This is a genomic window from Lamprobacter sp. (assembly GCF_034860625.1).
Lineage (GTDB): Bacteria > Pseudomonadota > Gammaproteobacteria > Chromatiales > Chromatiaceae > Lamprobacter.
Window position 1 is genome coordinate 1 of sequence record NZ_JAYESN010000036.1, and the last position, 45,776, is coordinate 45,776.

A 45,776-nucleotide genomic window follows, 5' to 3' on the forward strand; every position below is an offset into this window, starting at 1 on the left:
GCGCATGCTCGTTCAGCGTCGACAAGAGGTTGGGTACCGATGCCCCATCGAGGATCGCGTACAAATGAGCCTCACCAGCGGCTGCAAGGAGCTTGTCTCGGTTCTGATTGATGGATTCCGCATGCATGGATACTTCGCCATTAGGTGTCTGTGGTGCGAACAGGAGGCAAAGTCACAAGATAGGTCTCGAAATGGCTAACATGGCTGTACGAAAGGCTTGCCTGTCTTTCCAGCGTCTGCCAATGCCTGCGCTTGCGGATTTTGAAACTGCCCAACCGTCGTCGAATCCAACGAACGCCCTGACGGTTCGATCGGTGAAGCATTTACCTCGGTCACCTCACCCGCCTCGGCATTATCCGCTTCTTTTGCATCCTCTGGTGACTGAGGCGCATCGGGCGATGCACCGGAACCGCTTCCAGCGGAGCCACCGCTGTTGATTCTCACCATCGTACCTTTCAAAACCAGACCCATCGGGCTGATATCGATGAAGTTACCGCCAACCTTGAGCGTGAGCTGGGCGCCAGCCTCGATCACCACCTTCATCCCTGCCTTGAGATGGATCTCCATGCCGGCATTCAGCGCGTGCTTCATGCCGGCTTTTTCCTGAATATCGCGATCTACCGCAACGGATAGAGTCCCCTGCACTTTCTGATTATGGTCGCCCTGAACCTTTTGGTGCTTGTCGCCGTCGACCTGCTCGAGTTGGTCTTCCTCGACCTTGAGATGGGCATTCTTCTCGATCTTTTCGAAGCGGTCTTTTTTGACGATCAGATGCCGGTCGTTACCAATCCACTCGTAACTATCGTTCTTGATGCGAACATCCTGATTTCGCTCGCCGTGAATAAAGATCTGCTCCTCACCCTTTTTGTCCTCAAACCGGAACTCGTTGAAGCCATCACCGCCCTTGCTAGAGCTGCTTTTGAGCGTCGACTTGGTCTTTTCACCAGGCAGCTCATAGGGCGGCATCGCGTCGGCATTGTAGACCCGGCCGGTGATGATCGGACGATCCGGATCACCCTCCAGGAACTCGACGATCACCTCTTGGCCGATGCGCGGAAGATAGATCGCTCCCCATTGCTTACCCGCCCAGGCCTGGGCGACGCGAATCCAACAGGAGCTGTTCTCGTCCTTTTTGCCGTACCGATCCCAATGGAATTGGACCTTGACGCGCCCATATTCATCGGTCCAAATCTCCTCGCCAGACTTGCCAACCACCGTCGCGGTTTGCGGCCCACTGATGATCGGCTTCGGCGAGATCCGCGCTGACCGGAATGCTTCCTGAGCATTGATGCTTGAAAAACTGACCAGGAACTGCTGCTCACCCGCACCTACACCGCCGGCTCCAGTCTCGAACTCTTCCGACCACATCTCATAAGTGGCATCGGTCAGCAGATGTTCGCGATTTTGAGGCCGGCGCGGATGGTCGGTCAACTGGAACAAATAACCAACCGCGAGTCCAGCGGCATTTCCTCGTCCCGAGGAGACTTCATATTCGGCGTGCAACTCCTCGATGCGTTTACGCGCATAGGTGTCGCCATCACCTTGTTCGACGTATTCGCCAGGATAATCATAGATCTCAAAATCGGACTTTGAATGGGAGCGTGGCTTCGGTCCCTTCGCCTTCAAATCTGCTTTCGGTTTCTCAAAGTTAAAGTCGTTCAGTGCGACGATGCCTGGCAGCACCTGCTTGCGGACATCGAGCTGGCTGATATGTTCAGTATGGATCGCGCGATCGGATGGACTGCAGCGAATCTCATCGTAATTCGGATAGCTGTCATGTGCTCCATAGCCGTCGGCTAAGATGAGGAGATGCCGGCCGTTCTCATGTTTGACGAAGTAATAGATGCCCTCTTGCTCCATGAGGCGGCTGACAAAATTGAAATCGGTTTCGCGATACTGCACGCAATATTCCCATTCGACATAATCCTCCGACAAGCGATCCTCGTAGTCGGTGAAGCCATGCTCCCGGAACAGATCCTGAATGATGTCAGGAACCGTTTTTTGCTGAAAAATCCGGCAATCGGCGGTGCGGGTCAGAAACCAGAGCCAGGGGCGCAGCACCATCTCGTAGGCAGCATAATTACCGCGCTCGCCCACATAGCGAAACTCACTGACGAAACCGTTGAAATAACGTGTACCGCCTTTTGGCTGCTCGTATCTTACCGTGACATTCGTGCCCAGTAGGCTATCGAGTTCGATATTGGCATCAAGGCTGAGCACATCGAGCTGAAACTCGAACAGGCGACCCAGCGACTCTTGCCCGACAAAACGCTGTAGCAAAAGGACATCTTCACCGAGCGTCGTATTGACGGCGATCGATCGAAATTGCTGCGTTGCCGGGGATTTGCGTATCTCAGCCATCTTGGTGTCAATCCTCGCCGCACTGCGATGCGTGGTCTGATGATGCCCGCGCCACGAGCAAGAGCCCGGCGACCGGTTTGGCCATCTCGAGGCGTAAGACCACCTCTTGCACCTCGATCAGGCACAGTCCCGCCGTCTCAACGACCTGCTCCAGATACGTTTGGCTATGCGAATAGCGCCCGTGCCCATTGAGTTGGAAGCCGCATGCAGGCGCCTCCTGTGCTCGCTCCAGCGTCACCACGAGCCGTCCACCCTCGCGCAGGGCGTTGCGACAGGCCTGCATGAAGCGTTCGAGATCACCAAAGTACACCAACGTGTCGGCCGAGACGATAGCGTCGTAACGCATCGGGTTCGCTTCCAGCATCTCGGTCAGTTCAGCCTTGACGAGGCGATCGTAACAGTCGCGCTGCGCGGCCAGTTCGAGCATGGCGGCAGAGAGATCGACACCCTCCAGCATAGTTGCCTGAGGGCGCAGCAACGGACCGCAAAGACCGGTTCCGCAGCCGGCATCGAGGATGTGCAGCGGTTGCTCGGGGTCATCCAGATCGGCCAAGAGCGCCTCGGCAACCCGCTGTGGCGCCTGATAGTCCAAGGATGCCAGCCGTTCATCGAACTTGCTGGCGAACCCATCGAAGATGGCTTCGACATAGTCATCCGGGGCGCGCAACGGGGTCGTCAGCGTGGCGTCACCGCGATTGGCCTCCAGCATGTGGCGCGCCACAGGGTGCTCGGGATGCCATGCCAACCATTGCTCGAAGACCGCCGCTGCCTCAGCCTTGCGGCCTTGGGCGCTGAGCAGACTGCCGAGACTATGGAAGACGCGCGCGTCGCGGCCGCCGATCTCCAGGACTTTTCGATAGGCGGCAATGGCTTCGTCCACCAGGCCTTGATCACGCAACGCGGTCGCCAGCCCGATGTACCCATCGGCGCCCAGCTCGACGGCGCGCCGATAGGCGGCGGTGGCCTCGGGCAGCCGATCGCGGGCACGATAGACCTCGGCAAGATTACGATGTGCGGCAGCCAAGGTCGGGCTCAGCGCGATGGCCCGCTCCAGCAGTTGTTGAGCCTCGTCGTAACGGCCCTGTTCGGCGAGCAAATGCCCAAGATTACTATGAGCGAGGGCATCATCGGGCGATTGGCCGATGGCGCTCCGGAAACAGGCCTCGGCCTCGGCCTGCTCACCGCGTCGTTCGAGCAAGAGTCCCAGGTTCTGGACCGCATCGCTCAGCGAGGGATCAAGGGCGCAGGCACGTCGATAGGCGGCCTCGGCAGCGGTCAGCTCATTGCGCTCGAACAGCATGTTACCGAGATTGCTTTGCGCCTCGGCATAGTCGGGAGCCACCTCGACGGCTTGGCGCACATAGGCCAATCCCTCGTCTGGCGCGCCGAGTTGATGCCGCAACAGCCCCAGGAAATGCAGCCCCCCTGGATGCCTCGGCTCGACTTCAAGCACGCGCTGGTAGAGCAGGGCCGCCTCCGCCAGCCGACCTGCCTGCTGCCAACTGAGTGCGACCCGCACCGCTTCGTCCGGGGTGACCCGTTCGCTGTGGTCCTCATTCGGCATCGTCGATCACTCGCGCCAGATGATTGGTTTCCATGATCGCCTCGGTGCGCATTGCCCGGAGATGGCGCAGGAGTTGATCGACGACGCTTTGCTGAGCGCCAAGCATCACTTTGACCGACCTGCGTTGGGCTTCTGGGTCAGCATGGAGCGATGCCAGGTTCGGAGAAAGGAAGGCCTTGGCCCAGAACTGCGCGCTACTCGGATCGCACCAGGCTTGCGCACTCGCACTGGGCACCGACCAGGGCACCCCCCTCGCCGCGCGCGTCAGCAATGATAGGAGCGAGCCGGTCGCTTCTAGGCCTTGAGTGCGCCAGCGCTGCAATACGTCGTTGAGCAAGGCCAGATCTCGATGCGCGCTGACCCAGTCTGGCGCCTTGAGCAGACTGATCGCCTGGGCACTCGAGCGCACGATGTCCCCGGCGAGCCCGGCAATCAGTGTCTGGGGATCGGCGCTATCCGTGGTGCCGAATGGTGCGACAAGCCGCTGCCGTTGCTCATCGGCAAGCCGCTTGACGGCCGCTTCCCGTGACTGCAAATCTGCACGCCGATACTGGAGCGCAGCGAACTGCTCGGCGCTGGAGGTCGGAATACTGATTTCCACTCCCGGCGGGATCTGCCAGGGATCGGGAAACTGCTGGCGAAACGCATGGTTCACTGGCGCGAAGTAGAGCCCTTGCCAACCCGAGAGCTGATAGCTGTTGGCCAGGTCCGCGAGGGATTCGTTGGCTTGGATGAGGTGTTGGGTCAAATGCCTGCTCCAGTGTCGGCCAAGTCAAGCCATTCAAAACTGATACGCGAACTCTCCCTCGGCAACCGAGAGCTGCACCGTACCGAGTGGTTCATCGCGCGCCATCCGGTTTAGGAACTCCTGACTGATGCGCGGCAACAGGGTGTTGGTGAGGATCGCATCGACCACGCGCGCGCCGCTATCAACCTCGCGACAACGTCCGGCGATGAGTTCGACAACCGTCTCGTCATAGTTGAAATCGACGCCATGATTGGTGGCAATCCGGGTGCTGATGCGGTCAAGTTGCAGGCGAATGATCGCGGTCAGCGTCTCATCACTGAGCGGATAATAGGGAATCACCACCAAGCGGCCAAGCAAGGCCGGGGGGAACACCTTCAACAATGGCTCGCGCAGCGCTTGTGCAATCCCCTCTGGCTCTGGCATCAGCTCCGGATCCCGGCACATGCCCATGATCAGGTCGGTGCCGACGTTGGTCGTCAGCAGGATGAGCGTGTTGCGAAAATCGATCAATCGGCCTTCGGCGTCTTCCATCCTGCCCTTATCGAACACCTGGAAGAAGATCTCGTGGACATCCGGGTGCGCCTTCTCCACTTCGTCGAGCAAGACCACGCTATAGGGGCGCCGGCGCACAGCCTCGGTGAGGATGCCGCCTTCGCCATAGCCGACATAGCCCGGCGGTGCGCCCTTCAAGGTCGAGACGGTATGCGCCTCTTGGAACTCGCTCATATTGATGGAGATGATGTTCTGCTCACCGCCATAGAGCGCCTCGGCCAAGGCCAGTCCGGTTTCGGTCTTGCCCACGCCCGAGGTGCCGGCGAGCAGGAAGACGCCCACGGGCTTGTTCGGATTATCGAGATTGGCGCGCGAGGTTTGCACCCGGCGGGTGATCATCTCCAATGCATGGCGCTGCCCGATCACCCGTTGCTCAAGGGTCGGGACGAGATTGATCACCGCTGCGACTTCATTCTTCACCATGCGTCCGACCGGAATGCCGGTCCAATCGGCAACCACCGATGCGATGGCGCTCCCATCGACGCTCGGCAAGATCAGCGGACGATCACCTTGCAGTGCGCGAAGCTGCTCTTGTAGCGTCCGCAAGCGCTCAAGCAGGGCCTCGGGATTCTCGGTATCTTGCGCTGAGTCCAAGGCGGATGCGTTGTCGGTCGCGTCCTCGGTGGCCTTGGCAAGTGCTGTATCGACCGCTCCATGAACCTCCCTGAGCGTTCCTCGCAGCTCGAGAATGGCGGTCACGAGATCGCGTTCTTGCTGCCAGCGTGCATCAAGCGTTTCCAGCGCTTGGGCTTCATGGGCGAGGCAGGCTTCAACCCCGGCGGCACGCTCACGCGTCTCGATGCCGATCGCCTGTTCGCGTTGGATGATCGCAAGCTCGGTTTGCAGGGCCTCGATAGCCCGCCGCTTATCCTCGACGGCGGCTGGAACTGCATGTTGACTGACCGCGACACGAGCGCAGGCGGTATCCAGCAGACTCACCGATTTGTCGGGCAGTTGGCGTGCCGGGATATATCGATGCGACAGCGTCACGGCAGCGGCGATGGCCTCATCGAGCACCTGCACACGATGATGCTGTTCCATCGCACTGACCACGCCGCGCATCATCAGGATCGCCTTCGGCTCGTCGGGCTCATCGATGTTGATGACCTGGAAACGGCGCGTCAGCGCTGGGTCTTTTTCGATGTATTTCTTGTACTCGGCCCAGGTCGTCGCGGCGATGGTACGCAAGGTGCCGCGCGCCAAAGCTGGTTTCAGCAGATTCGCGGCATCCCCGGTGCCCGCAGAACCACCAGCGCCGATCAGCGTATGCGCCTCGTCGATGAAGAGGATGATGGGCTTGGGTGAGGCCTGCACCTCATCGATCACCTGCCGCAGCCGTTGCTCGAATTCGCCTTTCATGCTGGCCCCGGCTTGCAGTAAGCCAACATCCAACACGCGCAACGAGACCTCCTTGAGCGCGGGCGGCACGTCGCCCTGAGCGATGCGCGCCGCGAACCCCTCGACGACCGCGGTCTTTCCGACACCGGCCTCGCCAGTCAGGATGGGATTGTTCTGACGGCGCCGCATCAGGATATCCACCAGCTGCCGAATCTCGTTATCCCGGCCCACCACCTGATCCAATTCGCCTTGTCGCGCCCGTTCGGTCAGGTCGATCGAAAAGCGCGCGAGCGCGTCTTGTTTGCCACCCTGGTCGGCTGCCAGCGCGCCACTGGCCTCACCGGGAGCACTCGCCAAACGCGAGCCATCGCTGGGGCCGAGCTGATCCTCCGGGGAGCCGTCGACCAGGGTTGCAAAGCGTTCGCAGAGATCATCCAACTTGACCTTGTTGAACTCCTGGGACATCGCCGGCAAGGCATTGCGCAAGCCGGGCGTCTTCAGGATGCCGACGATCAAATAGCCTGTGCGCACCTGCGCGTCCTTGAACATCAGGGTCGCATAGACCCAACCGCGCTCGACCGCTTCCTCGACATGCGAGGACAGATCCGAGATCGAGGTGGCACCTCGCGGCAAGCGATCCAGGGCCGCGGTCAGATCCTTGGCCAGGTGTGCCTGATTGATCTCATAGGCCGTAATGATGCGATGCAGGTCCGAGTCTTGCATCTGCAACATTTGGTGAAACCAATGCACAAGCTCGACATAAGGATTTCCACGCAGCTTACAGAAAGCAGTTGCGCTTTCGATGCTCTTGAAAGCCAGAGAATTCAGTTTTGAAAACAGTGCGGACCGACTGATTTCGGACATGATCGATACTCCCGACAGAAATTTTTGAACGATTCAATTAAGTAAATTCAAGTAGAAACTGAATCATTCCGCGTGTAAATCCACTGACAGCTTAGGGATCGAGGATCACATCATCGGCATCTTGTTGCCGCATCCAGTGCCCAAGCCAGGTCGTCCAGCCGAGCCGAGCCTGATGTCCACCAAGAACAGTTTGTGGGATCTCATCCTTCTTGAGCAGTAACTGGACATCCCAACGATATTGATCGCCAACATAATTTCTGACGACCGCGCGCAAGGCATCCATGCTCGGCTGACCTGGCAAAAAAGCCTCGAATTGGTTAATGTTCAATGGTCCAAGCTGAATACGGAACCTGTGCTGACACTCGAATACCGAGGAGCCGATCATGGCATTCTCACCGACCAGGCCGGTTGTGACCGAGGCGCCGAGTTGGCACTGTTCATCAATCGCGATCTGCAACCATTCTCCGACCAGTTCGATCACGCTCGCCGTCACACCCAAATAACCTTGGAGAATAGCGACCAAACCCTCGGGGTGCTTGCAGCCATCAAGCATCAGACCGGCGAAATGCAATTTCGCACTGTCCTGCATGTCATCGCGATTGCGCAATGACTTGAAGCCAAGCCCCATGAGGGAGGCAACGTAGTCACCAAACCGGTCTTCCTCGGGACGATCATGGCTGACCGCCGGCTGGGAGCCTGACCATGCACGATAGAAAAAGGTCAGGAAGCGATGCTCGAAGAGATTCAAGAAGCGCAGAAAGGTTTCGTCCTTATAGCGCCGTTGACGCTCCAGCGCATGATCGGTCAAATGCAACGGAAGCGGGCCATTGGGGCCGAGAAGACCGAGGAATGCGATGCCAAGCCGAGCTGGTGTATCAGCGCTGGCTTCGCTCAACGAGGTAATGCTGGAAGGCCTAAAGGCCATTGAACAATCTTGACCAATCCGAATCGGCTCCTTGCGTGGTGTCCATGAGGTTCCAAGGCGCGGATGATCGGGGTGCTGACACTCGATTGAACGCAATGCCTGAAAAAAATCCAGGCTGTAGATCGAGGTATCAGGCGCGTCTTTATTCATAGGATCTGGCGACGCCCAACGCGTCTTGGCCACCGCATGATCTCACCACGCTCGATGGTCTTGATCACTGTTTCGGTAAAAGAATTGATCGCGACATGACGGCTCAAAAACTGTTCCAAGACCGTTCCAAGCAAGAAACAACCCGTGCCCTCGAACAAGGTTTCATCGAACAGGAGACTGACCTCCAAGCCACGCACGAACGTGCTGCCCTGAGGGTGCGAGACACGTCGATGGATCGGCTTGGTCTGGAGATCACGAATACCCTCGATCTCCTTGCGGATCTGAGCTTCGTTGAGGAAGGCATAGAGGCCGAGTAATTCTTGGAATGCCTGTGTGCCAGAGCCGCCCTCAGTATCGTTCAGCGACAGATAATTCAGCGAGAGATGGCTGATCAGCCGCCAATGCTGCTCTCCTGCCAATGGCGAAGGGCGCGGTCGACTTGGGCCGGCGATACAGCGTGTGGCTTCTACCGGACCACTAAAGTCCCAGGTAAAATCTGTCGAGCCTGAGCCCAACGACAGCAACAGAGGAAGATCCCGATTGGTACAGAGCGCTTCGACGCCGAGTTGCTTCAGATCCGACGAAAAAGGAGCGCTATTGGGATCAACCAGCGAGATGAACGCTTCTGAACCAATGTAACTTGAGCGCGGCCCGATATTACGCTGTTGGCGCCGCGACGACAGCAAACGCTGCTCCCGTCTCAGGCTGAAATAGGCATTAGGTTGGGCATGAAACGTGCGATGCCTAGCCGAGTAAAAAGGCAGGAATTCACGCTCGGCATCCTTCGCGCGCCCATAGCCATTCACGGTATTGACCGCGAAGACCTCAAAGTCCATCGGTCGCGTGCGCTCGGCCACGAGATGGAATTCCCTGTCCGCATTGTTGAGGTGAATGCGATCCATGCGTTTCGGAAACAGGTTGACCAGGGGAGTCGCGTTGAGGCGAAACATCGAGCCGGAGACGCCTTGCTCAAGCGCCGGATCGGCCCGGTCGAAGAGAAACACGAGATCGATCGCTTTGTCCGTTGTGCGTCTGATGAGCCGCTTCAGCCCGCTCACACGCAGGAACATGAACCGCTGTGGAAAGGAGAAATATTCGTGCAGAAGCCGATAGCCATCAAAGGCGCGGGCCTCGACCGGTAACAATGCTTGCGTTGGCGAGAATCCGAGGGGTTTCAGTTTGGACTGTTCCGACACCAGCCAATCCGATTTCTTTGTCGATGTCGCTGGGCGCGCCGCAACACCGACTGTTCTCGCGGCTAGATACTCGTATAATCGCATTGGCAGTGCATCCTGCCCCGCAAGATGCACATCTAATTCATCGAGCGCAAGGTCAGAGATCTTGCCATGGCCCGCCATCGATAAACGCAGCCGAACTCCGGCTCGCGGTGCACCTTGTCCGGGAACGGTCACCTCCGGCAGCAGACTTGCTGAGCCGATGTACTCAGCGCGCTCGACCTGCAATGGCCAGAGGGTCAGGTCATGCCCCGTCGTATAGGTACAAGGTGTGGTTTCGCCTTTTCTGAGAACGCTGCGAAGTTGAGTCCCGCTTGGCACCTGAAAGCCTTCGCTCAGAGAGCCCTCGGTGGCATCAGGGATGAACTCGACCACGGCCATGGATGGAGTGGGTGCCAAGAAATGCGGATAGACCACCTCGATGAGATGGCGTGTGAACTGGGGAAACTCGGCCTCGAGTTTCAAGCCGACACGGGCGGCAAGAAAAGCAAACCCTTCAAGCAACCGCTCGACGTAGGGATCGGCGCACTCAAAGCTATCCAAGCCAAGGCGAGACGCAACCTTTGGAAACTGCGCGGCGAATTCACCGCTCATTTCCCTGATATAACGCAGCTCGCGGTTGTAGAGATCAAGGAATCTCGCATCCATCAGAGACTGCTCCGGCCTACCACCTCGGTGACCGAGACCTTACCGCTCTCGAAATCGAGCGCGGTACGCAGGACCATCTCGACCGGCACGGGCGTCGCCCACAGCTCACAGGCGATATGTAAGATCAGCGTATTATGACTCATCGAGTCTTGATCGACCTCAGCGCGCAGCCGGATACTCTGGCGGATCAGGCGCGGCTCATAGCGCTCTAGGGCCGTTCGAATGGCGTTTTCGAGCGCCCCCACATCCAGCGAAGACACAGTGAAACCAGCCAGATCGGGAATCCCAAAGTTGAGCACCGAGCGTTCAACCTCGGTATACCCCTCGACCATCGTCTGCAGATCGGCGGCATTGAATAACCAACCGATATCGCGCTGCACAAAGCGTCGCAACTGCTGCACGCTCAGGAATCGGTTCGACGGTGGTTCCGTCCTTTCCCCTGGATTGTCGTCCGCAAGGCGATCAAGAAGTGAGGGTTGCAACCGCTCCTGTAGGGATAATTCCGGCATGAGGAGAAGTGACTCTTCAAGGCGTTTCTAGCGTGAAGTCAACGGAACGGAGATCGAGTATTGAAATCTCATCCGCTTCCGTCACGAATAGCCGTTGGCCACTGCCAATGAAGTCATCTTCCCCAATCGCCAACCAGTCGGTCAGTGCCGATCGCTTGATACGATCGTCCGTATGCGACTCCGAACCTGGATAACGCGTCGGTATAAGGCCGAACGATTCCCCCTCATTGCGCCAACGGAAGTGGGCAGGTGTCCAGACCAGATCGCGAAGATCAGCAGGTGCCTCGATGGTGACAGTAGCAATATGAGCAAAAGGCACCCAATAATACTTGCCATCAATCACTGCCTCGGTGATCGGACCGAGTCGAGGGTCCGCATCGGCGAGCCATTCAAAGTCGGTATCGTGCTCGGCTTGCAGCCGCCCAGGGTTCGCCGGGGCGAGCTCAAATGCTTCCTCGCGCAGAGAACGCGCCTGCGACCATTGTGCTTCGGCTTGGAGCCGCAGCGACTCTAATGCCAGGGCGATCCAGCGCTCGGGTCGCCCAAGAATCAGGGGCTGGATGCGGCCCGCGAACACCGCACGCCGGACCTCCTCGGCAGTGATCGCTGCACGGTAGGTGTGGACCATGGGCAGCGATGCAGCGTCCAATTCCCCGATGACCTGGAGCTGTGTCAGCGCACGTTCCCAACTCCCAAGTACACAGAGTAATTGAAAAAGGAAGATGCGAGGTTTGGGATCGGCCGGAGCGCGCTTGACGTCGCCCTGAGCTGACTGCAACACCTCCGCAAGAGACTGATTATCGAGCCATTCCATAGGAGCCTCGAAACGTCGAACGGTCGTTGCCTGACGATAAGGTTGGCCCGACCAGCGCGTCGCCGGCAGGGCCAATCGCTGAATAGAAGGGCTCTGCCAAGGTTATTCGGTATTGCGCCGAATATCGAAGGTTTGAGTGATCGCGCCACTCTTAGCGCCCGACTCGCTTTGTGGCGTATACTCGTACTTGTAATGAGCGAAGTTGAATGTGACATTCTCGGTCACTTGCTCCTCGCCGCCGCTGCCACCGGTGTTCGCCGAGGTGACGATCACTTCCTTCATCGTCAATTTGACATAATCGATCGGTTTATCACCGGCCTTGCGCGCAATGAAAGTGATTTCATCATAGTGCTTACCGGTGCAGCACTTCTGCATGATGTTCGGTGTGGATTTATCCACAAATTTAGTCACGCTAAAGTCCTGAACATTGACCTTGCCGGTACCACCACCGGTACCAGTGTGCATGGTGCCTGACTGGGACATGCCCCAACTCCAGGCAAGTACTTCGATCCAATCCTTGTATTGATGGTCGGTGGATTCGCCCTTGATATCGCCAAGCTTCAAGAAGAAGTCAACAGCCATTTTCGTGCCCTCGCCGATTTAGCAACTCATTGAACATATGCAACCCTGACGGGTTGCAACCCATCCGGAATCAACGGCCTCGGAAACTGCGCTGTTTGATCCGGAAAATCACACCGCTACGCAGCCTTGACGGAAGGCAGCTTCGATACCAATCGCAGCGAAACTGTCAACCCCTCGAGCTGGTAGTGCGGTCTCAGGAAAAACTTCGAGGTATAATAGCCGGGATTACCCTCGACCTCTTTGACCTCGACTTGCGCATCCGCAAGCGGTTTTCTGGATTTCGTCTCTTCCGTCGAGTGCTCAGGATCGCCATCCACATATTGGACGATCCAATCGCTGAGCCAGCGTTGCATATCGTCACGTTCCTTGAATGAACCGATCTTGTCCCGGACGATACATTTCAGGTAATGCGCGAAACGGCAGGTGGCGAACAGATAGGGCAGACGCGCTGCAAGATTGGCATTCGCCGTCGCATCCGGATCTTCGTATTCGATTGGTTTCTGCAGCGATTGCGCACCAATGAATGCCGCGAAGTCGGCGTTTTTCTTATGCACCAGCGGCATAAAGCCGTTCTTTGCGAGCTCACCTTCCCGCCGATCGCTGATGGCAATCTCGGTCGGGCATTTCATATCCATGCCGCCATCATCGGTTGGGAAGGTATGGGTCGGCAGTTCCTCGACCGCGCCACCAGATTCGATGCCACGAATACGACTGCACCAGCCGTAGAGCTTGAATGAGCGATTGATATTCACCGCCATCGCATAGGCTGAATTTGCCCAAACGTACTTACTGCTGTCGGCGCTGGCGGTATCCTCCTCGAAATCGAATTCCTCCACCGGATCGGTCGTGGTCCCGTACGGCAGGCGAGCGAGAAAGCGAGGCATCGCCAGACCGAGATAGCGAGAATCCTCGGACTCGCGCAATGAACGCCAGGAAGCATATTCCGCCGTCGTGAAGATCTTGGTCAAATCACGTGGATTGCTCAGCTCCTGCCAACTCTCCATCTGCATCACTGTCGGCGAAGCACCGGCGATGAACGGACAATGCGATGCTGCGCTGATCTGGGCGATGCCACGCAGCAGATCAACATCTGGTGGAGAATGATCAAAGAAGTAATCACCGACCAGGCAGCCGTAGGGCTCGCCACCGAACTGCCCATATTCCTGTTCGTAGATCTGCTTGAAGACAGGGCTTTGATCCCAGGCCGTACCTTTATATTTCTTTAAGGTCTTATGCAGATCCTTCTTCGAGATGTTCATCACTCGAATCTTGAGCATCTCGTCGGTTTCGGTATTTGTCACCAGATAGTGTAAACCGCGCCAGGCACTCTCGAGTTGCTGGAAATCCTCATGGTGCATGATGAGGTTTAACTGCTCACTCAGTTTGGCATCGATAGCGGCAATCAAACGCTCGATCGAATCGAGCGCATCATCCGAGACGAGATTAGTGTTCTCCAGCGCCTGCTCGGCCAGGGTTTTGACAGCCTGCTGTACAGCCTCGCGCGCCTCATCGGTTTTCGGCTTGAAGTCGCGCGCCAGAAGCTCCCCGAAATCGGAGAGATCAGCGGTTTCCTGTACAGCTTCTGCTTGGGATTGTTGTTCGGCTTCTGCCATCTTCTAGGCTCTCCGCTTCGACTTGCTAGTGAAACACTTGAACTGCTGATACCATTATTCGCCGGACTTGTCGTCCTTAGGTTTCGGAGCCGATGCAAGCGCGCGCAATAGTGCCGGGTCCGAGAGCAGTTCGGTGATGCGCTCCTCGGCCCCGGTCTTGCCGTCCATATAAGTCAGCAGATTACTGAGCTGGGTACGCGCATCGAGCAAGGTGCGGAGCGCGTCGACCTTTTGGGCCACGGCTGCGGGCGAAAAATCGTCCATATCCTCGAAGGTGATATCGACCGACAGGTTACCTTCGCCAGACAAGACATTCGGGACCGTGAAGGCCGCCCTTGGCTTCATCGCCTTGAGTCGATCATCAAAGTTATCGATATCGATCTCGAGAAATTTACGGTCGGCAACCGGAGGCAAGGGCTCGGTTGGCTTGCCGGAGAGATCCGACATCACCCCCATGACGAAGGGAAGCTGGACCTTCTTTTCCGATCCATAGATTTCGACGTCGTACTCGATCTGGACGCGCGGTGCACGATTGCGAGCGATGAATTTCTGGCTGCTTGCTTTCGCCATGCTGAGTTACCTGATTCTGAGTGGAAGCAACGAAGCGGTTGATCATCCATTGATTATCAATAGTGTTCGCCGTCTGCGTCCGGCGCCTTGGCGCCAGTCACGGTTTCAGCCTGAGACAGTGCATCGGGAGCGATATCGCGCAGAATTTCCATGAAATCCTGGGACACGAGGCGCTTAGCGCGCTCGAGCAGCAAAGGTACCGGACTGGAGGGTTCGTGACGCTTATAATAGGTGATAATCTTGTCGAGCGCCGTAGTCACATCGGCGGTCGAGGTAATTTCGCCGCTAAGCCGTTTAGCCGAAGCCCCCTGCGGCGCCGCGTCGCCCGAGACATCATCGAATGACGCATTGGCTGAGTCGACATGATCAGCCTCGCCCCCGGCGAGTTGGGCGCGCAGAAAATGATCGATGTCCGAAAGGATGTCACTGAGAGACGCCAGACTGACGGCCTGAGCGACCCCGACCTTCTCGGTCAACCCTTGCTCGATCGCAGTGATGTCTTGCAGTGCGGTTGCGACCTGCTCGGAGACCGCGTTCAGGGCCTCGGCGTCCATGTCACGCGCGGCCGCTTCGATCGAATCGAGCTTGAACACCTCGTCTTCGTCTTCGGGGGGTGCGAACTCCCCGCGGGCGATGCGCAGATCACGCAAGGTGATCTTCCCTAGACCAGGGACTTGCAACATGGGTGCGGTTTCCACAGCCCGGAGCATGCGCGTAGCATCGCACAGCGAGGCGATGATATTCACCCGCGCAGTGGGATCGAGATCATCATCCGGATCGAGCTGTGGATGGAGACTGTCCCAGAACTGCTCCAGCATCGCCCGCAACAGCGCCAGCCCCTGTTGCATTCCGGCTAGCCCTTCTTGATGGGTCAATGCCTGCACCAGATAGACCACCACGCGCAGATCCTTCGACCGCGGCAGCAGCTCCAGGGCGAGTTTTTTGACGCTCTGCCAGTCCTCCTCAGTCGCAGCGACGATGGTCTCGCCGAATTGCTGCTCCGGCTCGCTGCGCATCGCCTCTTCGAGGGCCACGAACTGCGGGTCGTATTCCAGATCCTCGCCGGCCGGTGCATCGGCTGAAACAGGGGTAAGAAGCGCCGAGAGAGGAAGATTGCTCATTAAGCTTCCTTCGCTAGCAAGTATCTTGGGGTAAAGTAGATATCCGATTCCATCTTAGCTTGATCGTCTAGCAATTCCAACAGTAGATCCGCAACCAATCCCCCCTAATCTCTGCGCTTTCCACCCGCTGCTGAATTGACACCAGGGGCCCTCGCCGTCATTACAGAGCAGGTGCGCCTGCGGGCGCTACTGGATCAGGGCGCTGACCTCCATGCCGCTGGAGTTGATCGACGATCTCGCGGGCATTGATCCCGCGCGCGGACCCCCTGGTTGAGAGGACGCTCTCCCGCACCATTGCTCGATTGCAAGCCTTTACCCAGCCCCTAGCCGAAGTTCGAGTTCGGCTAACATATCAATTGGTAACAAGCCTCTTCCCTGCGTCTTACGCAACCGGTCTTCGGCATCAAGCATCTTGCCAAACGTTCGGATCAAGTTCCTAGCGGTCAAAGTGCTCGCGCTGCTGATGCGAAAATACTGAGCAGGGGCTTATACTAGTGTTCAGAATCTTAGCACCGACTCCAGTATCCCGATGCAGCTAAAACTGAGTGTATCGAGCGTTCAAGGCCCCAGTCTCGGGGAAGGCGCTGTGGCCTGGTTTCGCCTTCGTGGCGGAACCATCGGGCGTGCGCGAGACAACGACTGGGTCTTGCCCGATCCCGAACGGATCGTTTCCGGCCATCACGCGCGCATCCTCTACGAGCAAGGCGGTTATTACCTCGAAGATACCAGCTCCAACGGCACCTTCCTCAACGGCCAGGACAGCCCGATTCCGCCGGGGCAGCTCACCGAGTTGCAGCACGGCGACCTGCTCGCGATCGGCGACTATGAGGTCCGGGTCGAGATTGAGGAAGACTCGGCCCCCACGGCTTCAACTTGGACGCAGCCGCCGCAACCGCCAACACAGGCTCCTGAGTTTGTCGCCAAACCCTACGCCCCGCCGACTGAAAACCCACCTCAGAACGCGTTCAGTCAGTCCCCAGCGCTTGGCTCTGATGACGATCCTTGGGCAGCTCAACATTACCCTGAATCGACGCAGCCGCCGCCGAGCGAGCACTGGAGTGGGGTACAGAGCGATCATCTGGCGCCTGATGCGATCAACTTCCACCCCCCTAATGCTTCGCCAGAACTGATTCCAACCGATGACAGGAGCGAAGCGCCGGATGACATCCTGCCGGATGACTGGTGGAAGCTCGATGATGATCCATCTGAAGGGGCATCTGACGGCCATACCGCTGCCCTCGACGACCAGCAGAGCATTCCGGACCCAGCGCCGGTACCCGCACGCGCGACCCTGCCGGAACCAAGGGTTGACGCTGGCCAAAGCTTAGACGAACAACCGCCAGGATCTCCTGCCAACCCTATTCATCAGACACAACTGCCGCCGCCACCGATGGCGCGGCGCCAGGAGCCTTTACAAACGCGGCCGATACCGCCACAGACAGAAGATCCCCCGCAACCTCCAGGCCACTCAGAACCACCCGAGGCCTTGGCTTGCCAGACACCGCCCGAGACTATGGCGCGTCAAGCAACGCAAGTCCAACCAGGTCCCGCTGCTCGCCAGGTCATGCCAGAGCCAGAGCCAGTCCCCGAGCAGCCGGCCCTCGGGCCATCGTCCGAAACCCTCGCCAACAGGTCAACAGCGCCCACCCCGCCCCTGCTCGAAGCCTACTTCGAGGGCCTGGGTCTGCAAGCGCCGACACTCTCGCCGGAGGAGGCCGAGCGCGAGTTACGCCAGACGGGGCGTTTGGTGCGGATACTGACCGACGGACTCATGGAGGTGCTCAAGACCCGCTCCACACTCAAAGGCGAGTTCAGACTATCGCAGACCATCGTCCAAACCGCCGAAAACAACCCGTTGAAATTCTGCATCGATGCCCAACAGGCGCTGGCCCAGCTCTTCGTTGATAAGCGACCGGGCTTCATGGCCCCCGAGGCCTCGTTTGGCGAAGCACTCACCGATATTAAGCAACACCAACTTGCCGTGATCGCCGGCATGCGCGCGGCTTTCGATTGCCTCATCGCCAAATTCGAGCCAGAGACGATCGAAGTCGCGCGCAAGGCGTCCGGTAAACGCCGCGCTGGATTGCTTTCGGATAAGCAATGGGCCTACTACCGCGATTACCATGCCGACTTTAAAGCGAACGCTGGAGACGACTTCCAGGGGATTTTCGGCGAAGATTTCGTGCGCGCCTATGAGGCTCAGATTCGTCGCCTAATGTCCGGCAGCGGCGAAGACGCATAACAACGGTTTCCGAGGGGGAGTACTCAAGCTCATGTCATGGTACAGCCGCGTCGTTTGGTCGGAAGGCATGTTTCTCCGTCCTCAGCACTTCCAGCAGCAACAGCGCTACACCGAGCGCCTTATCGAGAATCGTTCTAGCCCGCTCACTCCCTTTGGCTGGGGGCTCGTCAGCCTGCGCCTCGATGGCGAGCAACTCAGCGCCGGCAAGATCGCCATCGCTGCGGCCAAGGGGATTCTGCCCGACGGTACACCGTTCGACATCCCGGCCCACGACCCGCCACCGCCGGCGCTGGATATTCCAGAGAACACCACCAACCAGGTGCTGTACCTCGGGCTCGCGGTGCGCAAGGAAAACGTCACCGAGCTCGCCCACGAGGGCGCGCTCATGCCCACGCGCCAGCACGCCCACGAGATCGAGCTGCGCGACATCACCGCCGCCGAGAGCCAACCCGCAATGGTGCGCGTCTCAGGACTCAATTTGAGGCTGTTGACGAGCGATGACGAGCGCGGTGATTACGCTTGCATTGCCTGCGCTAGGATCATCGAGCGTCGCAACAATCGCCAAATCATTCTCGACGAGGATTTCATCCCCAACGTCATTCACTGCGCTGCATCCACGCGCCTGCAGTCCTTCACCGATGAGCTTGAACGCCTGCTCCGCCATCGTTGCGAGGCCCTCTCAGGGCGTGTCGCCGAGGCTTCACGCGGGGGCAATGCTGAAATCACAGACTTTTTGCTTCTGATGGTCGTCAATCGCTATCTACCCTTGCTTGGCCATTATCGCGCCCTCGACCAGCTGCATCCCCTTGATCTTTACCGCGACTTGATCGCCATGGCCGGCGAATTCGCCACCTTCACGCGTCAGGAGAAGCGCCCGATCGGATTCCCGGAGTATCAACACGATCATCTGCAAGCCAGCTTCGAGCCGGTGATGCGCGAGCTGCGTCAAGCCCTCAGCATGGTCCTCGACCGCAACGCGATCCAAATTCCGCTACAGTTGCGCAAATTCGGCGTTCGGGTGGCTGCGGTTTTCGATCGTCGCCTGCTCACGGAGGCCAGCTTCTGCTTGATCGTCAAGGCCGACATGTCGGTCGAAGAGATACGGCGCATCTTCCCGACACAAGTCAAGATTGGCCCCGTTGAAAAGATCCGCGATCTGGTCAACCTCGCCTTACCCGGCATCTTACTGAACCCACTCCCGGTCGCACCTCGCCAGCTTCCCTTTCGCAGCGGTGCTGTCTACTTCGAGCTTGACCGCAGCAGTGAGTTCTGGAAGCAGCTTCACAATTCCGGTGGCTTCGCCATCCATGTCAGTGGCGAATTTCCGTCCATCGATATGGAGTTCTGGGCAATCAAAGAGTAAAGGCTCATGTCCAACCAAGATTCAAGCCACGGCGGCTTTTCCGATGATCCCTCGAAGACCATCGTGCGCCCACGCCCTGGCTTTCGCCCTCCTGCTGATGCTGGCAGCCTGCCTTCGCAGGAGTTTGAGCACCGCAGGTCCATCGCGCCAGCACACGGCAATACCGCGAGGGTCAGTGGGGAAATCGCTGAATCCACGGAGATCAACCCGCTGATTGCGGCATCCTCTCCACTGCTGTTCCGTGCCTCCGCGATCCGCAATACGGCCACCCAGAACGATGTTTATGGCCTACGTGATGAATTCGTCTCCGAATTGACCGCCTTCGACCATCGCGCACGCGCACTGGGCCACGACGGCGAACTATTATCCGATGCGCGCTACGCCCTCTCCACCTTTGTCGACGAAGCGGTCCTCAACACGCCCTGGGGTAGTCAAAGCAAATGGCAGGAAGACAGCCTGCTGAGCACCTTCTTCAACGAGACCTGGGGCGGCGACCGCTTCTTCGTCATCCTGGATCGGGCAAAACAGCAGCCGGGCCGAAACCTAGCATTGCTTGAGCTGCTCTTCGTTTGCCTAATGCTCGGTTTTCAAGGCAAGTTCCACGTGCTCGAGCGTGGCCGTGCGCGACTCGACGAGGTCATCGACGACCTCTATCAGGTGATTCGAGGGCAGCGTGGCGACGTTGACCGTGATCTCTCGCCACACTGGCGCGGTGTCGAGACCACGGGGCGGGCTGTCTCCAACTACCTCCCGCTCTGGGTCTTGGCTGCCATCGCTGGCGCCCTGCTTGTCAGCATCTATCTCTCATTTCGGTTCGCGATTAGCGGTGCCGCCTATCCAGTCTTCGATCACCTCTCAGTCATCGGCCGGGACCGCCTCAGCATCGTCCAGAGCAACCTGCCAGAACCGGTTGCTGAGGTCGTGGTGCCGGAGGTTGTTCTGCCCCCGCAGCCGAAACTGCGCCTCGCCGAAAACCTCAAGAGCGAGATCAACTCCGATTTGCTCAGTGTTGAGCAAGACGGCATGCGGTCGATGGTGCGCATCAAGTCCGACACGCTGTTCCGCTCTGGCAGCGCCGACGTTGAAGACCAGTTTCTGCCGATCTTGGAGCGGATCAGCAAAGCGATCAATGACGTTCCTGGCCGTATCGTCATCGTTGGCCACAGCGACAACATTCCCATCAAAACGGCGCGCTTCCCGTCTAATTGGGAGCTGTCGCGTATGCGCGCCGTCAATGTCATGACGGAGTTGGGCCGCCACCTAGACAACCCGGAGCGGATGGCGCCAGAAGGCCGTGCCGATACCGAGCCCGTCGCACCCAACGACACCAAGGCGAATCGTGCGCTCAATCGACGCGTTGAGATCTACGTCTACGAGCAAGAGCAGCTATAGATGCGTTTTAGACACATCAGACTAACTGGAGCAAGACTGTGAGATGGTTCTTTCGCCTGCTGACCAACCGCTGGGTGTTGGCCGCCATCGGCTTCCTTGCCCTCGGCCTCGTCATCTGGCTGCTCGGTCCCTTTATCGCGTTCGCCGACTATCACGTCTTGGAATCGGCGAGCGCCCGCCTGGTCACCATCCTCATCCTCTTGGTCCTGGGCCTTGGACTGATCCTGCTGCGCCAGCTGAATAAACGCCGCGCTGAACGCAATCTGCTCGATGCAATGGGCACCGAAGCCGGAGCTGAGGGAGCCAGTGTGCCATCGCAGGCCGAACAGGCTCGAGCCGAAGAAGAGCAAATCCTCAAGGATCGCTTCGAAGAGGCCATCAAGCTGCTGCGGCAGCCAAAAAACAGGACCGACGGCAAGGTTGCCAGCCTTTACGACCTGCCTTGGTACATCATCATCGGCCCACCGGGCTGCGGCAAGACCACGGCCCTTGCCAACTCCGGCATCGACTTCCCGCTCGCCAATGAACTCGGCCAGCACAGCATCGGCGGCATCGGTGGGACACGCAACTGCGACTGGTGGATCTCGAACGAAGCGGTCCTGATCGATACCGCAGGGCGCTACACCACGCAAGATAGTGAGCCCGAGACCGACCACGCCGCTTGGCTTCGATTCCTCGATCTACTCAAGCGCTACCGCCGTCGTCGTCCGATCAACGGCGCCTTGATCTCGTTTAGCGTCTCGGACCTGATCACCCTCGATGAAGCCACCATGGCGTCTCACTGTCGCGCGATCCGCAAGCGGCTTCAGGAGCTGTCCGAGCGCGTCGGTATCTCTATACCCATCTACCTGCTGTTGACCAAGGCCGATCTGGTTGCCGGCTTTAGCCAGTACTTTGATGATCTCGGCCGTGAAGAACGTCTTCAAGTCTGGGGGATGACCTTTCCCTTGGAACTGCAGCCCGGACAATACGCCGAACGCTTCGGCGAAGAATTCGACTTACTGCTGCAACGCCTGAACAATCGGCTCAACCTCAGGCTCATTTCCGAGCGTGACTATCAACGTCGGGCCATGATCCTGGCCTTTCCACAACAGGTTGCCTCACTCAAAGAGCCACTCCAACGCTTCGTTGCCGATGTCTTTCAAGGCTCGAGGTTTGAACGCCCGGTCATGCTGAGAGGCGTGTACCTATCGAGTGGCACCCAAGAAGGAACGCCGATTGATCGCATCATGGGATCAATGGCCGCCGCGTTCGGTCTCGACCGATCGGTAGCCGCCTCTGCAAGGTCAGCCGGCAAGAGCTACTTCATCACCAACCTGCTGCGTAAGGTGATCTTCCGAGAGAGTCTGCTCGCAGGCTCCGACCGCAAAGCCGAGCGCTTAAGAACCTGGATGCAACGCGGCGCCTATGTCGCCGTTGTACTGCTGACAGTCGCGGCAGGTTCTTTATGGGCGATGAGCTTTACCGCTAACAAGGCCTTTACTGCAGACCTCGAGGCCCGCCTTGAGCAATTCCAAGACATCAATGCTGAACCCATAGAGTCTGCCACCCAATATTCAGAGATCCTGCCCAGACTGAATGCACTTAGGGCGATTCTCGACCACGTTGAGGAGACTACGGATTCGCCACCTTTCGCAATGCGCCTTGGTCTCTATCAAGGCTCAGGGGTCGCCGCTGCAACGCGTGATGCATACGCGCGTGCGCTTAATGCCATGCTCGTGCCTGGGATCGCCTCTCAACTCGAAGAGCAACTCGCAAGCTCAAGCGACGACGCCTCTTTAAGCTTCGAATTGCTCAAGCTGTATTTGATGCTCGTGAATCCAGAACGGATGGATGACTCACTCATGACAGCTTGGGCTGCTGCTGACTGGGCAAAACAATTTCCACGAGAATCACGTTTACGGGCGCGTCTTGAGGAACATCTCGCCGCGCTCTTGGACTATGGTGTGGAGCCAATTGATCCCAATCGCAGGCTTGTCAAGCAGGTGCGGGAAAAGCTCGAGCAGCAACCCCTTGCCGAGCTTGTCTACGGGCGGTTGAAGTTTGCACCTGCGGTGCGAGACGCAAGCCCTTTGAGCTTTCAAGATATCGCGGGTCGAAACGCCGATACTGTTTTCAACATTTCAAGCGTTGATCCAACCGCGCTCGAAATCCCGGCCTTATTCACATACCGTGGCTTTTACCAACTCTTTCAACCGCAGAGCCTGCTCATCATCGGGCGACTTAGAGACGAAGCCTGGGTCTATGGCGCAGAAGAATCCCCGATTATTGCCGGCCAGCTCAATCATATTGAGGAGTCAGTGCTCGGCTTCTATATCGATGAATATATTCGTCGCTGGGATAATTTCTTAGGTCAACTCAATATTCGCTCATTTCCAGACTTAAAACAGGCTATCGCCGTTACAGGCCAATTGATTCGGCCAGATTCGCCACTCAAACGGGTTCTCGATACCCTGCACAGCAACACCGAGCTAGCTAGGTTACCAAAAGGTTCGGAACCCGCCGCTGAACTCGCTCTTGAAGCCCTCCGTCGGCAAAACTATTATCTGTCACGTATTGTCGGCGAGGCTAGCCGTAGTGGATTAGCCGACGCAGCTGATTTTCCACCCAAACGGGTTGAACACCACTTCTCGCAACTGACTCAGCTTGTTTCAGGCGGCAGCAGCTCGGGTATCAGTGTGGCCGATCTGCAGCGCAACCTGACCGACCTCTATAGTCGACTGTCAGCGATTGAACCGGCAAGTGGACTCTCGGAAAACCCCTTTAGCACATTCGGCGCATCGGGTCAGCCGGACATCTTTCACGAACTGCGTACGGAAGCTGCACGCCTCCCGGAGCCAGTACGCCGGTGGATTCGGCAAATCGTCTCTGGCGCGCAATCCGTTGCGCTCGGCAACGCCGGTCAACAAATCAACGAGATCTACCGCTCCTCGGTGGCGCCGATTTGCAAGCAGCTCACGACAAATCGTTATCCTTTCAACCCCAGGGCAACACGGGATATCAGTGTCTACGATTTTGGCAAGCTGTTCGCAGAGGATGGTATCCTTAACCTTTTTTTTTCCGAACACCTGTCAGCCTTTGTCAATACCAACGACGAAACCTGGCGCTGGCGTCAAACCGCAAAAAAAAACTTTGGCGTCTCTGATGCATCGCTGGTCGAGTTTCAGCGGGCCAGTGTGATCAGGGAGGCCTTCTTCCCGGAAGGAGGCAAACTCCCCAGCGTTCGCTTCTCACTGATTCCAAGTCGCCTCGATCCGAACACTGAACAATTTAGCATCAGCTTTGGTGGCCAAACCTTCGCGTTCAGCCCGCCGCGACCATCGCCAGTTGACGGTGCTTGGCCAGGCACCACGATCTCAAACCAGGTCAGCCTGGCAGTCACCCTCAAACCCACTCAGCCGCCTGAGGATATGTTCGCTATAGACGCCCAGCGCCCTGTCCTAGAACCTCAGCGCCGAGCTAGTGAGGGCGAACGCTTCGAGCAACACTACAGCGGTCAGTGGGCATTTTTTCGTATGGTCAATCCGGGCTCGCGGCACAACGGCGTCGACCGATTTCGCCAGACCTTCACTGTGAATGGCGCGCGTCAATCATTCGAGATCCAGGCCTTCAGTGCGTTGAGTCCGTTTGGACTTGCGGCAACCACCCAGTTTAAGTGCCCGGAAACACTCTAGTGGCATCGCAAACTCCAACGACCGGGTTCTACGGCAAGCTGATGAGGAACGGTGACTTCGTTCGCCGCAGATTCCCGAATGAGGTTTACCAAATCTGGGACCCCTGGCTGCAGCAGGGCATGTTGTTCAGCCGAACAGCGCTCGGTGAGCATTGGCTCGATGCTTATCTCAGCGCCCCGATTTGGCGATTTGTGCTCAGCCCTGGCTTAGCGGGAAATCGCCTCTTGATTGGCGCCATGATGCCCAGCGTTGACCGCGTCGGACGCTACTTCCCGATCACGGTCATTCACCAAACACCCGCAGGTACTGGCCTCTTCAGTGCAGCTTATGCTGCCGAGTCCTGGCTAGACAGGATAGAAGCGGCCCTCCTTGAGACGCTTGAGGGAGACGGCATCTCAGCCGATGTCCTAGCCGAACGTATCGCCAGTGCATCTGAGTCACTCTCGGTCAACCTGGGCGCTACGGCTCCATCAAGCGCGTTGATCGAGAGGGATGAAGGCATTGGCATCCAGATGGAGGCTGACTTAGAGATGGGTGCGATATCGCGTCATCTCGCTGGCTTGCTCGCAACTCGGCTGCTAGGTGAGCCAGTGTCGCTCTGGTGGAGTCATGGATCAAACCTGGTGACAGCGGGCGCACGGCTTTACCGCGGATTGCCAATGGATACCGGCTTTGCTCGATTACTCTCAGATGATTCGGTCCCGACCGAGCCAACAACCCCTGTGCATAGCGCGTCGTCGCCTAGAGCACGAGTTTCAGCCCACTGATCGGAGCCCCCGCGATGCCAGAAGCCAATGGTTTCGTCTTTCAGTCGGCGAGCACAACACATCCCGGCCGTGTTCGCTCAGTCAATCAGGACGCCCTCATCGACCTTCCCGAACGGGGTGTTTGGGCAGTTGCAGATGGCGTTGGCGGCCATCAGCAAGGCGAAGCGGCAAGCCAGGCGGTAGTCTCGGCGATTGCAGAGGTCGCGACTAGCGCTCACCCCGAGGGGCTGGTCGAGGCCATCCGGCAGGGCATTATCGGGGTCAATCAACAACTGCTTCAACGCGCCCACGAGTTAGGACCGGATGCGCTGATTGCGAGCACCGTGGCGGTGATGGTGGCTGATACCAATCACTGCATCTGCCTATGGGCTGGCGACAGCCGCGTGTACGGCTTTCGACAGGGGCGTCTCTCCAGGCTCACACGCGATCATAGCCAGGTGGAGGAATTGGTCGAGCGCGGTCTGCTGAGCGCGCAAGACGCGCTGCATCATCCCGAAGCAAACATCATCCTGCGCGCGGTCGGGCGGACGCAGATGTTGGAGCTTGATGCCGTCGTCTACGATCTTTACGATCAAGACAAATACTTGCTCTGCACAGACGGCATCACCAAAGAGCTGGATGAACAAGAGATTGCCGCTGTTTTGGCGAAGGGTAGCTGCCATGAAAACTGCAAGCAACTGCTCGAGTTGGCGCTGAGTCGACATTGCGCAGACAATGTCGCCATGATTGTCGTCGATGCACGACTGCAAGATGCCGGTGACACAACGCTTCGACGCATGCGCCAGCATTGAGCGCTCCACTAAACGTCCTACATCGCCGAGCAACCGGCGTGCTGCGCCGCTCCTATCAACCGCCACTTAAGGATGCAACCATCGCCTGGGCTAGGTCGCCAGGTGCCGAAGCCGTAACGGCTGCATGATGGAAATACCTGGCTACACCATTATTCGAGAGCTCGGCCGTGGCGGCATGGCCACGGTTTATCTCGCTAAGCAAGAACGCTTGGGACGCAAGGTCGCGCTCAAGGTCATGCAGCCGTTGCCCAACACCGGCGATGACTTCACCGCCCGTTTCATCAAGGAAGGGCGAATCATCGCCCAGCTGCAGCACCCCAAGATCGTCACCATCTACGATTTCGACATCGTCGATGGCTACCATTATTTCTCGATGGAGCACCTGCCCAACGGCACGCTCTCCGACGCTATCCTCAAGGGCATGTCCCCAGAGCGCGCGGTCGAGATCACCTGCGGCATCGCCGAAGCCCTCGCTGTCGCGCACGATCACGGCGTCATCCATCGCGACATCAAGCCTCAGAATGTCCTTTTCCGCGCCGACGGAACCCCTGTCCTGACCGATTTTGGGATCGCACGTGCCGCAGGTGCTGGCGCCGACATGACGCAGGTCACCAACTTCGGCATGATCATCGGCAGCCCCCGGTATATGAGCCCGGAGCAGAGTCAGAGTAAGCCGGTCGACGCCCGTTCAGATTTGTACAGCTTGGGCGTCGCCTTCTACGAGATGCTCACCAAAGAGCTGCCCTACCAGGCTAACGACGTCGTTAGCCTGGCTATGAAGCACTGTTCCGCCCCTATCCCAGTGCTGGAAGGGTCGCTCAAGCGCTATCAGCCGATCCTCGAGAAGCTCCTTGCAAAGCGCCCTGAGGAACGCTTTGGCAGCGCACAAGAGCTCATCAGCGCTCTCAATAGCCTAAAGGCCGATGGCCGCATCGAGACCGAGCCACGCGCAGATGCGACTCGTCTGATTGGCACGCCCCCGCACAAGGCTGAGCGTACCGACCTTCAGCAGACTGGCAACCATCAAACCCAACCCCACGGACGATCGCGTCTCCCCATGCTCGCTGGCATTGGCGTCACTGCAGCCCTCATTGGTGTCCTCGGTTGGTATCTCGCCAATAGCCGCGACACTCCTAGCCCTCAGCCGTTTGAGCTGCCCGAAGCAGTGGGTCCCCGCCCTCCAGGAGCCAAAAACTACGAAGTGCTCGCCTCTGAACACCTCTCTGAAGGCGAATTTCAGGAAAGCCTCCAGGTGCTGCGCTTGGCCCTCAGCCAGTTCCCGGGTGACCCCAGACTCGAAGCCTTACAAGCTCACGCCGAAGACCAGCTGAGAGCCCAAGACGATCAACGCAAGGCCACAGCCCTGCTTGAGGCGGACGATCTCGAGGAGGCCGAAGCCCTCATTACAGCCGGTCTTGAGCGCGTCGAAGATCACCCCGGCTTGCTCAAACTGCGCGAACAGCTGGCGCAACGGCGTCAGCAAAAGGACGCAGAAAAGTTGGCCGCACTCAAGCAACAAGCCGAGCAAGCACTGAGCCAAGGGAACCTCAGCGAAGGCATGCGCCTGATTGAAGACGCGCTTCAAATCCAGCCAGACAACAGCAGCGCTCAAGCCTTAGCGAGGCGCATCGAGGCTGCGCTTGAAGAGGAGAAGACGCTCGCCCAGTTTATCGAGCAGGCAAAGCAGCTCATTGCCGATGACCTTTTGCCGCGTGCCCTCGAACTCATCGACAAGGGGCTTGACAGCGCTCCGGAACATCCAGAGCTTGTCGACCTCAGAAAAACGGTCAACGCGCAGTTACTCCGTAGCGCCTCACAGCTCGCTGACAGGGCCGAGGAGGCAACGGCCAATGGCCAATTTCAAGAAGCCATCGCCATGATTGAGCAAGCTTTGCAACTCGTGCCGAACAATCCTGAGATTCAGGCCATACACCAACGCATTCTTGATGAACAGCGTCACAATCGTGCCGAGAAGTTCTTTGACCAGGCGCGTCAGGTGCTCGCGGAAGGGCGTCTGCAAGAAGCGCTCAGTCTTGCAGACCAAGGCCTTGCCATGCAACCAGACCACCTAGGTCTCTTCACTTTCCGCGAAATGCTCAACGCCGAGGTCGAGTCCAAGAGACGCACGCAGCAAGCCGAGCAACAGATTCGCGTACATCTAGACGAGGATCAGCTCGATGATGCACTGTCGCTCGCCGAACGCGCCTTGCAACGCGACCCCCAAAGTTCCGCCCTCGCCGCTCTGAAAAGCGAAATCTTGGTCCGCCAAAAAAAACGCAAGCCAGACCAGCTCGACGAATTTCTGAGGCAAGCCTCTGGGCTCTATCGGGAAGGCCATCTCGATGCCGCATTTCAAATCATCCAGCAAGGGCTCGCCCTCGCACCAGATCATGTCAACCTCGCTTCACTTGGCGCGCTTGTTGATCAAGCTCGACAAGAACAAGCAAGACTCGAGCAGCAACTCAATGACTGTGCATCCGCATTCGCAGAACCGGCTGACGCCAAGGCCGAAGTCTTGGCATTCGCAGAAGCAGCCCGTTGTTATCAGACCCTGCTTGAATCGGACAGCTCAAATAGACAAGCGCTTGGCCAATTAAGGCAGATCCGTAGCCGCCTCAGCGAGCGCTTCGATGCGCGTCTGCAACAGGGTGACGTTGACACCGCCGCGATGATCATTACTACACTGGAAGCGATTGATGCATCCGACGCCAACCTGGGCGAACGGCGCGCCCAGTTAACACGCCAACTGACACTGACCCCAAGAACCATCGCCGTTCCTGAAGGCTGTTTCCAGATTGGCAGTCCGCCAAGCGAGCCGACAAGAGAGCCTGATGAAGAACAGACACAGATCTGCCTTGAGCCTTTCGAGCTCGCACTGCGAGAAACCACCGTCGCTGACTTTCAGCGCTTCGCCACTGAAACCGGCTACGAAACCGACGCTGAAAAGGCGGTTGGCGGGGCGCCAGGCTGTTTCACGCTTGATCTCGACAGTCCTGGGGATAGCTGGGCCTACCATCCTTGGGCGACCTGGCGTCAACCGAATAAATACCAATCTTCGCGCGGCGATCTTCCCGTCAGCTGCGTCAGCCGCAATGATGCTGAGGCCTATATCCATTGGCTCAATGAACAGACCGGTGGAGGCTATCGACTGCCGACTGAGGCGGAATGGGAATACGCGGCACGTGCTGGGACCCTAAGCAGTCGCTTCTGGGGAGAAGCCATCGACGCGAGCGCCTGTGAATATGCCAATGTTGCTGATGCAGGGCATGAGTGGAATGACGGCTTTCCCTGCAATGACGGCCACGAATGGGCTGCACCGGTTGGTATCTTCACGCCGAACCCATGGGGGCTATTCGATATGTTGGGAAATCTTTCAGAGTGGACCTGTTCATCTTACAAGCATCGTTACGTCGGCGCAGAATCAAGCTGCGCGTCTATCGACTCGCGCGACCCGATCAGCCTGCGCGGGGGCGCATGGAACAGCGGCCCCGAGGTGCTGCGTGCCGCTTATCGCAACCGAAACTACCCGGAATCTCGCTACAGTTTCGTTGGTTTTCGCGTCGCCAAAGAGATTGTAAAGCCCTGAGTTCAAAGACGGCATGCCGCTCGTTCACATCAAGATACCATCCACTGGCTGCGAAATCGGGCTAACCCCTCAGGAGCGCATGCTGGTTGATAGGGCGCGCCGAGCAGTCGCCCGCATCGAACGTCAGCAGCCACAACTGACCCGATTACTCCAGCCATCAGACCCGATCGCTTTTTGCGGCATTCTCCGCACCTTGAAATCACAATATCGCTTACGCGGCAAGCGCTTCTGCGAGTGGGGCAGCGGCGTTGGGCTCCTCACCGCGCTTGCCGCGTTGAATGGTCTAGAGGCGATTGGCATTGAAGCCGATGCGACGCTGGTCAAGGAAGCACAAAAGACATTTCCGCCGACAGACCGAGGCCCCAGGTTTGCCCAGGGCAGTTTTGTTCCACCACAAGTAACAGGGCACTTCCAAGTCGTCGGCACCTACGGCGCGACCATTTGGAAGCCCAGCACCGAGCGCGACCCCTATGCTGCGTTTAACCGCTCCTGCACTGACTTCGATCTCATCTATGCCTACCCCTGGCCACGCGAGATCGGCCTTTATGAGGCCTTGTTTGAACGCTGCGCTGGAAACGGAGCGCTACTTTGGCTCTTCATTCAAGGTGAGGCGCCCCGGTTGCTGGAAAAGATCGCCTCACCAAACCCAACCAAGTAGATCAGGCCAACGCTCGAGCCAGCCGTCAGCATGGCCTGCTGCGATCAGCCGGCGTTGAAAGGACGGGCCGAATCGCTGCTCCAGTGGCTCGGTCAACGTTGCAGGGACATTCTGGTCGGAACGACCGACAAGATGGAGTTGCTGCACAGGCTCTCGCATCGGGGGGCCAGCAGCAGGATCGAGCGAGCCAGCAAGCGGTGAGTAGCCATGCAGCCGAGTCCAGGCGCGAAGATCCAGATTCGCCGCAATCGTGACCAGTCGTTCGACCTCTGGTATCCGTTGTGCGAGATGCCAGGCAATGACACCACCACCGCTGTATCCGATCAGGGTGACTCGGTCAATCGATTCTGCCTCAATCAGCTGTTCTAGCGCGGTCGCCATCGCCGAGATCACCCGTTCCGAATACCGACCGAAAGTCCAAAGCCAAGGCTCACAACCCTCTGCCTCCTGTTCACCCTGATAGCAAGGCCGGCCCAGATACAGGGCTGGGGCGGGATCTCGAGCAAGCAGACCAAGAACCAGCGCATTTTGGGGGGTTGGATTGCGAGCCACCTGGTTGCGCGAACGCCAAGGCCTGCCATCACCGTCTAGGTACAGGTGCAGAACCCCACCGGGCATGCTGGCACGATTGCGAAAAGTTGCAAGGCGAAACCCATCGGCATACTCCCAGCCAGAGACGAGCCCCAAGGCCTCTGCGCGGTGCCTGAATGTCTCAGGAGTGCTCGCACAGCCGACTAAGATAAGCGCTATGTGGACCACGAGCAGCAGTCCAAGCATCCGCATCGATTCGCGCCGTCTGTTCCCCAAGCGCAAAAGGGCCACTATACTAGACTCATGAATTAAGGCACTTCGAGGTATTCGCATCCATGTTCAGCATACAGCCAATCGGCTTGCGGTTAGCGCTCTCAATCCTGGTCTCGATGGGTGTCACCACCGCCTGTGTCTCCAACCCTAGCGCACCGGTCCAGATACCCACCAATGCCAGCGGAAACCTTGATGATCTCATGCTGGTCGATTGTTTGCTCCCCAGTCAGGTACGCCAGCTTGGTACCAAAATGACCTACATGGCGCCGAGACGCTACATCAAGACGACGAAAACTGACTGCGGTATCCGTGGCGGCGAATTCGTCCTTTATGATCGTTCAGACTACCGCAGTGCCCTACAGACCCTGCTACCTAAGGCCGAGAGTGGTGATCCGGTGGCTCAAACCTATGTTGGCGAAATCTACGAAAAAGGCCTTGGCTTGCCTAAGCCAGACTACGCTGCCGCCGCCAGTTGGTATCGCAAAGCGGCACAGGCTGGGCATCAGCCAGCCCAAACCAATCTCGGAACGCTCTACGAGCGCGGTCTTGGCGTCACCCAAGACAAGGCCGCAGCACTCAACTGGTACCGGAAAGCCACAGGCGTGGCTGAAGACAACCTGATGTTCGAGTCTCGCTTAAAGGCCGAGCGAGCCGCCTACCAGCGCGAGTTAGCGGTCCGCAATCAGGTGGTCTCCTCGCTCCGGTCGCAGTTGCAAACGGCGAAAGCTAGAAGCGCATCATCCGTACCAGCCACCCAAACAACTACAGCCTCTGCACCCCCCGCCAACAAGCAAGCGATTGAGCGCGTTGCCACCAGCCTAAAACGCGAAGCAGCAAGCGAAGCTGAGCAGATTAACAGGCAGATTCATGCTGTGAAAGAAGTACGCAAAGCAGAGGAGCTACGAGAAGCAAGTTCTGCCACCAGCTCAAAATCAGGAAAAAAATCGGCCCAGATGGGAAAATTAGAGCTGACTCTGCGCGAGCAGCAACGTTCTCTGGTCGATACCGAAAATCGGCTTTCGATGCTCGTTCCATGAAATTGAGAGCCTGAGGCGAGCTGGCTTTAATTTCGTAGCTAGAAAGCAAGGAATCTGCTTACTATTCGCAGCAATCAATTGCATGGCTGTTACTCTATCATTGAAAAAGAGGCCACTTTAGTGGCCTCTGCGCTGCAGGCTAGCCTAAAAGGCCATGCGGACGCCAGCACCGAAGGTATCAACGTCAAGATCTTTATATCCAAAGACCTTGTTGTAGTAAACGAAGGCGCTTGTCCCGCCAGCCAATTGAGCAGCAACAGCCAAACGACCATTGAAGTAGTCGCTATCAGGCCGATCGCTTGCAACACCAAAGCGATTACGATTTGGATCTTCAACAAAAACGCCGTTGATGCTTAGGGCGTCATCCTTGAATTCATGTACCCAGCTCAGGTTGAGCTGTGGAGACAAGACCCCCCAATCCATACTGACCGACCTGGCCACATCAAAGCCGATCGACGAGGTAAAAGACTCCTGGTCGAGATCATTCAGTCGCGCTGCCCATCCACCGCCGGCTAGGCCGGGGTTTGACATCTTCTCGGTATAACCATCGACGGATGCGCTGATATATTCAAGCCGCACTGTTGGACCATAGCTCCAAGGGCCACTTGAGAGTTGATAACCGCCACCAAGAGCCGCAGACCACTGGGAGCCATCGTAATCAGCCTTAGCGACCTGCCGTACTGGCGTATTTGCGATCGCATAGTTGATGTTTCGCTTTTGGTCGTAGTCATTGCTGCTATAAGTGACAATGCCATCTACATAAAGCTGCTCATTAACAAAATAGGTACCATAGAGGCTGGTACTAAAGGTACTCGTATCGAGACTACCGCCGCTATTGTCGATACTGGTATCGTTCTCGCCATAGCCAATCGCCAATCCGACAACGAAGTCTTGCGTAAACCGGTAGTCAATGCCCGCTGTAAAGCCCCAACTGTTAAAGTTGAAGCCATCTTCGTTCGTGGTTTCGTCTTTATCTCCAGAGCTATAGGTGCCGTTAATAAAGACACCAATCCGCTCATCTCCAAATATCAGGGTATTGTCACCATCAGCGCTAGCTGCACCACCTCCGTAGACAAAAAACTCGTCAGAAGCGTTCGCAGCAGACAAGCCCTGAATCGATAAGCCGGTAGCACCACTCCGCAAGGCAGCAAGGCGCGAGGATAAGTTTTGGAGTTGAGTACTCAAACTGGAGCGCGAGGAGGATAGTGGAACAGTGGCTTGCTCAGCAGTCACGGCACTCAGAGCCACTGCTGACTCACTCTCAAGCTCTGGAACCTGAGACGCAGCCGCGACAACCAGCGTGGTGCAGTCGTTGCTAAACTGTGTACCAGATCCTGCAACCTGGGGACAGGCTGTACCGATGACCTTGGCGGTCGATGCGGTATTTGAGGTAAACGCAATGCGTTCGAGCACTTCAACAGGATTGATGGTTGGTACTGACCCTCTGGTGGCAACATACTCGCCTGCTGGGTCACCATTAACACGAAACACCCTGCTTCCCAAATCGCCCTCATCGAATGACAACAGATTCCCGCTTTCAGAGAATGAGATGACTTCTTGTTCGCCACTGCTACCGCCGCTATCATCCCAAAACCAAGTGCCGTCGTTGGCTTGATTAAGGCCAATCGTATCGGGGTATCTAGCGCTGTAAGTCGTGGTCGTCCAAGTCACCCCTTCATACTCAAAACTTGCTAGAAAGTTTGCAGCCTCGGAAAGCCTCACATATGTGGCATTAGCGGGCCCGTCAAGACTCACTTCTCCAAAGCCTTGCCCCTGATTAAAATCGAATAGGAACTCATAACTTTCGCCTTGGGCCGCGCCGGCCAGTATGAATCCGGTGGCACCCCAGAATGCAGCCCAGCCTCTGGACGTTCGGATGCCGGATGTGGTTTGCGTAGACATGATATTTTACCCGCAAGTGAAGAGCAGCCTAGCATTGACTTGATCGTCAATCGCACAGTCAATGGCTGGACCCGCTTTGAACAAACGCTCGCCCCGCTACGGATTGGGGGCTACTCTAGACTAGCTCAGCTGTCAGCTTTTTGCAACGCTGGGATAAAGACAACAGCCACATTGAGAACCATTTTCATGCTTTCAGCGCTCGCTTTGCGCTAAGCGCTTGAGTCAGTGGGGTCTAGTGATTGATTTTGCGTTGCTAGCACATCCTCTGGCCCGGGGTAGCAAGAGGAACTGGGAGTCACCGTCTTATGGTTGCAGCAAGGGCCAGAAGTCGCAGATGCACAACAAACCCAGCTGCACCTAAGCCCCACAAACCGCAGCCATGTTGGCGGGAAGCTGACACAAGGAGACTCAGAGACCGCCAGCAGAGTTCGCCTGATCAGCTTGCCTTGGCTTCATTCCGACGCTCGGCATTCCATCCGCTATCCTTAAAGCCCAAGGGGCGCTCACCGCGACCCCGCTCGACTCGCCGCATTGGCGGGTCGATGTCCCGGCGGAGATCCGAATGTCCTGGCAGAATAATCATCGAGAATCCATCACCGTCGCCATCAGCGGCGCCGGCGGCAGCGGCGCGCTGACGGCAGGGTTCATCCTCTTGGCCGCGGCGCAGCGTTGCGGCCGTTACGGCATCATGATGCGCTCGGCCGGGCCTCAGGTGCGCGGTGGCGAATCGGTCGCCATCCTCCGCATCGGCCCCCGCATGGTGACCAACATTGGCGATCGCGTCGACCTGCTCGCCGCACTCGATTGGCGCAACATCGAACGTTTTCAGGACGAGCTCGCGCTGGATGCGAACAGCCTGATCTTGCACGATCGCAACGCCGGTGCGGTTCCAAACGGCATCGCTGCTAGCGGTGCCGAGCAACGCTCAGTCGACTTCGGCCGTTATGCTGCCGAGCACAGTGGCGGCCGTGCCAACATGATTGCGGTTGGGGTCTTAGGTAGCGAGATGGCGCTGCCCTTGCCGGCTCTCGCGGAGGCCACTGACAGCGTACTCGGCAAAAAGGCCCCAGCTGCCGTCGAAGCGGCAAAAGCCTGCATCGCAACCGGTCATCGTGCGACGGCGGCCCAGTTCGAGGTCCAGCCGCAAACCGAGGCCCCGTCGCAGACCGAGACCGACCCGAGCAAGGCACAAGCAGCCCTCCAACGCTGGCGCCTCAGCGGCAATGCTGCGGCTGGGCTTGGCGCGCTTCGCGCTGGGGTCGGCTTCGTCGCCGCCTATCCGATCACCCCAGCCAGCGAGATGTTGGAATGGTTGGCGCCCCGACTCGAGCGCACCGGCGGCACCCTTCTGCAGGCCGAAGACGAGCTGGCCGCGGTCAACATGCTCGTCGGCGCCAGCTTCGGCGGGGTTCCCGCGCTGACCGCCACCTCGGGCCCCGGACTCAGCCTGATGACCGAAGGGATAGGACTGGCCGTGGCCAGTGAGACCCCCATCCTGGTCGTCGATGTTGCCCGCGGCGGGCCCAGTACTGGGCTCCCTACCAAGTCTGAACAAGCCGACCTCAACCAAGCCCTGTACGGACTCCATGGCGACGCCCCCCATCTCGTGCTCGCACCACTGGATGTCGGCGACTGCGCCTACAGCGTCGAATGGGGCAGCCGGCTCGCCGAGCGCCTGCAAACGGCCGCCATCCTCTTATCTGATCAGGCCCTCGGGCAGACTCATGCGGTCATCGACCCACCACCACGCTGCCCACCGGTGCTTGGGCGCAAGCGGACCAGCGACACCCCAGCGCTAACGCCCACCGATGACGCCCTGCCAGTCAACGAGTTCGCACGCTACGCACCAAGCCCCGACGGCATCTCGCCGATGCCTTCCCCCGGCGAGCCCGGCTATGAGTACACCGCTGACGGACTCGCGCACAACGCACAGGGAACGCCCTCGAGCAACGCGGCCGACCATCGCGACCAGCTCAGCAAACTCATCCACAAGCTGACCGCCCATGATTATGGCGATAGCTGGGCGCGGATCGACCCTCGCGGCCGCGCCGATGGACCAGCCGACAGCACCATCAGCCTCCTCACCTGGGGCTCGAGTTGGGGCGCGACGCAAGAAGCCGCGACGCGTCTGCGCGCGCAAGGCGTACCCGTTCAAACCATCGGGCTACGACTGATCGCCCCGTTACAGCACGTCCAGCTGCGCGCAGCGATTGAGGGCACCCAGGTCTTGGTCGTCGAGATCAACGCCACCGGCCAGCTCTTCCGCTATCTCAACGCCGAACGGGTACTCCCGCCCAGCGCCCGGTCCTTTGCGCGCCCCGGCCCCCTACCCCTGCGCCCGTCTGAGATCATCGCTCAGTTACAACCGCTCCTCGAAGCGCCTGCGCATGTCCAGGCTCAACCCGAGCACAGCAAGGGTCAAGACAGGCCCGAACCGATCACCACCGCAAGGGCGGAAGGAGGCGTCTGATGGCTCCAGCAATGATCCCTAGTCTGCGCGCGCGCGACTACCTCTCCGACGTCAAGCCGATCTGGTGCCCAGGCTGTGGCCATTTCGGCGTGCTCTCGGCATTGACCAAGGCGCTCGCCTTTCTTGAGCGCCCAAAGCATGAGGTCGCGGTAATCTCTGGCATCGGCTGTTCATCACGTCTGCCCGCTTATCTCGACTGCTACGGATTCCATGGCCTGCATGGGCGGGCGCTGCCGTTGGCGACCGGACTCAAGGCCGCCCGCCCCGACCTGAGCGTCATTGCCGCCAGCGGCGATGGCGACGGCTTCTCGATTGGCGGCAATCATTTCCTCCACGCCTGCCGCCGCGACCTCGACCTCTGCTACATCGTCATGGACAACGCCGTCTATGGCATGACCAAAGGGCAGGCCTCGCCCACCACGCCTCCAGAGTGGACTCAGAGCGCCCTCACGCCTCATGGCACCGGCATGCCAGCCTTTCGACCAGCGGCGATCGCGCTGGCGTCGGGAGCCAGCTTCATTGCCCGCGGCTTCAGTGGCGATCCTCACGGGCTGAGCGAGCTGATTGCGCGCGCGATTCTTCACCCTGGCTTTGCCTTCGTCCATATCTTGAGCCCCTGCCGCACCTATCGGCCTGATGACCAGACGAGCTGGAAGCAGGCGGTTCATCAGTTGAGCGAGCCCGGAATCGAAGCCACAGTCGGACTCAAGGCCGGACTCAGGGCCGAACCCTCGCCCGCGCTGCAGGTTCAGGATGACGGCCTTGGCCTCGGCATCCTTCATGAGGTTGTCCGCGACGCGACCAGGACGGGCTCGACGGCTAGCAGCCGCCCAGACCGCCAAGCGGCCCTCCATGCCATCGAAGCAGAGTTGGAGGCCTAGCCCCCATGCACAGCCAGTCGAACGCCCCGTTAGACGTCAGCGCCTTCAGCGCCGCCGAAGCCCTCGCGCACGCCCTCGAGCTCACCCACGATTCAGCCGCCCGTTATGCGCAGCTGCAGGCCTGCCTCGAAGCCCACCATAATCAGATCGCTGCCGATCTCCTGGGCCTTGTGGTCGAGCTCACGCTGACCACGGCAAGCTCGATGCCAGGTCTACAGCCTCCCGAGCAACTGCCGCGAATAGCTCCTTGGGAACTGGTCTGGCGCTGTCCAGACCTACTCGCGATGCGTTTCGGCGACCGCGCGCCCAGCGCCTGTCATCATCAGATTGGCGGGGCTGAACTCCTACGACTGGTGCTCAGGCGTGAGCGCTGCGCGCACAGCTGCTTTGCAAACGCCCGCGAGCAGGTCGCATCGACCGCTACTCAGCAGATGCTGAGCGCGATCGCGACGCGACAGCAGGAGCAGATCGCTCGTCTCGAGGCATTGCTTGCCAGCGCAAAAGCCACAGAGAGCGAAGTCCCCCCCAGGCTCAGCGACCTCGACCCACCCAATCGGCCTGAGTGACCCCGACCGCCTGACCGGCTCAACCCCAGCCGCCATTCATCGATCGGCTGACAAGCCCTTGCTAGGGATGTCCATAGTTAGGGATATCCATAGTTAGGGTTTTCACTTATACTTGCGTCATCCATTGGCAACAGATGCGCCAAGGCCTTGCGCCTTCGCATCTTCAACCTTGCGGTTTTCACGATGACGAACAAGTTCAACCTCCTCCTCATCAGCCTGTTTTTGCTCGCTAGCGCCAGCAGCCCCCTGATGGCGGCCAAGCCAGGCCAGGTCATGACCGGCGTCGCCTCCTACTACCACGACAGCCTGCACGGCAATAAGACGGCCAGCGGCAAGATCTATAACAAGCATCAACTCAGCGCAGCCCACAAAACGCTGCCACTCGGCACACGCGTGCGCGTCACCGAACCCAAGTCTGGGCGTAGCGTCGTCCTCGTCGTCAACGACCGAGGCCCCTTCGTCAAGGGCCGCATCATTGATCTCTCCCGACGCGCCGCCTCTGAGCTTGGGATGCTCAAGAAGGGCCTGACCAAGGTCAAGGTCGAGATCCTGAGCGTCCCCGGCCGCAGCGGCGCCTAGCCTATGGCGCAGGTTGCGCTTTGCCATCGCATTGAACCTGTCTCCTAAGGCATAGTCTCCCTATGTACGCGGTTGGATACCGGCCCAGCTGGCCAGATCTAGCAACTGCTTCATTACAAACAGTCTTAGGAGACAGCAACCATGCGTTCGATCAGACTCATTTCAGCAGCGTCCCTACTCATTGCCGTCCCGGCCCTGTCCATGGCCGACACGACCCAAGGCGCCAATGACGAAGCCAAGGCGCTCATCCAGCAGTTCGCCTCCAGCCTCAAGACGGAACTCGTCAGCGCCATGAAGGCTGGCGGCCCAGTCAACGCCGTCGCAGTTTGCCAAGACAAGGCCCCGGCCATCGCCAACAGCCTCTCCGAGACCTCGGACTGGGAAATCGGCCGCACCAGCCTCAAGACCCGCAATGCCTCAAATGCGCCTGATGCTTGGGAAAAGCAGACGCTCGAGCAGTTCGAGGCACGCAAGGCTGCTGGCAAACCGGTTGAAGGCATGAGCTACTCCGAAGTGGTCGAAACCGATGGCCAAAAGGTCTATCGGTACATGATGGCGATCCCAACCCAGGAGGTCTGCCTGGCCTGTCACGGCAGCGACCTGATGCCCGAACTGACCGCCGCCATCGACGAAGCCTATCCAGCGGATCAAGCCCGCGGCTATTCAGCCGGCGATATCCGCGGCGCCTTCACCCTATCCAAGCCACTTTAGCCAATCGCATAAGGGGCGAGCGTGGCTGAGTCGATGATAGAGAGGCGCTACAAGCTCATCTTCTCAGGCCGCCTGCGAGGCGGAATCACGCCTGGCCAGGCGAAGCAGGCGATCAAAGAGCGCTTCCGGCTGAGTCATACACAGCTCGATCAGTTGTTCAGCGGCCAACCGATAACGGTCAAGCGCAGTCTCGATCAAGCGAATGCCGAGCGTTATCAGCGCGCCTTCGCTGCCGCGGGCGCGCTGGTTGATATTGAGCCAACCTCTTCAGGGGAGGATCAGGATGTCCATGCAGGCGCTGAAAACCAGGCCATGCAGCTTCTTCCTGCTGGCACCCTGATCGACGAGCAAGTACCGCCACCCCAAGCTCCGCCGGACACCAGCCATCTACAGCTCGCCCCCAGCGAAGCCACCAGCCTGGAAGACTGCGCCCCTCCACCACCGGTCCCGCCGAAGCTTGACCTCAGCGCCCTGGAACTGGCCCCGATCGAGCCGCCGCAACAGGAGGCCCTGACCACGAGGCATGACCACTAGACTTGACGAATACAAGACCGACGGCGCACAGCCAACTCGTGAAGATGAACGGCTTGGCATTCACGTAAGATAGGCGGCTGACTTGCACCGCTTCTAGAGAGAATCCTGATTCATGGCCGACCACGCGCACATCGTCATCGGCGGGGGCATCAGCGGACTGGCTGCCGCGCATTACTCGCTGCAGGCTGGCGTCGACACCCTCCTGCTCGAAGCCAGCGACCGTCCTGGTGGCTGCATCCACAGCAGCCGCTTCGAGGCCCTCAATGGCTTCTGGGTCGAGGCCGGCGGACACACCTGCTTCAATAGCTACGGCCATCTGCTCGGTATCATGGAGCAGCTCAACCTGCTCGAGCTGACCACGGCTAAGGCGAAAAAGAGCTACAAGCTCTGGTCCAACGGCAAACGCAGCAGCATCCTCTCTGCACTCCACCTCTTTGAGCTCATCCGCTCACTCCCTGGTCTGTTCCGGGTCAAGAAGGCAGGCAAGACCGTCGCCGAGTACTACGGCAAGGTGCTGGGCACCCATAACTATCAGGAGCTGTTCAGGCCCGCCTTCCGCTCCGTGGTCTGTCAGGATGCCGATGACTTCCCGGCCGAGGCCCTGTTCCGCAAGAAGCCCCGCCGCAAGGATGTGTTGCGTGCCTTCACCATGCCCAGCGGCCTCGCCGACATCCCTAACGCCATTGCCTCCCAGCCTGGTTTCAACGTCCGCTACGGCGCCCAGGCGCACCGGATCAGCGCGGCCAACGCTGGCCAGAGCCTTTGCATCGATCTCAAAGACGGCACCCGTCTCAGCTGCAAGCAGCTCACGCTTGCGGTGCCGCCCGACGTGGCGCAGACGCTGCTCAGCGAGGTCGCTCCAGACGCAGCCAAGGCCATCGCCGGCGTTGGCGTCGCCGAGATCGACACCCTGGTGATGGTGTTTGAGCGCTCAGGACTCAAGGTTGAGGAGATCGCCGGACTGATCAGCGTCGATGGCGCCTTCCTCTCCGCGGTCTCCCGTGATGTCCTGCCCGACGACCGCTACCGCGGGTTCGCCTTTCACTTCCCCGGCGGTCAGCTCAGCGAGGCCGAGCGCGAGCAAGCCGCCTGCCAGGCCATCGATGCAGGCGTCGACGATATCCTTGCCAAGGCTCATATCCACAACCGCCTGCCGTCCCTACACCGCGACCACGGAGACCGGATTCAGGCGCTCGACTCAACGCTCGCCGGCGGCCAGATCGCCGTGACCGGCAACTGGTTCCTCGGCGTCTCCATCGAGGACTGCGTCACCCGCACCCGCAGCGAGCACGAGCGGCTGTTCGGCCCCTTGCCGATGACGCCAGACGCTTAGCAGCCACTGCCAGGGGTGCGGCAACACAGCGCCCCCTCACAGCCCTGTCATCGCCCGAGGTGGCGATGCAGAATGAAGCTGACAGCAACCGATCGCTACCCGCGCAGTCCTGTCATCCTCCGAGGTGACAACGCCGGATGGCGAAGCGCCATGAGCATGAGTCTCAAGCCGACATGCAAGCGAGCAGTCTCATCGTCGCCTGCGAGTATCCTCAGGCGGAAGCCATCAACGGCCCACTCGAGCGGGCCTTCACTGAACTGAGCGACAGCGACTTTGAGCGCCGCTCACATTTTATCGGCGGTCGTTTCGAGAACCTCTACCTTAAGGCCGAGCGCCTGCCCGGCCTATCGGATCTGCTCAGCTTTGGGCTCGAGCAAGCGCGCACCTTATTGAGCAGTGGCCGCGCCGATTGGCTGGATGAGCCGATGGCCACCCATCAGCCACTGCGCATCGGCTTCTGGGCCAATGCGATGCAGTCAGGCCAGAGCACCAGCCGTCACAGCCACGAAGAGCATGACGAACTGCTATCCGGCGTCTATTACGTCAGCGCCCGGGCAGACTCGGGCGACATCCTCTTCCATGACTCGCCATTCCAGACCCGTGTGCAACCACGGCCAGGCCTCATGCTCCTCTTCGCACCCGCGCTCGAGCACTCGGTCGAGATCAACCGCAGCGATGCCCAGCGGCTCTCGATCGCCTTCAATATTGGCCCAGGTCCCTCCTCGCCCATGCCCAGATGAGCAACACATGAATCGGCGGATTCCACCCTTGCCCACCCTGCTGAACTCGGGCATAGCGCGTAGGCAAGCGGTGCCTTCCGCTTTCACTCTGCCGCACCCGGCTGAAACCCGGCGTGAGCGCAATGCGCAATAAGACTAGCGTTCGATCGAGATCTAGCGCTCAGTTTGGATCAGACGCTCCATCTCGGCGATCTGTATCCTTCGCCCATCGAGGGTGACAAAGCTGCGCTGGGAGATATCCCCGCGCTGCGCTTCATAACGGTCAACCTGGCCTGTGTAGACATTCACGACCTGCAGCTGAACGATCTCGCGCGCATGCTGCCAATCCTGAAACAGATAGAGTGCCGTGCCAACCAGCATCAGAATCACCAGCCCATAGGCGGCGAGCTTGACCGCGCCCCGCGGCATCAGCGGCCCCAAGGCTGTCGAGCGCTGATTGGACAGGGCGCCCGGCTCGGCGCCGAGCTTGTGGCCCAGGCGCGCATGCGCATCATCGCCAGCACGCCAGCGATCACGAACCACCAGCCAGGCCACCAAGATGACGGTGGCGGTTAATAGGAGCTTTGTGAACATGACCCGATTACGCTACCAGGAGCCTCGGCAGGGAGCGAGGGACAAAGTGAGCCACCAAGGCCTTGCAGGCATGCAAGCGGCGCCAAGGTCCCTCTCGCCTTGTCCAATCTTGGAGTTGCAGCTTACCATCCGTCGCGTCCCCGTTCATGTTAAGCATCCCCTTGGCCAACTGATGTCGCTGCCTCGCCGCTCGATGCCTCTGCTTCACTACCCAATGCCCCTGCTTCACCGCTCGACGCCTCTGCTTCGCCGCCCAATATGGCTGCTTCGCACCCTCCTCACTGGGCTCGCCCTCATCGGTCTGCTGAGCGGTTGCGATGAGCCGCCGCGGCCGACCGTCAACCTGTACCATGCCGTGCATTCCGCTGACCTCGATCAGATCAAGAGGCATCGGTTCTGGAAGACAGACATCAATCAAGCGGGCCCTGACGGCCGTTATCCATTGCATGTCGCGGTCAGCCAGGGCCGCGTCGTGATCGCGCGCGAGCTGCTTAAGCAGGGGGCAAAACTCGATGCGCGCGATGCGCTCGGCCGCACGCCACTGCATGTCGCGCTGGCCAACGGCAAGACCCAGGCAGCCCAGTTGCTACTGAAGCACGGCGCCGAGGATGACCTGCAAGCGCTGCTGTTTGATCTAGCTAATGAGCAGGCACTGGATCCTGACAGCATCGAACTGCTGAAAAGCCGTGGCGCCGATCTCAACGCAACCGACCCAGAGGGCCATGCCCCCCTGCACCGAGCCGTCGCTGCTGCTAATCTGAAGCTCGCCAAACAACTGATCAGCGCAGGTGCCAATGTTAACTTGGCTAGTAGCAGCGGCAAGACCACGCTCCAGATCGCCGAGGAGCAAGACGAGCCAACCCTGGTAGCCCTGTTAGAGCAATATGGGGCTGAGCGCTGAGCACAAACAACCGTCGAACCGACAACAAGGAGCCCGGCATGACCGAAAAGGTGGAAGATCTGACCGTCACCTACACAGAGGGAGACCTTGAGACGGTCAAGGAGCTTGACAAGGTGATCCTGTCCAAAGGCAGTTGGGCCACCATCCTCTATCGTTACCAAGACTGGGATCGGGCCAAGGAGGTCTACGGACCCGAGCGCTACACCATCCGTCGCTACCAGAAGCGGAGTGGCGAGTACCGACAACAGTCCAAGTTCAACATCTCCAGCCGAGCGCAAGCGCAAGCGCTCGTCGATGCGCTCCAAGGCTGGCTAGCTGACGAGCCCCGCTGAGAGACTGAGAATGAACCCCGCGCTCACTGAATGAGACGATAAAAACTCCCGCCATGATCCACCTCAACAACAACGATCTCACCGACAAGGTTGCCCTGATCACCGGGGCGAGCCGTGGCCTCGGCGCCGGCCTCGCCGAACGCTTCCTCGAGCAAGGCCTGCGGGTTGCGGTCTGCGCCCGGACTCGACCCGAGCTTGCCGGCGACGGCGCCAAGATCCTCAGCATTGCCGCCGATGTCATTGATGCCGAAGCGATGCAGCAATTCTGCGATGCCGCCGTCGATCGGTTTGGACACATTGATCTCTGGATCAACAACGCCGGGCTGCTCGCGCCGATCGGCCCACTACGCGACAACAACCCCGCCGAATTCGCCCGCCACATCCAGGTCAATGTCGTCGGCGTCTTCAACGGCAGCCGCGCCTTCATCCGCCATCTGCATGCACGCGGCGGTGAGGGGGTGCTGTTGAACATCAGCTCCGGCGCAGCGCGAAACGCCTATGCCGGCTGGTCCGCCTACTGCGCGGGAAAGGCCGCCGTGGACCGGATGAGCGAGTCAATTGCACTTGAGGAGGCCGACAGCGGACTCCGTGTGCACGCCGTCGCACCCGGCATCATCGATACCGACATGCAGGCGCTGATCCGCGACTGCTCGCCAGAGCAATTCCCACGCGTACAAAAGTTTCTCGATCTCAAGGCCAACGAAGGTTTCAGCTCGCCAGCCTTCATCGCCGATCGGTTGCTTGAGCTGGCATTCGATCCCAGCGCGGTCGACGAGTCCGTCGCCATCAGCTTACCGCTCGAGAAGGCGTGAGTTCGGCCCGAAAGCCGCCCCGATCAGGCGCAGCTTATCCGCACAAACTGACCCTCACATCCCGACCCAGCCTCTGTTCGCTTGGCATCCGCCATCGCAAAATGCAAGACGCAAGGTCGCGATGATCATCACAGAGACCAGCCCCGTCATCTTGAGTGCAGCGGGTCGCAGGATCCAGCGCAAAAAAAGGGCTCGCCGACTCAAGTCGGTCGAGCCCGATCGCTAGCGGCAGTCAGCCGCCAGCTACCGATGACGTCACCTTGCCCAGGCGACAGGACAACGACTATTGCGGCCGGTGCTTCAAGGCCGCCTGCGCCGCTGCCAATCGCGCCACCGGAACCCGCGGCCCCGAACAGCTGACATAGTCCAGCCCGGCCTGGTCGCAGAACGCAATCGAAGCCGGATGGCCGCCATGCTCACCACAGATACCGACGTGCAGACCCTTGCGCGCGCCTCGGCCCCAGTCCACCGCGAGCTGCATCAGTTTGCCCACGCCTTCCTCGTCCAACACCTCGAACGGATTGTCGCGCAGCACGTCGGACTGGTTATAGAGCGGCAGGAACTTGTTCTCCGCATCCTCACGCGAGAATGAGAACACAGCCTGGGTCAGATCGTTGGTGCCAAACGAGAAGAACTCGGCCTCCTCGGCCAGCGAGGCGGCACGCATGCAGGCCCGCACCACTTCGATCATGGTGCCGAACTTGAACTTGACCGGCTGACCATGCTTGGCCTGCACCTCGGCATGGGCCTCATCGACATAGGCCTTGACGCGCTTGAGCTCCTGCACCGTGCAGACCTGCGGTACCTTGATCTGCGGCTGGATATCGATCCCGGCCTGAGCACACTCGGCGGCGGCCTCCAGAATCGCGCGCACCTGCATCTTGTAGATCTCCGGGAAGGAGATGCCCAAGCGCACACCGCGATGACCCAGCATCGGGTTGGTCTCGTGCAGCGCGCGCACCTTGCGCAGCATCGCCTCCTTCTTCGCGATCGCCTCCTCGACCATCATCGGGTCCATCACCCGGCGCACCGCATCGAACTCGTCGCGCGCCTTATCGGGCGTATGCAACAGCCCCATCGAGCCGGCCAGGGCGGTCATGCCGCGGGTCGCGCCCGCCAATGCACGCAGATCGGCCAGGTCTTGCTCCAACTGGTGCTCATCGGGCAGGAACTCATGGATCGGCGGATCGAGCAGACGGATGGTGACCGGATTCGGTGCCATCACCTCGAACAGCTCGCGGAAGTCTTGGCGCTGCAGCGGCAGCAACGCCTCAAGCGCCTCATCGCGCTTTTCTGGGGTCTCCGCGACGATCATCTCGATCACCAACGGCAGACGATCGGTGGCATTGAACATGCGCTCGGTGCGCGCCAGACCGATGCCGACCGCGCCATACTTGCGCGCGTTGCGGGCATCTTCTGGCGTATCGGCGTTGGCCATCACCTTCAGCCGCGCGACCTCATCGGCCCATTGCAGCAGGGTCGAGAGCTCTGGCGTGAAGTCCGGCTCGACGGTCGGGATTTCGCCCAGATAGAC

Annotated in this window: 36 protein-coding genes; 20 read left to right on the plus strand and 16 right to left on the minus strand. The window is 59.1% G+C overall.

All coding sequences use genetic code 11. The features are described 5' to 3' along the window. Positions 1–195 precede the first annotated feature (195 nt). The 12 genes from VBE63_RS11375 to tssA form a co-directional block, all read right to left on the minus strand. Positions 196–2,361, minus strand: a complete 2,166-nt coding sequence (locus VBE63_RS11375; RefSeq protein WP_323683141.1) for a type VI secretion system Vgr family protein — start codon at positions 2,359–2,361, stop codon at positions 196–198. A gap of 7 nt (positions 2,362–2,368) precedes the next feature. Next, positions 2,369–3,925 carry a tetratricopeptide repeat protein gene (locus tag VBE63_RS11380; protein ID WP_323683142.1) on the minus strand — a complete coding sequence of 519 codons (1,557 nt, stop codon included), beginning with the start codon at positions 3,923–3,925 and terminating at the stop codon, positions 2,369–2,371. Then, positions 3,915–4,673, minus strand: a complete 759-nt coding sequence (locus VBE63_RS11385) for a hypothetical protein (protein ID WP_323683143.1) — start codon at positions 4,671–4,673, stop codon at positions 3,915–3,917. Before VBE63_RS11385 ends, VBE63_RS11380 begins: the two co-directional genes overlap by 11 nt. Before the next feature lie 33 nt (positions 4,674–4,706). Then, positions 4,707–7,427 (minus strand): type VI secretion system ATPase TssH, encoded by a 2,721-nt coding sequence (tssH, locus tag VBE63_RS11390; RefSeq protein ID WP_323683144.1) that lies wholly within the window; start codon positions 7,425–7,427, stop codon positions 4,707–4,709. A 91-nt stretch (positions 7,428–7,518) separates the two neighbouring features. Then, entirely contained in the window at positions 7,519–8,535 is a 1,017-nt protein-coding gene (gene tssG, locus VBE63_RS11395) for a type VI secretion system baseplate subunit TssG (RefSeq protein ID WP_323683145.1), read from the minus strand. Further along, positions 8,499–10,385: a type VI secretion system baseplate subunit TssF gene (tssF, locus tag VBE63_RS11400; RefSeq protein ID WP_323683146.1), complete on the minus strand. Its 1,887-nt coding sequence runs from the start codon at positions 10,383–10,385 to the stop codon at positions 8,499–8,501. The genes tssG and tssF overlap by 37 nt, the downstream gene beginning before the upstream one ends. After that, positions 10,385–10,894 carry a type VI secretion system baseplate subunit TssE gene (tssE, locus tag VBE63_RS11405; protein WP_323683147.1) on the minus strand — a complete coding sequence of 170 codons (510 nt, stop codon included), beginning with the start codon at positions 10,892–10,894 and terminating at the stop codon, positions 10,385–10,387. Before tssE ends, tssF begins: the two co-directional genes overlap by 1 nt. Positions 10,895–10,910: 16 nt before the next feature. Then, positions 10,911–11,522: a type VI secretion system accessory protein TagJ gene (locus VBE63_RS11410; RefSeq protein ID WP_323683148.1), complete on the minus strand. Its 612-nt coding sequence runs from the start codon at positions 11,520–11,522 to the stop codon at positions 10,911–10,913. 288 nt (positions 11,523–11,810) lie between these two features. Next, complete coding sequence (locus tag VBE63_RS11415; protein ID WP_323683149.1) at positions 11,811–12,290, minus strand: type VI secretion system tube protein Hcp; 480 nt, start codon at positions 12,288–12,290, stop codon at positions 11,811–11,813. A 116-nt stretch (positions 12,291–12,406) separates the two neighbouring features. Then, on the minus strand, positions 12,407–13,903 hold the full coding sequence (tssC, locus tag VBE63_RS11420) for a type VI secretion system contractile sheath large subunit (RefSeq protein ID WP_323683150.1): 1,497 nt from the start codon (positions 13,901–13,903) through the stop codon (positions 12,407–12,409). A gap of 54 nt (positions 13,904–13,957) precedes the next feature. Continuing rightward, positions 13,958–14,473, minus strand: coding sequence for a type VI secretion system contractile sheath small subunit (gene tssB, locus VBE63_RS11425; protein ID WP_323683151.1), 516 nt, complete (start codon positions 14,471–14,473; stop codon positions 13,958–13,960). A 56-nt stretch (positions 14,474–14,529) separates the two neighbouring features. Next, the gene (tssA, locus tag VBE63_RS11430) at positions 14,530–15,594 is read right to left on the minus strand and encodes a type VI secretion system protein TssA (protein ID WP_323683152.1); all 1,065 of its coding nucleotides are present in this window, start codon (positions 15,592–15,594) and stop codon (positions 14,530–14,532) included. A 529-nt stretch (positions 15,595–16,123) separates the two neighbouring features. On the opposite strand from tssA, the gene tagH reads away from it, so the two are divergent. The 8 genes from tagH to VBE63_RS11465 all read left to right on the plus strand — a co-directional run bounded on the left by tagH (position 16,124) and on the right by VBE63_RS11465 (position 30,067). Next, positions 16,124–17,836: a type VI secretion system-associated FHA domain protein TagH gene (gene tagH / locus VBE63_RS11435; RefSeq protein ID WP_323683153.1), complete on the plus strand. Its 1,713-nt coding sequence runs from the start codon at positions 16,124–16,126 to the stop codon at positions 17,834–17,836. Between the two features lie 31 nt (positions 17,837–17,867). After that, the gene (gene tssK, locus VBE63_RS11440) at positions 17,868–19,199 is read left to right on the plus strand and encodes a type VI secretion system baseplate subunit TssK (protein WP_323683154.1); all 1,332 of its coding nucleotides are present in this window, start codon (positions 17,868–17,870) and stop codon (positions 19,197–19,199) included. A 6-nt stretch (positions 19,200–19,205) separates the two neighbouring features. Then, a complete protein-coding gene (gene icmH, locus VBE63_RS11445; RefSeq protein WP_323683155.1) occupies positions 19,206–20,591 on the plus strand; it encodes a type IVB secretion system protein IcmH/DotU in 1,386 nt (461 codons plus the stop codon). A 74-nt stretch (positions 20,592–20,665) separates the two neighbouring features. Then, positions 20,666–24,265, plus strand: coding sequence for a type VI secretion system membrane subunit TssM (gene tssM / locus VBE63_RS11450; RefSeq protein ID WP_323683175.1), 3,600 nt, complete (start codon positions 20,666–20,668; stop codon positions 24,263–24,265). After that, positions 24,265–25,032: a type VI secretion system-associated protein TagF gene (gene tagF / locus VBE63_RS31355; RefSeq protein WP_416274539.1), complete on the plus strand. Its 768-nt coding sequence runs from the start codon at positions 24,265–24,267 to the stop codon at positions 25,030–25,032. The genes tssM and tagF overlap by 1 nt, the downstream gene beginning before the upstream one ends. 14 nt (positions 25,033–25,046) lie before the next feature. Then, positions 25,047–25,823, plus strand: a complete 777-nt coding sequence (locus VBE63_RS11455) for a PP2C family protein-serine/threonine phosphatase (RefSeq protein WP_323683156.1) — start codon at positions 25,047–25,049, stop codon at positions 25,821–25,823. 124 nt (positions 25,824–25,947) lie between these two features. Then, positions 25,948–29,409 carry an SUMF1/EgtB/PvdO family nonheme iron enzyme gene (locus VBE63_RS11460; RefSeq protein ID WP_323683157.1) on the plus strand — a complete coding sequence of 1,154 codons (3,462 nt, stop codon included), beginning with the start codon at positions 25,948–25,950 and terminating at the stop codon, positions 29,407–29,409. 79 nt (positions 29,410–29,488) lie between these two features. Further along, positions 29,489–30,067, plus strand: coding sequence for a hypothetical protein (locus tag VBE63_RS11465; protein ID WP_323683158.1), 579 nt, complete (start codon positions 29,489–29,491; stop codon positions 30,065–30,067). On the opposite strand, the gene VBE63_RS11470 is transcribed toward VBE63_RS11465, so the two are convergent. Beyond that, the gene (locus VBE63_RS11470) at positions 30,047–30,754 is read right to left on the minus strand and encodes an alpha/beta hydrolase (protein ID WP_323683159.1); all 708 of its coding nucleotides are present in this window, start codon (positions 30,752–30,754) and stop codon (positions 30,047–30,049) included. The two genes, VBE63_RS11465 and VBE63_RS11470, sit on opposite strands and share 21 nt — an antisense overlap. A 179-nt stretch (positions 30,755–30,933) precedes the next feature. Here VBE63_RS11470 and VBE63_RS11475 point away from each other — a divergent pair, with 179 nt between their 5' ends. Further along, positions 30,934–31,908, plus strand: coding sequence for a sel1 repeat family protein (locus tag VBE63_RS11475; RefSeq protein WP_323683160.1), 975 nt, complete (start codon positions 30,934–30,936; stop codon positions 31,906–31,908). Between the two features lie 144 nt (positions 31,909–32,052). On the opposite strand, the gene VBE63_RS11480 is transcribed toward VBE63_RS11475, so the two are convergent. Next, entirely contained in the window at positions 32,053–33,810 is a 1,758-nt protein-coding gene (locus tag VBE63_RS11480; protein WP_323683161.1) for an autotransporter outer membrane beta-barrel domain-containing protein, read from the minus strand. A gap of 562 nt (positions 33,811–34,372) precedes the next feature. Between VBE63_RS11480 and VBE63_RS11485 the strand changes: the two genes are divergently transcribed. The 8 genes from VBE63_RS11485 (at position 34,373) to VBE63_RS11520 (ending at position 41,624) form a co-directional block, all read left to right on the plus strand. Beyond that, on the plus strand, positions 34,373–36,280 hold the full coding sequence (locus tag VBE63_RS11485; RefSeq protein WP_323683162.1) for a 2-oxoacid:acceptor oxidoreductase family protein: 1,908 nt from the start codon (positions 34,373–34,375) through the stop codon (positions 36,278–36,280). Next, the gene (locus VBE63_RS11490) at positions 36,280–37,161 is read left to right on the plus strand and encodes a 2-oxoacid:ferredoxin oxidoreductase subunit beta (protein ID WP_323683163.1); all 882 of its coding nucleotides are present in this window, start codon (positions 36,280–36,282) and stop codon (positions 37,159–37,161) included. The genes VBE63_RS11485 and VBE63_RS11490 overlap by 1 nt, the downstream gene beginning before the upstream one ends. A gap of 5 nt (positions 37,162–37,166) precedes the next feature. Next, a complete protein-coding gene (locus tag VBE63_RS11495; RefSeq protein WP_323683164.1) occupies positions 37,167–37,727 on the plus strand; it encodes a hypothetical protein in 561 nt (186 codons plus the stop codon). Between the two features lie 183 nt (positions 37,728–37,910). Further along, a complete protein-coding gene (locus tag VBE63_RS11500; RefSeq protein ID WP_323683165.1) occupies positions 37,911–38,306 on the plus strand; it encodes a septal ring lytic transglycosylase RlpA family protein in 396 nt (131 codons plus the stop codon). Between the two features lie 141 nt (positions 38,307–38,447). Continuing rightward, entirely contained in the window at positions 38,448–39,017 is a 570-nt protein-coding gene (locus VBE63_RS11505; protein ID WP_323683166.1) for a DUF3365 domain-containing protein, read from the plus strand. Between the two features lie 33 nt (positions 39,018–39,050). Continuing rightward, the gene (locus VBE63_RS11510; RefSeq protein WP_323683167.1) at positions 39,051–39,551 is read left to right on the plus strand and encodes a hypothetical protein; all 501 of its coding nucleotides are present in this window, start codon (positions 39,051–39,053) and stop codon (positions 39,549–39,551) included. A 112-nt stretch (positions 39,552–39,663) separates the two neighbouring features. Further along, positions 39,664–40,884 (plus strand): protoporphyrinogen/coproporphyrinogen oxidase, encoded by a 1,221-nt coding sequence (locus tag VBE63_RS11515; RefSeq protein WP_323683168.1) that lies wholly within the window; start codon positions 39,664–39,666, stop codon positions 40,882–40,884. Positions 40,885–41,021: 137 nt separating this feature from the next. Further along, positions 41,022–41,624 (plus strand): putative 2OG-Fe(II) oxygenase, encoded by a 603-nt coding sequence (locus tag VBE63_RS11520; protein ID WP_323683169.1) that lies wholly within the window; start codon positions 41,022–41,024, stop codon positions 41,622–41,624. Positions 41,625–41,777: 153 nt separating this feature from the next. Here the strand turns inward: VBE63_RS11520 and VBE63_RS11525 are convergent, their stop codons facing one another. Then, positions 41,778–42,197 carry a hypothetical protein gene (locus VBE63_RS11525; protein WP_323683170.1) on the minus strand — a complete coding sequence of 140 codons (420 nt, stop codon included), beginning with the start codon at positions 42,195–42,197 and terminating at the stop codon, positions 41,778–41,780. A 214-nt stretch (positions 42,198–42,411) separates the two neighbouring features. Here VBE63_RS11525 and VBE63_RS11530 point away from each other — a divergent pair, with 214 nt between their 5' ends. Genes VBE63_RS11530 through VBE63_RS11540 form a run of 3 tightly spaced genes read left to right on the plus strand, consistent with a single transcriptional unit; the run spans position 42,412 to position 44,242 of the window. After that, positions 42,412–43,098 carry an ankyrin repeat domain-containing protein gene (locus tag VBE63_RS11530; protein ID WP_323683171.1) on the plus strand — a complete coding sequence of 229 codons (687 nt, stop codon included), beginning with the start codon at positions 42,412–42,414 and terminating at the stop codon, positions 43,096–43,098. Between the two features lie 38 nt (positions 43,099–43,136). Continuing rightward, a complete protein-coding gene (locus tag VBE63_RS11535; protein ID WP_323683172.1) occupies positions 43,137–43,430 on the plus strand; it encodes a hypothetical protein in 294 nt (97 codons plus the stop codon). Between the two features lie 53 nt (positions 43,431–43,483). Further along, positions 43,484–44,242, plus strand: coding sequence for an SDR family oxidoreductase (locus tag VBE63_RS11540; RefSeq protein WP_323683173.1), 759 nt, complete (start codon positions 43,484–43,486; stop codon positions 44,240–44,242). Positions 44,243–44,525: 283 nt separating this feature from the next. On the opposite strand, the gene VBE63_RS11545 is transcribed toward VBE63_RS11540, so the two are convergent. After that, a partial coding sequence (locus tag VBE63_RS11545; protein WP_323683174.1) for a putative PEP-binding protein occupies positions 44,526–45,776 on the minus strand: 1,251 nt, incomplete at its 5' end.

Excerpts from the sequence above, each read along its gene's own strand:
- VBE63_RS11375 (WP_323683141.1), bottom strand. The coding sequence starts at position 2,361 with ATGGCTGAGATACGCAAATCCCCGGCAACGCAGCAATTTCGATCGATC.
- VBE63_RS11380 (WP_323683142.1), bottom strand. The coding sequence starts at position 3,925 with ATGCCGAATGAGGACCACAGCGAACGGGTCACCCCGGACGAAGCGGTG.
- tssH (WP_323683144.1), bottom strand. The coding sequence starts at position 7,427 with ATGTCCGAAATCAGTCGGTCCGCACTGTTTTCAAAACTGAATTCTCTG.
- tssF (WP_323683146.1), bottom strand. The coding sequence starts at position 10,385 with ATGGATGCGAGATTCCTTGATCTCTACAACCGCGAGCTGCGTTATATC.
- tssE (WP_323683147.1), bottom strand. The coding sequence starts at position 10,894 with ATGCCGGAATTATCCCTACAGGAGCGGTTGCAACCCTCACTTCTTGAT.
- VBE63_RS11410 (WP_323683148.1), bottom strand. The coding sequence starts at position 11,522 with ATGGTCCACACCTACCGTGCAGCGATCACTGCCGAGGAGGTCCGGCGT.
- VBE63_RS11415 (WP_323683149.1), bottom strand. The coding sequence starts at position 12,290 with ATGGCTGTTGACTTCTTCTTGAAGCTTGGCGATATCAAGGGCGAATCC.
- tssC (WP_323683150.1), bottom strand. The coding sequence starts at position 13,903 with ATGGCAGAAGCCGAACAACAATCCCAAGCAGAAGCTGTACAGGAAACC.
- tssB (WP_323683151.1), bottom strand. The coding sequence starts at position 14,473 with ATGGCGAAAGCAAGCAGCCAGAAATTCATCGCTCGCAATCGTGCACCG.
- tssA (WP_323683152.1), bottom strand. The coding sequence starts at position 15,594 with ATGAGCAATCTTCCTCTCTCGGCGCTTCTTACCCCTGTTTCAGCCGAT.
- tagH (WP_323683153.1), top strand. The coding sequence starts at position 16,124 with ATGCAGCTAAAACTGAGTGTATCGAGCGTTCAAGGCCCCAGTCTCGGG.
- tssK (WP_323683154.1), top strand. The coding sequence starts at position 17,868 with ATGTCATGGTACAGCCGCGTCGTTTGGTCGGAAGGCATGTTTCTCCGT.
- icmH (WP_323683155.1), top strand. The coding sequence starts at position 19,206 with ATGTCCAACCAAGATTCAAGCCACGGCGGCTTTTCCGATGATCCCTCG.
- VBE63_RS11455 (WP_323683156.1), top strand. The coding sequence starts at position 25,047 with ATGCCAGAAGCCAATGGTTTCGTCTTTCAGTCGGCGAGCACAACACAT.
- VBE63_RS11460 (WP_323683157.1), top strand. The coding sequence starts at position 25,948 with ATGATGGAAATACCTGGCTACACCATTATTCGAGAGCTCGGCCGTGGC.
- VBE63_RS11465 (WP_323683158.1), top strand. The coding sequence starts at position 29,489 with ATGCTGGTTGATAGGGCGCGCCGAGCAGTCGCCCGCATCGAACGTCAG.
- VBE63_RS11475 (WP_323683160.1), top strand. The coding sequence starts at position 30,934 with ATGTTCAGCATACAGCCAATCGGCTTGCGGTTAGCGCTCTCAATCCTG.
- VBE63_RS11480 (WP_323683161.1), bottom strand. The coding sequence starts at position 33,810 with ATGTCTACGCAAACCACATCCGGCATCCGAACGTCCAGAGGCTGGGCT.
- VBE63_RS11485 (WP_323683162.1), top strand. The coding sequence starts at position 34,373 with ATGTCCTGGCAGAATAATCATCGAGAATCCATCACCGTCGCCATCAGC.
- VBE63_RS11490 (WP_323683163.1), top strand. The coding sequence starts at position 36,280 with ATGGCTCCAGCAATGATCCCTAGTCTGCGCGCGCGCGACTACCTCTCC.
- VBE63_RS11495 (WP_323683164.1), top strand. The coding sequence starts at position 37,167 with ATGCACAGCCAGTCGAACGCCCCGTTAGACGTCAGCGCCTTCAGCGCC.
- VBE63_RS11500 (WP_323683165.1), top strand. The coding sequence starts at position 37,911 with ATGACGAACAAGTTCAACCTCCTCCTCATCAGCCTGTTTTTGCTCGCT.
- VBE63_RS11505 (WP_323683166.1), top strand. The coding sequence starts at position 38,448 with ATGCGTTCGATCAGACTCATTTCAGCAGCGTCCCTACTCATTGCCGTC.
- VBE63_RS11510 (WP_323683167.1), top strand. The coding sequence starts at position 39,051 with ATGATAGAGAGGCGCTACAAGCTCATCTTCTCAGGCCGCCTGCGAGGC.
- VBE63_RS11515 (WP_323683168.1), top strand. The coding sequence starts at position 39,664 with ATGGCCGACCACGCGCACATCGTCATCGGCGGGGGCATCAGCGGACTG.
- VBE63_RS11520 (WP_323683169.1), top strand. The coding sequence starts at position 41,022 with ATGGCGAAGCGCCATGAGCATGAGTCTCAAGCCGACATGCAAGCGAGC.
- VBE63_RS11525 (WP_323683170.1), bottom strand. The coding sequence starts at position 42,197 with ATGTTCACAAAGCTCCTATTAACCGCCACCGTCATCTTGGTGGCCTGG.
- VBE63_RS11530 (WP_323683171.1), top strand. The coding sequence starts at position 42,412 with ATGCCCCTGCTTCACCGCTCGACGCCTCTGCTTCGCCGCCCAATATGG.
- VBE63_RS11535 (WP_323683172.1), top strand. The coding sequence starts at position 43,137 with ATGACCGAAAAGGTGGAAGATCTGACCGTCACCTACACAGAGGGAGAC.
- VBE63_RS11540 (WP_323683173.1), top strand. The coding sequence starts at position 43,484 with ATGATCCACCTCAACAACAACGATCTCACCGACAAGGTTGCCCTGATC.